The organism is Gottfriedia acidiceleris (assembly GCF_036421055.1).
GTDB lineage: Bacteria > Bacillota > Bacilli > Bacillales > Bacillaceae_G > Gottfriedia > Gottfriedia acidiceleris_C.
Genome location: NZ_JAZGQS010000018.1, coordinates 1 through 54,904 on the forward strand (window position 1 = coordinate 1; position 54,904 = coordinate 54,904).

62 protein-coding genes are annotated in these 54,904 nt (G+C 32.3%); 40 read left to right on the top strand and 22 right to left on the bottom strand.

The genetic code is table 11. From position 1 onward, the window contains the following. Positions 1-236: 236 nt before the first annotated feature. From RAH41_RS20170 to dltX, 6 genes are all read right to left on the bottom strand, one after another. Positions 237-1,208 (bottom strand): 2-hydroxyacid dehydrogenase family protein, encoded by a 972-nt coding sequence (locus tag RAH41_RS20170; RefSeq protein WP_331225063.1) that lies wholly within the window; start codon positions 1,206-1,208, stop codon positions 237-239. Positions 1,209-1,502: 294 nt separating this feature from the next. Further along, on the bottom strand, positions 1,503-2,717 hold the full coding sequence (dltD, locus tag RAH41_RS20175) for a D-alanyl-lipoteichoic acid biosynthesis protein DltD (RefSeq protein WP_331225065.1): 1,215 nt from the start codon (positions 2,715-2,717) through the stop codon (positions 1,503-1,505). Then, positions 2,714-2,953 carry a D-alanine--poly(phosphoribitol) ligase subunit 2 gene (gene dltC, locus RAH41_RS20180; RefSeq protein WP_331225066.1) on the bottom strand — a complete coding sequence of 80 codons (240 nt, stop codon included), beginning with the start codon at positions 2,951-2,953 and terminating at the stop codon, positions 2,714-2,716. Before dltC ends, dltD begins: the two co-directional genes overlap by 4 nt. Before the next feature lie 15 nt (positions 2,954-2,968). Next, positions 2,969-4,120: a D-alanyl-lipoteichoic acid biosynthesis protein DltB gene (dltB, locus tag RAH41_RS20185; RefSeq protein WP_331225067.1), complete on the bottom strand. Its 1,152-nt coding sequence runs from the start codon at positions 4,118-4,120 to the stop codon at positions 2,969-2,971. Next, positions 4,117-5,631 carry a D-alanine--poly(phosphoribitol) ligase subunit DltA gene (gene dltA / locus RAH41_RS20190; RefSeq protein ID WP_331225069.1) on the bottom strand — a complete coding sequence of 505 codons (1,515 nt, stop codon included), beginning with the start codon at positions 5,629-5,631 and terminating at the stop codon, positions 4,117-4,119. Before dltA ends, dltB begins: the two co-directional genes overlap by 4 nt. A gap of 11 nt (positions 5,632-5,642) precedes the next feature. Then, entirely contained in the window at positions 5,643-5,786 is a 144-nt protein-coding gene (gene dltX, locus RAH41_RS20195) for a teichoic acid D-Ala incorporation-associated protein DltX (protein WP_082459405.1), read from the bottom strand. Between the two features lie 357 nt (positions 5,787-6,143). Here dltX and RAH41_RS20200 point away from each other — a divergent pair, with 357 nt between their 5' ends. Together RAH41_RS20200 and RAH41_RS20205 are read left to right on the top strand one after the other, a co-directional pair. Next, positions 6,144-7,262: a serine hydrolase domain-containing protein gene (locus tag RAH41_RS20200; RefSeq protein ID WP_331225072.1), complete on the top strand. Its 1,119-nt coding sequence runs from the start codon at positions 6,144-6,146 to the stop codon at positions 7,260-7,262. Positions 7,263-7,360: 98 nt separating this feature from the next. After that, the gene (locus tag RAH41_RS20205; protein WP_331225074.1) at positions 7,361-8,077 is read left to right on the top strand and encodes a DUF3298 and DUF4163 domain-containing protein; all 717 of its coding nucleotides are present in this window, start codon (positions 7,361-7,363) and stop codon (positions 8,075-8,077) included. A gap of 325 nt (positions 8,078-8,402) precedes the next feature. Here RAH41_RS20205 and RAH41_RS20210 read toward each other — a convergent pair whose 3' ends face one another. Continuing rightward, entirely contained in the window at positions 8,403-8,648 is a 246-nt protein-coding gene (locus tag RAH41_RS20210) for a DUF2164 domain-containing protein (RefSeq protein WP_331225076.1), read from the bottom strand. A gap of 242 nt (positions 8,649-8,890) precedes the next feature. Here RAH41_RS20210 and sufC point away from each other — a divergent pair, with 242 nt between their 5' ends. From sufC to sufB, 5 genes are read left to right on the top strand one after another with little or no spacing between them, the layout of a single operon-like run. Then, a complete protein-coding gene (gene sufC, locus RAH41_RS20215; RefSeq protein ID WP_056468759.1) occupies positions 8,891-9,676 on the top strand; it encodes a Fe-S cluster assembly ATPase SufC in 786 nt (261 codons plus the stop codon). 19 nt (positions 9,677-9,695) lie between these two features. Further along, positions 9,696-11,003 carry a Fe-S cluster assembly protein SufD gene (gene sufD / locus RAH41_RS20220; RefSeq protein ID WP_331225078.1) on the top strand — a complete coding sequence of 436 codons (1,308 nt, stop codon included), beginning with the start codon at positions 9,696-9,698 and terminating at the stop codon, positions 11,001-11,003. Further along, positions 11,003-12,223, top strand: a complete 1,221-nt coding sequence (locus RAH41_RS20225; RefSeq protein ID WP_098861061.1) for a cysteine desulfurase — start codon at positions 11,003-11,005, stop codon at positions 12,221-12,223. Before sufD ends, RAH41_RS20225 begins: the two co-directional genes overlap by 1 nt. Beyond that, entirely contained in the window at positions 12,213-12,662 is a 450-nt protein-coding gene (gene sufU, locus RAH41_RS20230; RefSeq protein ID WP_025671513.1) for a Fe-S cluster assembly sulfur transfer protein SufU, read from the top strand. The genes RAH41_RS20225 and sufU overlap by 11 nt, the downstream gene beginning before the upstream one ends. Before the next feature lie 47 nt (positions 12,663-12,709). After that, positions 12,710-14,107, top strand: a complete 1,398-nt coding sequence (sufB, locus tag RAH41_RS20235) for a Fe-S cluster assembly protein SufB (protein WP_025671514.1) — start codon at positions 12,710-12,712, stop codon at positions 14,105-14,107. Between the two features lie 406 nt (positions 14,108-14,513). Here sufB and RAH41_RS20240 read toward each other — a convergent pair whose 3' ends face one another. After that, a complete protein-coding gene (locus tag RAH41_RS20240) occupies positions 14,514-14,660 on the bottom strand; it encodes a hypothetical protein (protein WP_331225081.1) in 147 nt (48 codons plus the stop codon). A gap of 65 nt (positions 14,661-14,725) precedes the next feature. Next, positions 14,726-14,941 carry a hypothetical protein gene (locus RAH41_RS20245; RefSeq protein WP_331225083.1) on the bottom strand — a complete coding sequence of 72 codons (216 nt, stop codon included), beginning with the start codon at positions 14,939-14,941 and terminating at the stop codon, positions 14,726-14,728. Positions 14,942-15,316: 375 nt separating this feature from the next. Between RAH41_RS20245 and RAH41_RS20250 the strand changes: the two genes are divergently transcribed. The 6 genes from RAH41_RS20250 to yunB all read left to right on the top strand — a co-directional run bounded on the left by RAH41_RS20250 (position 15,317) and on the right by yunB (position 20,819). Next, positions 15,317-15,838, top strand: a complete 522-nt coding sequence (locus RAH41_RS20250) for a DinB family protein (RefSeq protein ID WP_331225085.1) — start codon at positions 15,317-15,319, stop codon at positions 15,836-15,838. A gap of 204 nt (positions 15,839-16,042) precedes the next feature. After that, positions 16,043-16,864: a sulfite exporter TauE/SafE family protein gene (locus RAH41_RS20255; protein ID WP_331225147.1), complete on the top strand. Its 822-nt coding sequence runs from the start codon at positions 16,043-16,045 to the stop codon at positions 16,862-16,864. Positions 16,865-16,881: 17 nt separating this feature from the next. After that, complete coding sequence (locus tag RAH41_RS20260) at positions 16,882-18,285, top strand: bifunctional UDP-sugar hydrolase/5'-nucleotidase (RefSeq protein ID WP_331225086.1); 1,404 nt, start codon at positions 16,882-16,884, stop codon at positions 18,283-18,285. 72 nt (positions 18,286-18,357) lie between these two features. Then, complete coding sequence (locus RAH41_RS20265; RefSeq protein ID WP_069034827.1) at positions 18,358-18,660, top strand: YunC family protein; 303 nt, start codon at positions 18,358-18,360, stop codon at positions 18,658-18,660. 114 nt (positions 18,661-18,774) lie between these two features. Then, positions 18,775-19,881 (top strand): HD-GYP domain-containing protein, encoded by a 1,107-nt coding sequence (locus RAH41_RS20270; RefSeq protein ID WP_331225089.1) that lies wholly within the window; start codon positions 18,775-18,777, stop codon positions 19,879-19,881. Between the two features lie 110 nt (positions 19,882-19,991). Beyond that, entirely contained in the window at positions 19,992-20,819 is an 828-nt protein-coding gene (yunB, locus tag RAH41_RS20275) for a sporulation protein YunB (protein ID WP_331225091.1), read from the top strand. Between the two features lie 110 nt (positions 20,820-20,929). Here the strand turns inward: yunB and RAH41_RS20280 are convergent, their stop codons facing one another. After that, complete coding sequence (locus RAH41_RS20280; protein ID WP_331225092.1) at positions 20,930-21,919, bottom strand: M23 family metallopeptidase; 990 nt, start codon at positions 21,917-21,919, stop codon at positions 20,930-20,932. A 185-nt stretch (positions 21,920-22,104) separates the two neighbouring features. Between RAH41_RS20280 and lipA the strand changes: the two genes are divergently transcribed. Then, the gene (gene lipA / locus RAH41_RS20285; protein ID WP_331225094.1) at positions 22,105-22,989 is read left to right on the top strand and encodes a lipoyl synthase; all 885 of its coding nucleotides are present in this window, start codon (positions 22,105-22,107) and stop codon (positions 22,987-22,989) included. Between the two features lie 36 nt (positions 22,990-23,025). Here lipA and RAH41_RS20290 read toward each other — a convergent pair whose 3' ends face one another. Beyond that, positions 23,026-23,637 (bottom strand): YhcN/YlaJ family sporulation lipoprotein, encoded by a 612-nt coding sequence (locus tag RAH41_RS20290; RefSeq protein ID WP_331225096.1) that lies wholly within the window; start codon positions 23,635-23,637, stop codon positions 23,026-23,028. Positions 23,638-23,728: 91 nt separating this feature from the next. Between RAH41_RS20290 and RAH41_RS20295 the strand changes: the two genes are divergently transcribed. Further along, positions 23,729-24,004 carry a YutD family protein gene (locus tag RAH41_RS20295; protein WP_056468720.1) on the top strand — a complete coding sequence of 92 codons (276 nt, stop codon included), beginning with the start codon at positions 23,729-23,731 and terminating at the stop codon, positions 24,002-24,004. A gap of 440 nt (positions 24,005-24,444) precedes the next feature. Here RAH41_RS20295 and RAH41_RS20300 read toward each other — a convergent pair whose 3' ends face one another. Together RAH41_RS20300 and glpX are read right to left on the bottom strand one after the other, a co-directional pair. After that, entirely contained in the window at positions 24,445-24,714 is a 270-nt protein-coding gene (locus tag RAH41_RS20300) for a DUF3055 domain-containing protein (RefSeq protein ID WP_025672291.1), read from the bottom strand. Positions 24,715-24,729: 15 nt separating this feature from the next. After that, positions 24,730-25,698, bottom strand: a complete 969-nt coding sequence (glpX, locus tag RAH41_RS20305; RefSeq protein WP_331225099.1) for a class II fructose-bisphosphatase — start codon at positions 25,696-25,698, stop codon at positions 24,730-24,732. Positions 25,699-25,847: 149 nt separating this feature from the next. Between glpX and RAH41_RS20310 the strand changes: the two genes are divergently transcribed. Further along, entirely contained in the window at positions 25,848-26,297 is a 450-nt protein-coding gene (locus tag RAH41_RS20310) for a DUF86 domain-containing protein (protein ID WP_331225102.1), read from the top strand. An 86-nt stretch (positions 26,298-26,383) separates the two neighbouring features. Next, the gene (locus RAH41_RS20315; RefSeq protein WP_331225104.1) at positions 26,384-27,154 is read left to right on the top strand and encodes a TIGR01457 family HAD-type hydrolase; all 771 of its coding nucleotides are present in this window, start codon (positions 26,384-26,386) and stop codon (positions 27,152-27,154) included. Positions 27,155-27,254: 100 nt separating this feature from the next. Here RAH41_RS20315 and RAH41_RS20320 read toward each other — a convergent pair whose 3' ends face one another. Further along, positions 27,255-27,776 (bottom strand): phosphatidylglycerophosphatase A, encoded by a 522-nt coding sequence (locus RAH41_RS20320; RefSeq protein WP_331225105.1) that lies wholly within the window; start codon positions 27,774-27,776, stop codon positions 27,255-27,257. 634 nt (positions 27,777-28,410) lie between these two features. On the opposite strand from RAH41_RS20320, the gene yutH reads away from it, so the two are divergent. Then, positions 28,411-29,409, top strand: coding sequence for a spore coat putative kinase YutH (gene yutH, locus RAH41_RS20325; RefSeq protein ID WP_331225150.1), 999 nt, complete (start codon positions 28,411-28,413; stop codon positions 29,407-29,409). Between the two features lie 41 nt (positions 29,410-29,450). Here the strand turns inward: yutH and RAH41_RS20330 are convergent, their stop codons facing one another. Continuing rightward, positions 29,451-29,678: a NifU family protein gene (locus RAH41_RS20330; protein WP_025671774.1), complete on the bottom strand. Its 228-nt coding sequence runs from the start codon at positions 29,676-29,678 to the stop codon at positions 29,451-29,453. Between the two features lie 122 nt (positions 29,679-29,800). On the opposite strand from RAH41_RS20330, the gene RAH41_RS20335 reads away from it, so the two are divergent. The 3 genes from RAH41_RS20335 (at position 29,801) to RAH41_RS20345 (ending at position 31,742) form a co-directional block, all read left to right on the top strand. Then, on the top strand, positions 29,801-30,103 hold the full coding sequence (locus RAH41_RS20335) for a DUF1462 family protein (RefSeq protein WP_098232106.1): 303 nt from the start codon (positions 29,801-29,803) through the stop codon (positions 30,101-30,103). Between the two features lie 238 nt (positions 30,104-30,341). Then, positions 30,342-30,761: an NfeD family protein gene (locus tag RAH41_RS20340; RefSeq protein WP_331225108.1), complete on the top strand. Its 420-nt coding sequence runs from the start codon at positions 30,342-30,344 to the stop codon at positions 30,759-30,761. A 15-nt stretch (positions 30,762-30,776) separates the two neighbouring features. Then, positions 30,777-31,742: an SPFH domain-containing protein gene (locus RAH41_RS20345; protein WP_331225110.1), complete on the top strand. Its 966-nt coding sequence runs from the start codon at positions 30,777-30,779 to the stop codon at positions 31,740-31,742. A gap of 63 nt (positions 31,743-31,805) precedes the next feature. Here RAH41_RS20345 and RAH41_RS20350 read toward each other — a convergent pair whose 3' ends face one another. Further along, on the bottom strand, positions 31,806-32,873 hold the full coding sequence (locus RAH41_RS20350; RefSeq protein ID WP_331225112.1) for an NAD(P)/FAD-dependent oxidoreductase: 1,068 nt from the start codon (positions 32,871-32,873) through the stop codon (positions 31,806-31,808). Between the two features lie 196 nt (positions 32,874-33,069). On the opposite strand from RAH41_RS20350, the gene RAH41_RS20355 reads away from it, so the two are divergent. The 3 genes from RAH41_RS20355 (at position 33,070) to RAH41_RS20365 (ending at position 34,865) form a co-directional block, all read left to right on the top strand. After that, a complete protein-coding gene (locus RAH41_RS20355) occupies positions 33,070-33,306 on the top strand; it encodes a YuzB family protein (protein ID WP_216853911.1) in 237 nt (78 codons plus the stop codon). Between the two features lie 338 nt (positions 33,307-33,644). Next, on the top strand, positions 33,645-34,511 hold the full coding sequence (gene dapF, locus RAH41_RS20360) for a diaminopimelate epimerase (RefSeq protein WP_331225114.1): 867 nt from the start codon (positions 33,645-33,647) through the stop codon (positions 34,509-34,511). Then, positions 34,512-34,865: an iron-sulfur cluster assembly accessory protein gene (locus RAH41_RS20365; protein WP_331225116.1), complete on the top strand. Its 354-nt coding sequence runs from the start codon at positions 34,512-34,514 to the stop codon at positions 34,863-34,865. Between the two features lie 324 nt (positions 34,866-35,189). On the opposite strand, the gene RAH41_RS20370 is transcribed toward RAH41_RS20365, so the two are convergent. Beyond that, positions 35,190-36,179, bottom strand: a complete 990-nt coding sequence (locus RAH41_RS20370; protein WP_331225117.1) for an NAD(P)/FAD-dependent oxidoreductase — start codon at positions 36,177-36,179, stop codon at positions 35,190-35,192. A 414-nt stretch (positions 36,180-36,593) separates the two neighbouring features. Here RAH41_RS20370 and RAH41_RS20375 point away from each other — a divergent pair, with 414 nt between their 5' ends. The 7 genes from RAH41_RS20375 to RAH41_RS20405 all read left to right on the top strand — a co-directional run bounded on the left by RAH41_RS20375 (position 36,594) and on the right by RAH41_RS20405 (position 41,516). Further along, positions 36,594-37,811, top strand: coding sequence for an NAD(P)/FAD-dependent oxidoreductase (locus RAH41_RS20375; RefSeq protein WP_331225119.1), 1,218 nt, complete (start codon positions 36,594-36,596; stop codon positions 37,809-37,811). A gap of 187 nt (positions 37,812-37,998) precedes the next feature. Continuing rightward, positions 37,999-38,478, top strand: coding sequence for an NUDIX hydrolase (locus RAH41_RS20380; RefSeq protein ID WP_331225120.1), 480 nt, complete (start codon positions 37,999-38,001; stop codon positions 38,476-38,478). 93 nt (positions 38,479-38,571) lie between these two features. Then, positions 38,572-38,889: a YuiB family protein gene (locus tag RAH41_RS20385; protein WP_331225155.1), complete on the top strand. Its 318-nt coding sequence runs from the start codon at positions 38,572-38,574 to the stop codon at positions 38,887-38,889. A gap of 89 nt (positions 38,890-38,978) precedes the next feature. Continuing rightward, on the top strand, positions 38,979-39,626 hold the full coding sequence (locus RAH41_RS20390) for a 3D domain-containing protein (RefSeq protein WP_331225122.1): 648 nt from the start codon (positions 38,979-38,981) through the stop codon (positions 39,624-39,626). A gap of 3 nt (positions 39,627-39,629) precedes the next feature. Next, a complete protein-coding gene (locus RAH41_RS20395) occupies positions 39,630-40,091 on the top strand; it encodes an SRPBCC family protein (protein ID WP_331225124.1) in 462 nt (153 codons plus the stop codon). Positions 40,092-40,293: 202 nt separating this feature from the next. Continuing rightward, on the top strand, positions 40,294-40,680 hold the full coding sequence (locus RAH41_RS20400) for a PaaI family thioesterase (protein ID WP_331225126.1): 387 nt from the start codon (positions 40,294-40,296) through the stop codon (positions 40,678-40,680). A 278-nt stretch (positions 40,681-40,958) separates the two neighbouring features. Continuing rightward, positions 40,959-41,516 (top strand): DUF5366 family protein, encoded by a 558-nt coding sequence (locus RAH41_RS20405; RefSeq protein ID WP_331225127.1) that lies wholly within the window; start codon positions 40,959-40,961, stop codon positions 41,514-41,516. 51 nt (positions 41,517-41,567) lie between these two features. Here the strand turns inward: RAH41_RS20405 and RAH41_RS20410 are convergent, their stop codons facing one another. After that, on the bottom strand, positions 41,568-43,439 hold the full coding sequence (locus tag RAH41_RS20410; protein WP_331225129.1) for a transglycosylase domain-containing protein: 1,872 nt from the start codon (positions 43,437-43,439) through the stop codon (positions 41,568-41,570). A 240-nt stretch (positions 43,440-43,679) separates the two neighbouring features. On the opposite strand from RAH41_RS20410, the gene kapD reads away from it, so the two are divergent. From kapD to RAH41_RS20440, 6 genes are all read left to right on the top strand, one after another. Further along, the gene (gene kapD, locus RAH41_RS20415) at positions 43,680-44,300 is read left to right on the top strand and encodes a 3'-5' exonuclease KapD (RefSeq protein WP_331225130.1); all 621 of its coding nucleotides are present in this window, start codon (positions 43,680-43,682) and stop codon (positions 44,298-44,300) included. 292 nt (positions 44,301-44,592) lie between these two features. Beyond that, a complete protein-coding gene (locus RAH41_RS20420) occupies positions 44,593-44,775 on the top strand; it encodes a hypothetical protein (RefSeq protein ID WP_331225132.1) in 183 nt (60 codons plus the stop codon). 211 nt (positions 44,776-44,986) lie between these two features. Continuing rightward, entirely contained in the window at positions 44,987-45,730 is a 744-nt protein-coding gene (locus tag RAH41_RS20425; protein WP_331225133.1) for a FixH family protein, read from the top strand. A gap of 110 nt (positions 45,731-45,840) precedes the next feature. Then, positions 45,841-46,827 (top strand): hypothetical protein, encoded by a 987-nt coding sequence (locus tag RAH41_RS20430; protein WP_331225134.1) that lies wholly within the window; start codon positions 45,841-45,843, stop codon positions 46,825-46,827. Continuing rightward, positions 46,820-47,494: a response regulator transcription factor gene (locus RAH41_RS20435; RefSeq protein ID WP_331225135.1), complete on the top strand. Its 675-nt coding sequence runs from the start codon at positions 46,820-46,822 to the stop codon at positions 47,492-47,494. Before RAH41_RS20430 ends, RAH41_RS20435 begins: the two co-directional genes overlap by 8 nt. Further along, positions 47,491-48,894: a sensor histidine kinase gene (locus RAH41_RS20440; protein ID WP_331225137.1), complete on the top strand. Its 1,404-nt coding sequence runs from the start codon at positions 47,491-47,493 to the stop codon at positions 48,892-48,894. The genes RAH41_RS20435 and RAH41_RS20440 overlap by 4 nt, the downstream gene beginning before the upstream one ends. 40 nt (positions 48,895-48,934) lie before the next feature. On the opposite strand, the gene RAH41_RS20445 is transcribed toward RAH41_RS20440, so the two are convergent. Next, the gene (locus RAH41_RS20445) at positions 48,935-49,771 is read right to left on the bottom strand and encodes an alpha/beta fold hydrolase (protein ID WP_419471635.1); all 837 of its coding nucleotides are present in this window, start codon (positions 49,769-49,771) and stop codon (positions 48,935-48,937) included. Between the two features lie 319 nt (positions 49,772-50,090). Between RAH41_RS20445 and RAH41_RS20450 the strand changes: the two genes are divergently transcribed. Further along, entirely contained in the window at positions 50,091-50,477 is a 387-nt protein-coding gene (locus RAH41_RS20450) for a CvfD/Ygs/GSP13 family RNA-binding post-transcriptional regulator (protein WP_056468646.1), read from the top strand. Between the two features lie 71 nt (positions 50,478-50,548). Here the strand turns inward: RAH41_RS20450 and RAH41_RS20455 are convergent, their stop codons facing one another. Continuing rightward, entirely contained in the window at positions 50,549-50,782 is a 234-nt protein-coding gene (locus tag RAH41_RS20455; RefSeq protein ID WP_056468643.1) for a DUF378 domain-containing protein, read from the bottom strand. A 200-nt stretch (positions 50,783-50,982) separates the two neighbouring features. On the opposite strand from RAH41_RS20455, the gene RAH41_RS20460 reads away from it, so the two are divergent. Together RAH41_RS20460 and RAH41_RS20465 are read left to right on the top strand one after the other, a co-directional pair. After that, positions 50,983-52,335, top strand: a complete 1,353-nt coding sequence (locus RAH41_RS20460) for a glucose-6-phosphate isomerase (RefSeq protein WP_098428654.1) — start codon at positions 50,983-50,985, stop codon at positions 52,333-52,335. 118 nt (positions 52,336-52,453) lie between these two features. Next, on the top strand, positions 52,454-52,858 hold the full coding sequence (locus RAH41_RS20465) for a YugN-like family protein (protein WP_331225141.1): 405 nt from the start codon (positions 52,454-52,456) through the stop codon (positions 52,856-52,858). Positions 52,859-52,905: 47 nt separating this feature from the next. Here the strand turns inward: RAH41_RS20465 and RAH41_RS20470 are convergent, their stop codons facing one another. Further along, positions 52,906-53,898 (bottom strand): potassium channel family protein, encoded by a 993-nt coding sequence (locus tag RAH41_RS20470; RefSeq protein WP_331225143.1) that lies wholly within the window; start codon positions 53,896-53,898, stop codon positions 52,906-52,908. 63 nt (positions 53,899-53,961) lie between these two features. Continuing rightward, positions 53,962-54,651: an MgtC/SapB family protein gene (locus RAH41_RS20475; RefSeq protein WP_331225146.1), complete on the bottom strand. Its 690-nt coding sequence runs from the start codon at positions 54,649-54,651 to the stop codon at positions 53,962-53,964. Positions 54,652-54,904: the final 253 nt, after the last annotated feature.

Below are 54,904 nucleotides of genomic sequence, written 5' to 3' on the forward strand. Positions count from 1 at the left end.
CTTATTTGGGAACCCTCTTTTTTTTGGTAAACTATTCTCTGCAAATAAATCCTGAAAATCGCTAATAAAATTGGCAAAACTTCAATTAAATTTTAGAGAAAGATAAAAAAGATCAATTACAAACAACAAATGAACAAAAATAATCTACAAACCAAAGTACGCGTAAATTCAATTCCAATAAAAAAGGGTTGCACATAAGTGAGTGAATCTAACTTATGAAACAGCCCTTTTTATTTTTAATTCTTTACAAGAATTTGATTTACAGGTGAGATTGGTGGTCGTTCAGCCATAACCTCAATAATATTTTTAGCTGCTATTTCTGACATAGCATCACGAGTTTCATATGTTGCATTACCGATATGAGGTGTTAATACAACATTTGTAAGTGATTTTAGTTCTTCTGTTATTTTTGGCTCGAATTCAAATACATCTAGAGCCGCTCCAGCGATAACACCATCCTTTAATGCGTCTACTAATTCCTGTTCGTTCGCTAAAGGACCTCTAGCTGCATTGATAAAAAACGCAGTACCCTTCATTTTGGAAAACTCTGCTTTTCCAAATAAATGGTGTAAATCAGGTTTGTAAGGACAATGAAGGGTAAGATAGTCAGAAGTCTGTAATAATTGCTCCAGTGTTACGTAAGTGGCATTTAATTCATGTTCAAGCTCTTTACTTAATCTTCTTGGTTGATGATAGATAATATTCATATTAAACGCCTTAGCTCGCTTTGCTACTGCTTGTCCGATATTTCCAAAACCAAAAATACCTAAAGTTTTTCCTGATAGTTCTGTTCCTCTAAAAAATAAAGGTGCCCATCCTTCAAAACCTTTTGTGCGACAAAGTTCGTCTCCTTCGACTATTCTTCTGGAGATAGCTAAAAGAATACCAAAAGTTAACTCAGCAGTTGCGTCTGTAGAAACAAGTGGAGTGTTTGTAACATGAATGCCCTTACTAGTTGCATAATCTACATCGATATTATTAAATCCTGCTCCGTAATTAGCAATAATTTTTACATTTTTAGCAGCATCAATAACTCTTTTTGTAATTGGAGTGGATAGTAAGCTTAAAATTGCATCTACCCCACCAACAAGCTCACACAATTCATCTTCTGTAATTAATTGCTCATTTTCATAAACAATGACATGATGATCTTTTAATAATTCCTCAGCCTTTTCTGGAATTTTTCCTGCTACCAAAATATGTGCCAAATTAGAAACCTTCTTTCAACAGTTTAATAATTGATTCGTAACGTTATTATTATAAATGAAGTTTCAAGTTTTGTTTAATTTAGTATTTGGAAGTTAGATGAATATATTTATATTTTTTGTAAATTTGCAAATTACTAATGCCTGTAATTCCCTCTTCTTTCTTGCCCCTAAATATAAAATAAACGTAGTTCACAATCTATAGGACACAACTTACTTATCAAGGTTAAATCCCATTATTAATTAACTAACTTAATTTTCAATAATGAAAAAAGCAGACACTAGTCTGCTTTCTCATTAATATCTATGATTTAAACTTGCGGTAGGGGGAGTATGGTTTACTGAATAAAACTTATTCAAAGATTGATCTACGTATACCCAGCCCTTCCAGCCTAAGTGAATTGTATCTTTTAGGAAAAACTCATCGTATTCATGTGAAGAAAAATCAGCTACTTGGAAACCAGCAGCTTCAATTTGTTTTTTTACTTTTTTGTAATAAACTTCTCTACCTTCTTTTGGGAATCCAGCGTAATCATACCATGGTCCATTTACTGGAACGGAAATAAACAATGCTTGTGTGTGTTCTTTTTTTAATAATGCTAATACCATTTGAAGGTCATCATATTCTGGCGATACACCATAGTTACTATTTCGTTTATAATTTTTTAAAGCTGGAAGACGATTTTGAATGTGCTTTATATAGTATTTATTAATTATACCGAAATGGTTAGTAGTTGATTCTCGTTTGCCTATTTTATCGGCAACTTGAGCTACTCGATCCCAGGATAAATCTTCATATTTTGATTTTTTTAATCGGAAGTTTTTATCAGGGTCCATTATAACGGTCTCGAAAAGATCTTTCTTTTCAAGAATTTTTAAATATGTGTAAGCTAACGGTTTTTCAGCCATAGCCTTGAACTTAATTTTTTTGCTATTTGAAATTAAAGCATTTAATTGGGTTACTAATAAAGAGTCTTTTTTGATAATTGATAGCGTTAAAAGTCTCTTTGCAATTTGTCTCTTTACTGACATATCAATTGTATTATTAAAAACGAATGAATAAGTTTGAAGCGCAGAATAATTAGGTGAAAAATGAGTATCGTCAATGCCATGAGGAATAAACCACTGTGGCGATAAAACAAATACAATTTTTCTATTTTTTATTCCATCACCTAAAGATGCTAAATCAAGAAAATGAACGAGACTTTGTGATCCTCCTCGACCAATTAGATAGGGAGTAAATTCATTTTTTTCTCCCATAAAAAATCTTGAAGGATGGAAGGGGTCTCTTCTAGCAAGTTCTGAGGACCCAAAAATAGGTAGGAATTTTGGGTCTTTTAACATTTTTTTTTGAAGCAGGGTCCCTTGAAATGTTTCAGGGTTTAAAGATGCTGCTGTATTATTTAATCGTTCTTTTGTAACAAATAGTTCGTAAAAAGAATTTGGAAGATACAAAGCTAGTAAAAAAATGGAAATAGCTGTTATCATCCCAAAAAATTGAACTTTTTTCATTTTCTAGCCTCTAAAATCGAAATGATTTTATTTGGTGTTGCCCACTCCTCGCGATCGAAGTCAGAAATCGTCACGTTGATACCGATTTGTTCTTCGATTTCAACTAATAAGCTAACTGTACCAAAAGAATCTAATAATCCTTCTTCAAAAATTTGAATATCCGGGTTTTCAATCACTTCATCTGTATTACATAAATCTGCTAAAATTTTTAAAACTTCTGCTCTTAAATTTTCCATTATACTAATTCTCCTTTAGTTAACTAGATGTCCTGAAAATATTAAAAATCCGAAACAAATAAAATGGAATGTAATAATAACAGCTAATATATGTGTAAGTTTATTATTTTTCCAAATCTTTTTTTTCTTGTTGAATTGTTCAAACCAATCAAAACTACACATCAATAGAGCTTGGTATAAACCATAAAGTAGATAATTTATTTGGATCCCATGCCATGCACCCATCAGCAAAAATAAAGTAGTGTAACTGATATAAGAAATATTTCTTCGATTTTTAATCATTTTTTTCTTAGTCAGTAAGAATACCATTCTCATATATACATAGTCACGGAACCAAAATGATAAGCTCATATGCCAGCGATTCCAAAAGTCTTTTATATTACGACTAATAAATGGCATATTAAAGTTTTCAGGTGTTTTAATGCCTACTAAATAACTAACGCCGATTGCAAATGCACTATAACCAGCAAAATCAAAAAATAAATACAGACTATATGCATACATATACGTTAGATTTGAGACAAATGTATGCCCGAGTGTAAACTGTGTTTCAAGTATATGAACGTTAATTAAATAACCAATTATATATTTATAGAGAAAACCAATAAAAATTTTATGAACACCAATTTGAAAATACTCCTTGTATTCAATAGCGGTTAACTTTTTTTGACAATCCTGTTGAAATCTCCTAAAACGATCAATTGGTCCAGAAGAAATCGTTGGAAAAAATAATAAAAACTTCAAGAAATCAACAATCTTTATTTCCTTTATACTATTGTCACGAATTTCTATAATGACTTGTGTTGCTTTAAATGTTAAATAGGAAATTCCTAAAAAACCTACAAGTGTAGTACTTTCAAAAATCGGTGAAAGCTTTACAATCAATAAAGGTAAAATGGATAGAAATACACTTAAGTAATAAACAGTTGAATCGTTTCTATTCTTTCGAAAAATACTATACCCTTTAATTAAAATAACTACCCAAATTATATAAGCAACTAGATAGAAGGTTTGTATTTTAGAAGAGGAAAAGACCAATAATAAAAACACAAAAGAAAGTAATGTTGTGTACGTAGTTGATCTTCTTCCTAAAAACCCTAATATGACTGCTGGGATTAGCAGAACAAATAAAATACCGAAAAACGTAAAACTACTGTATGGAATCATTGGTAAGTTTGCTCCAATAATTTTTTTCGATCAACTTTACCGTTCATTGTCATTGGTAAACTTCGTAAATAACTAAATTTTCTTGGAATCATATAAGTAGGCATATATTTATTTAATTCTTGTTTTAAAAAACGTGTTAAATGATATTCTTTTTCGAAATCGTGTTCTTTAACGACTACTAAGCAATGTAAATCTATACACTTACCATCCTTCATTTCTGGTAATATAACTGCAGAATGAACTAATGGTAATCTTCTAATGTTATTTTCAATGTCCTCAATTTCAATCCGATAACCGTGTAGCTTTACTTGGAAATCGATTCTACCTTTATAGAACAATAGTCCGTCATCAAAGTAACCAGAGTCACCTGTTTTATAGGCGCGCATGTCATTTATTTGATAGTAGGCTTCATCAGTTTTTAACGGATTATTAAGATACCCTTTACTAACGCTTGGGCCAGCTATAATAATTTCCCCTGTTTCACGATCTGGAAGAGGGTTACCCAATTCATCCAAAATGTAAATGATTGTATCGTCTTTTGGAGTTCCAATCGGTAATGGGGAATATTGATTTATGACTTCCTCGGTAATCTGGACGAATGTTACGGCAACTGTCGCTTCTGTTGGACCGTAAGTATTATAAATCTCTGCTTTAGGAAATCTAGATAAAAGCTGTTTAGCACTATTATTCGATAGTACTTCACCACAGAAAAGAAAAGTCTTTAAGTTTGGTAGTAACATTTCGCTGAAATCCGGATTCATCATACACATCTCTATAAATGAAGGTGTAGAAGTCCAAACATCAATATCACTTGCAATTAAATAATCAAATAATGCTTTTGGTCGCTCAATCAAAGATTTTTCAACAGCAATGAGTGTGCCACCTGATAATAACGATGGATATACATCCATTACTGATAAATCAAAAGAGAATGGAGCTTGGTTTAAAAAGCGTTGCCCATTGTGTATCTTAAAATCCTTCAATATCCAATCGGTAAAGCTACGTAAGTTTTTTTCAGTAATTTGTACGCCTTTTGGATCTCCAGTGCTACCTGAAGTATAGATAATATAAAATGTTTCATCGTCTTTAACATTGAAATCAGTTAAAGATTGGACTAGATTTGTAGATTCAATAATCTTCTGTAGTTCTCCAAAATTGATGGTATTAATGGATTCAAACTCAAAAGTAATTTCTTTTGGTGTAATTATTAAATTTGCACCAGAATTAGTAATCATTTTTTTTAGTCTTTCAAAAGGGATTGACTCATCAACGGGAATATAAGCACAACCTGCTTTTACACATCCTAAGAAAATGGAAATCATTTCTGCCTGCATATGTCCATACACAATAACGGGATTATTCGTAAAATTATTTTTAATCATCCAGCTAGCAATCGCATCTGATTGTTGCTTTAAAGTTTTATATGTTAAAGAATAATCACTATTTTGAAATGCGATAGTGTCTGGGGTGTTAATTGCCCAATAATCTATTTGTTCAATAATTGATTTCATCAGCTCACGTCCTAAAAATCGTTATATATAAAGGTCCCTGTAAATGAATCTTTAAATCCATATAAATAGAGTAATGCAAGTAAAATTGATAAATAAAACGCAGTATAAAATAAAAATCTTAAAGTCTTCGAACGGAAAATATGGATTTTACCCATCTGTTTTCACCTTTCTTAATTTTTAGCTAGACGTATTATAACACCGAAAAAAAGATGAAAAATTAACCAAACACCTTTTAAAATTACAAACAGATAATAAATTATTAAAGGTTAGGTAAATTTTTTTTAATTAAATTCTAAAGATTAATGGACAAGTTTGTTAATACAATTAGGATAAGTAAATGAAATGAACTTGTGTTGTTAGTTTCTTAGACGCCATAACTTTTGGATAGTAGGTGATGGGATTTTAAATTATGATCAGTAAAATATATGAATAGTAAAATATAGGTTTGCAAAATAATGGGGAAAAGGGAAGATAGGAAAATCCTCTCGACCCTGCTCTATGGGAGACGGTAAATGATGAAAAAATTTTATTTATTCTTGATTCCTAGTTTCTTAATTGTTTTAATAATGTCTCCATTTTGTAGTTTTATATGGAATAAAAACTTTTCGAAAGTGACAGTTTCGAAAGTGACAGTTTCGAAATACGCTACTATGAAAAAAGTTGATTTCACTAATGATCGACATAACAATACTAGAGAGATTGATCATTACTTACAGCAAATTCATTTTAACGGAGTTGTTCTTGTTAGAAAGAATGGAGAAAATATTCTTAATAAGGGATACGGTTATCGAGATATCCAAAATCAATTACAGAACACTCCAAATACGTATTATCCAGTTGGCTCAATTTCAAAATTTTTTGTTTCAACGTTGTTAATGCAATTAAAAGAGGAAGGCAAAATATCCTTTAACGATCCGATTGCAAAATATATACCGGACTTTCCAAATGGGTCAAAATTAACACTATTTCATTTAATTTCACATACTTCAGGTATTAGGAGGCAAAAAGAGTTATTTCATCCAATTTCATCAACTGATTTAATAAAGAAAATAGTTAAATCAAATGCTCACTATAAACCGTTAAACAAATGGGATTACAATGACACAAATTATGTTTTACTTGCTTACGTTATTGAAAAAGTAACTGGAATTCCTTATGGAGTATATATAAAAACACATATTTTTGATAAAGCGAATATAGCTGAAATTGGACAAGGTAACGATTTTTATAAAAAAAGGGATCATGCACTAGGTTATTTATTAATTCAATCTAAAAATGAACCGAAGCAATTACGAATCCCAAATTTTAACTATCTATTAGGCTGTGGAGATATTTATTCAACGGTTTCAGGCTTACAAAAAATGGATGAGGCACTTATTTCGAATAAACTTATTTTGGGTAAAAGTTTTCCTCAATTTATTAAGCCATATGAAAATCATTATGCATTTGGAATTTATAATAAAGGAAAGTATTTATACAATCATGGAGTAGTTCCAGGAATTAATTGTATGAATGTATTCGATCCAGTTTCCAAAACATATGTAATTGTCTTTTCTAATAGTCAAAAGATGAAACCAAACACTTCTAAGATAGCAATGAACTTATTTAATCTAGTTAACAAAATGAGTTGAGAATACAATTATAAGAATCTAGACTCTTATAAAATTTTTCATAAATGATTTAAAAGATACTCATACTATTTTTTGATAAAGAAAATAGGAGGAGTCTAGTGAAAAAGTTTCTATATTATTTTTTGTTAATCATAATGACTAGCAGTATTAATTTGAGCCTTATAAATTTTGTTAATGCGGAAACGAAAGCTGGGATCAATGAAAACTCTTTAACAAGACATATTAAAATTACTGAACAAAAACTAAATGATGCACCGATTAAGTATCCACAAATAAGTGGAGCATCTAATTCAACTGCACAACAAAAAATCAATAGTATCTTAAAAAAAGGTGCTGATCTAGCGAATAGTAATCGTTTAAAGCTATTAGAAGAAGAGAAAGAAGCTAAGACAAAATGGGATGCTACCCAAGGACCGTGGAGACCTTATGAATATGGTTTTACTTATAAAATACTATACAATAATCTTGATAAATTAAGTGTTATTTATAATGAGTATTCATATACAGGTGGGGCACATGGGATGACGGTGGGAACGACATTTAATTTTGACGTGAAAACAGGTGAAGTAGTTCCACTATCTCAATTAATAAATGAAAATACAAAATCCGTTCAAGAATATGCTTATCAGCAATTACAAAAGAAATATAAAGGTTATGTATTAATAAAATCTCCTAACGAAATTGACTTAAGTGACAAAAATCGACTATGGGCATTTGATCATGCGGGAATAAAATTAATCTTTAAAGAATATGAAGTAGCTGCATATGCTGCTGGTATGCCTGAAGTCTTTATACCTGTGCAGGTTTATCAATAAAAATTCATTTTTCTTATATTTAAATTCCGCATTTGAGAATATGTACGTAAGATGAATAAAATGTTTTAGAAAAATTTGGGGGAGTTTATTTATTTATTTAATTCAACAAATCCGTTTTAAAAGAAAAGAACCTTTATTATAAAAGGTTCTTTTCTTTTATTTAATAATTTATTTAATGAAATAAAACCTTTTCGTAAATAATGGTAGAGTCTGCATGAAAACATTCATTTGTTTTAACAATATAATAATAAGTTGAACAACTATATAAATAATGAATAATCTAAAATTGAGTATGTACGATTAATAAAGTGCGTGCTAAAACAACTTAATCTTCAATCTGTTCTTTTAATAATAAAGCATAAAGGTCTTCAACTCGTTCTGACATAAATCTTTGTGAGTCTTCAACTCCCTTATTGTAAAACATTGGACCTAGTTTTTGTGAAATAAAGTCCATTAGCAACATTGAACTTAATTCACTTAATTCTTCGTCTCTTTCTTGTAAGAAATACGTTTGAAGTTGATTAATCGCAAATTTTTGTTGATCTGGTGAAAGTTTAGTTGATTTAGGCATTAAATTCCCCTCTTTTTTTAGTTGAGATATTAGATTTTTTATTTCCTATATATATAGTATCTCTATTTATTCTTATATTGCGAAAAAAAGTTACACGTAATAAAACTTTTTTGGTAAAATAGTGCACAGCTTGAAAATACTTTTTAATTGCTTTAAGATTAGAATGAGAATAAAATGAGAATGAACTTAAAATAGCCATTTTCTATTTTATAGAATTTTTATGTAATTATGGAGGGTGTAAAATGGGAGCTTCTACATTAAAAATAAAAGACCTTCAAGTAGCAATTGAAGGAAAGCAAATTTTAAAAGGTGTAAACCTTGAAGTAAAAGGTGGAGAAATCCACGCAATCATGGGACCAAATGGTACAGGTAAATCAACTTTATCTTCTGCTATTATGGGTCATCCTAAATATGAAGTAATCGGTGGTAGCATCGAGCTTGATGGCAACGATGTTTTAGAAATGGAAGTTGATGAGCGCGCTCAAGCTGGTCTTTTCCTTGCTATGCAATACCCAAGTGAAATTAGCGGTGTAACAAACGCAGATTTCTTACGTTCTGCAATGAATGCACGTCGCGAAGAAGGCGATGAAATTTCATTAATGAAATTTATCCGTACATTAGATAAAAACATGGAATTCTTAGAAATGGATCCAGAAATGGCTCAACGTTACTTAAATGAAGGTTTCTCAGGTGGAGAGAAAAAACGTAATGAGATTCTTCAAATGATGATGATCCAACCTAAAATTGCTATTCTTGACGAGATTGACTCAGGTTTAGATATCGATGCATTAAAAGTAGTTTCAAAAGGTGTTAACGAAATGCGTGGAGAAGAGTTTGGTTGCTTAATCATCACTCACTACCAACGCTTATTAAACTACATTACTCCGGATTTCGTTCACGTTATGATGCAAGGTCGTATTGTAAAATCAGGTGGTCCTGAATTAGCTGCTCGTTTAGAAGCTGAAGGATATGACTGGATTAAACAAGAGTTAGGTATCGAAGACGAGACTGTTGGGCAAGAAGCTTAATCGGATAGGAGGGATTCTCATGACAACTGGTACTACAATTCCATTTAGTCAAGAAACAGTTAAGCAGCTTTCTGCACTGCTAAATGAACCTGCATATTTCACAGAGTTCCGTTTAAATGCATTAGCAAAAGCTGAATCACTTTCTCTTCCAAAGCCAGATAAAACAAATATCTCTAAATGGGATTTCTTTGGAAAAGAATTTAATGTTACAGCTGGAAATGTTCCTACAAAAGATCAATTACCAGAGTCAGTAACAGCTTTAATGAATGAAGACACTGATCAATCAGTTTATGTACAATATAATGGATCTGCTGTATATCACTCTCTTTCTTCTGAAGCAAAAGAAAAAGGTGTAGTATTCGTAGATTTACACACAGCGATTAAAGATCACGAAGATCTTGTGAAAAAATATTTTATGACAGAGGCTGTAAAAGTCGATGAAAATAAATTAATCGCTTTACATGCTGCGTTAGTAAATGGTGGAGCTTTCTTATACATTCCTAAAAATGTAGTATTAGAAAAACCAATCCAATCTATTTTCGTTGTAGATGGCGAAAACGTACCTGCATATAACCACGTACTTGTTGTTGCAGACGCATTCAGTGAAGTTACTTATGTTGAAAACTATGTTTCTACATCTGCTGATTTAGATGCGGCTGTTGTTAACGTAATTACAGAAGTAATTACATTAGATAATGCAAAAGTTCGTTATGGTGCTGTTGATACATTAGCAAAAGGTGTTACTGCTTATGTTGTTCGTCGTGGTCACGCTGGTCGCGATAGCAAAATCGAGTGGGCACTTGGCCTTATGAACGATGGAAACTCAGTATTTGAAAATGTAACAAACTTAGTTGGAGACGGATCTTTCGGTGACATGAAAATGGTTACAGTAGGTCGTGGGGAGCAAACTCAAAACTTTACAACTAGCATTATTCACTTTGGTAAAGGATCTGAAGGTTGGATCTTAAAACATGGTGTATCAAAAGATTCTGCTACGTCAATCTTTAATGGTATTGGGAAAATTGAACACGGCGCATCTAAGTCTAATGCACAACAAACTTCACGTGTATTAATGCTTAGTGAAAAAGCTCGTGGAGATGCGAACCCAATTTTATTAATTGATGAAAACGATGTTATGGCAGGTCACGCTGCTTCTGTTGGTAAAGTAGATCCAACTCAACTGTACTACTTAATGAGTCGCGGTATTCCGAAGAAAGAAGCAGAGCGCTTAGTTATTCACGGATTCTTAGCACCTGTAGTTTCGGAATTACCAATTGAAGAAGTTAAAAAAATGCTTGTTGATGTAATCGAGAGGAAGGTTAAGTAATGGATGTTAAAGCAATCCGTGAAGCCTTTCCGATATTAAATCAAGAAGTAAATGGACATCCTTTAGTATATCTGGATAGTGCTGCAACTTCACAAAAACCTGTTCAAGTAATAGAAGCTGTTGCTAACTACTATAAAGAATATAATTCTAACGTTCATAGAGGTGTGCATACTCTAGGAACAAAAGCTACTGATGCATACGAGGGAGCTCGTGATAAAGTTCGTAAATTTATTAATGCATCATCAATTGAAGAGATTATTTTTACTAGAGGTACAACTACTGCAATTAATACAGTTGCTGCTAGCTACGGAAGAACGAACTTAAAAGCTGGAGATGAAATTGTGATTTCATATATGGAACATCACAGTAACATTATTCCTTGGCAACAGGTCGCTAAAGCTACTGGTGCAACATTAAAATATATACCGTTAGAAGAAGATGGTTCAATTAGCGTTGAGCAAGCAAAAGCCACAATTAACTCAAATACAAAAATAGTTGCAATTATGTACGTTTCAAATGTACTTGGTTCAATTAACCCTGTTAAAGAGATTGCAGCAATTGCTCATCAAAATGGAGCGATCATGCTTGTTGATGGTGCACAAAGTACTCCACACATGAAGGTCGACGTTCAAGACTTAGATTGCGATTTCTACGCATTTTCTGGTCATAAAATGTGTGCTCCTACAGGTATTGGTGTACTTTATGGTAAAAAACATCTTCTAGAAAACATGGAACCGATTGAATTTGGTGGGGAAATGATTGATTTCGTTGACTTACAAGATTCTACTTGGAAAGAACTGCCATGGAAATTTGAAGGTGGAACGCCAATCATTGCTGGTGCAGTTGGTTTAGGCGCTGCTATTGATTTCTTAACTGAAATCGGTATGGATAATATCGAAAAGCATGAACATGAGATTGCGAATTATGCACTTGAACAGTTATCTACTGTAAAAGGAGTAACAATCTATGGACCGAAACATCGTGCAGGACTAGTAACGTTTAATGTGGAAGATGTGCATCCACATGATGTTGCGACTGTATTAGATGTAGAAGGAATTGCTGTTCGTGCTGGCCATCATTGTGCTCAGCCATTAATGAGATGGTTAAAGGTATCTGCTACTGCTCGTGCAAGTTTTTATCTGTATAATACAAAAGAAGATGTAGATGCTTTTGTAAGAGGATTAGTTAAAACGAAGGAGTATTTCAGCGATGTCTATTAATCGAAACATTGATTTAGATGCATTATATCGTCGCGTGATAATGGACCATTATAAAAACCCTCGTAACAAAGGGGTAGGGGCTATATCAGAAAACGATGTAACAATAAACATGAATAACCCTACTTGTGGTGATCGCATTGAGCTACGTTTAAAGGTTGATGATGGCATTGTATCAGACGCTCGTTTTGACGGTGAAGGATGCTCAATTTCAATGGCGTCAGCTTCAATGATGACTCACGCAATTAAAGGAAAAAAAATAGAGGAAGCCTTACAGCTTGCTCAAATATTTTCAGATATGATGCTTGGAAAAGAATATGATGAATCAATCGATTTAGATGATATTGAAGCACTACAAGGTGTTTCAAAGTTTCCAGCACGAATTAAATGTGCAACACTTGCATGGAAAGCGATGGAGAAGGGCTTAAAATCAGAGGAATAATCCTCTGAGCTTTAATCCTCCTCTTCTATAAGAAGGGAGTATGAATAATGTCTACTAATTTGCCAGATATTAGTGATTATAAATATGGTTTTCATGACCGTGACGTATCAATCTTCCGTTCAGAGCGTGGTTTAACAAAGGATATCGTTGAAGAAATTTCACGTATGAAAAATGAACCACAATGGATGTTAGATTTCCGTTTAAAATCTTTACAACATTTCTATGATATGCCAATGCCTCAATGGGGTGGAGACTTAGCAGATTTACGCTTTGATGAAATTACGTACTATGTAAAACCATCAGAGAAAACAGAAAAGTCTTGGGATGAAGTACCTGAAGAAATCAAAAATACTTTTGATAAATTAGGTATTCCTGAAGCAGAACAAAAGTATTTAGCTGGTGTATCTGCACAGTATGAGTCTGAGGTAGTTTACCACAGCATGAAACAAGATTTAACTGATCTTGGTATCTTATTTACTGATACAGATACAGCATTACGTGAGCATGAAGAAATTTTCAAAGAGCACTTTGGAAAAGTAATTCCTCCTACAGATAACAAATTTGCTGCATTAAACTCAGCTGTTTGGTCTGGTGGATCATTCATCTACGTACCAAAAGGTGTTAAAGTTGATACGCCATTACAAGCATATTTCCGAATTAATTCAGAAAATATGGGTCAATTTGAGCGTACATTAATCATCGCTGACGAAGGTGCACACGTACATTATGTTGAAGGATGTACAGCTCCTGTATATACAACAAACTCACTTCACTCTGCAGTAGTAGAAATCATCATTAAGAAGGATGCATACTGCCGATATACAACAATTCAAAACTGGGCGAATAACGTATTTAACCTAGTTACGAAACGTGCTGTTTGTGAAGCAAACGCAACAATGGAATGGATCGATGGAAACATTGGTTCAAAATTAACAATGAAATACCCAGCAGTAATCCTTAAAGGTGAAGGTGCTCGTGGCCTTACGCTTTCTATTGCAATTGCTGGTAAAGGACAACACCAAGATGCTGGTGCTAAAATGATTCACTTAGCTCCAAATACTTCTTCTACAATTGTTTCGAAATCTATTTCTAAACATGGTGGTAAAGTAACGTACCGTGGTATCGTACACTTCGGACGTAAAGCAGCTGGATCACGTTCAAATATCGAGTGTGATACGTTAATTATGGATAATGCATCAACTTCTGATACAATTCCATACAACGAAATCTTAAACGATAATATCTCTCTTGAGCACGAAGCGAAAGTTTCAAAAGTATCTGAAGAGCAATTATTCTACTTAATGAGCCGTGGTATTTCTGAGCAAGAAGCTACAGAAATGATCGTAATGGGCTTCATTGAGCCATTTACAAAAGAATTACCAATGGAATACGCAGTTGAAATGAACCGTCTGATTAAATTCGAGATGGAAGGTTCAATTGGTTAATAGAGTTTTTAGTGGAGGCGAACTTTTGAAGTTCGTCTTCTTTAAGTTTTTCTGTAATATCTAAATACGTAACTGTAGTAGCTTAAATTTAAAATGTTCTAAAAAGATAAGCCACTAGATATAGTGGCTTAATTAACCTTATGGGGATAATTATTTTTTTCCGTTTAAACCTCACATATTCATAACTAACTATAAGAATAGTTGAAATCGCAAGGATTATAGTTAATGTTAATTCAATCCCATCATAGGCTGGAATAGGAAATTTCCAAATTAACAATGCTGTTATTATGCTACCTGGTATCATGAAAAGACTTCTGATAAATCGATTTTTCCTACTAACTTTCCAGTAGGGACTAAAGAATAGTTTTAAAGATTGTTTTAACATAAAAAACCTCATTTTAGATTTTTATTGATTTGTTACTGTCTTTTTACCTGTATACCAAACTTTTATATATAATGGCTTAGATTTTGCTAAAATGTAGTTAGCGTAAAGAGGGGCTAAAAGTCCTGCTAATAATGCACCACCTCCGGCTGGGATCACTATCCCAAGCATCCATGTAAATCCAGCATAACCTACTGCACCTAAAGTTTTTACAGCCGTTGAACTTACTCAAACTTCTACACTCCCCATGAGTGGAAAACAACTTTTGTTTTACCAATAGTTCGTGCTAAAGGAACTTTATAACCTTTTTCGTTTGCCTTTTGAGTTAGTTCAGCATCAGATATCTCAACTGTTACACTGTCATTTCCTATTATTGCGTTATCGTTATTTTTAACAATTTCGTTCATTAAGTCTACATTTTGTTGTAGGTCTTCAACTTCCTGTAGAGGCATTCCATCAATTATAGCAGTGTCTATTCGTGAATTTGTGAGTGAGTAAAAATAAGTTCATCATTTATATTTTCTGCATCGTCCCATAAACTTTCAGGGAAATTCTTTCTTTAAAAATATTTAGTATCTTTACCATTTTTATGTTCTTTGTTTAAACGCTTTCTTTTACCGCTTCCAAAGGGAAAAATGTAAAACTTATTAAAATGATGTCAGGTTCCTACAGTTTAAGAATTGGATAGATGGCTAAATTTTATTTTTTTGTTGACATAAAAAAAGCTGTTTAATTAATTTAGTAATCATATTTATGGTAAAATTTAACTTGAAGTTTTATGAAAAGTTGTCTTAGTGTTTTTTATCAAGGTGTAGGGAGGATTTTTTATGAATTTTAACCTTAAAGAAGCGATTGAAGTTTTAGAAAGAACACCCAAATCATTAGAGGCCCTTTTATCGGGTTTATCTGAATCTTGGTTAAATTGTAATGAAGGTGAAGGAACTTGGAATGTTTCTGAAGTAATCGACCATCTAATTGAGTGTGAAAAAACAAATTGGATTCCAAGGTTGAACTGCATACTTAACAATGATGGAAACAACCATTTCCCTCCATTCGATCGTTTTTCGCATTTAAATGAAAAACATAAGAAATCAATAGAAGAACGACTGCTTGAATTCAAGAATTTAAGAACTGAAAATCTTAAGAAATTAAAATTATTAGTAGACCCAAATCTCCATCTGGAATTAGAAGGAATTCATCCTGATCTTGGTTCCGTGAAATTAAGAGAATTATTATCCACTTTTGTTGCACATGATCTAACCCATATTAATCAAATTACAAGAGTGATGGCAAAAAGATACAAAACTGACGTAGGACCTTGGATTGCAAATTTAAGTATATTAAAGTAATAGCTTGGCGTTTTACCCACAGAAAGCGGGCATTATAGAATAAGCAATTACACTAAATTTATTAGCACTATAGTGAAATAAGATAAAGGATTATTCATACTCGGGGAATTCCGAGTTTTTTTATGTTAAACTATTATTTAAATTCAATTAGAGAAAATAGATTTCTAGTGTATTTAAAAAGGAGAGAAATTTAGGTTGGATATCATACTACAAATTCTTATACTCATCAGTATAGGACTTGCTGCAGGAACAGTCGGATCATTGATTGGCTTAGGGGGAGGAATTATTATTGTTCCAATGCTACTTAATATTGATCACTTTCTATCCGCTTTTTCGACTGTACCAATCCATGTTGCAGTTGGAACTTCACTGATTACAATTGTGTTTTCTTCACTTTCATCCACCCTTTCGTACCATAAGCAAAAACGAATCGATTATAAGAGTGGTATTTTATTTTTAATAGGTAGTGTTCCTGGTAGCTTACTAGGTACATACATCAATTCACTTTTAAATACAGAGCGGTTTACTTTATTTTTTGGTATATTTTTAATCTGTATATCAGTCTTTCTTTTTGTTTCTTCAAAATTAAATAAAAAATCAAAGGAAGTACATAAAGGAATTATACGAACATATACAAATGATGAAGGCGAAGCATATAAATATAGCTATAGTCTTCCGTTGGCAATTTTTTTATCGATTTTTATCGGGATTATCTCAGGATTATTTGGAATTGGTGGAGGAATATTGTTAGTACCAATGATGGCGTTTTTATTTAGTTTTCCACCTCAGTTAGCTGTTGCGACTTCAATGTTTGTCGTTATGTTTACGACTCTTGGAAGCTCGATTTCATACATAACATTAGGAGAAGTAAATTTCTATTACATTCTTCTACTTGTTCCTGGCGCATGGTTTGGTGGGAAAATTGGAGCATATATTAATCAAAAATTAAAAACTGAAACAATCGCATTAATTTTAAGGTTAGTTGTGTTATTTTATGGCATAAAATTAATTATAGAAAATATTTAAAAAAGGATGGTGGAACAATGGAAACAAATCAAACTATAAATATTCGGTTGTTCCATACTAATGACATTCATAGCCACTTTGAAACGTGGCCAACAATCGTCGGTTTGTTGAAGTCTAAAAGAGAGTTAGCTAAAGAAAAAGGTGAGGAAACCCTTACTTTTGATATTGGGGATTTCGTTGATCGATTTCATCCAATTTCGGAGGCCACTTTAGGAAAAGGCAATGTAGAACTTTTAAATGATGCAAAGTTTGATGCAATTACAATAGGAAATAATGAAGGAATTACCTTATCAAAAGGTGAGTTGTTAAATCTTTATGAAGATGCAAAGTTTGATGTTTTAGTAGGTAATTTAAACATATCAGATGAAGGTACCGAGAGTTTTAGCAAGCCTTTTGAAATATATGAAAAAAATGGTGTAAAGCTAGGAGTAATTGGTTTAACAGTCGCTTATCCTGTTTTTTATGAAACTTTAGGATGGAATATAAAAGATCCCTTTGAAATGTTAAATAACATCCTGCCAATTGTTAAAGCGCAATCAGACATTGTCATTATACTATCTCATTTAGGTATGAGAGACGATCAGCGAATCGCTGAACAATTTTCAGGAGTTGATATTATCTTAGGAGCACATACTCATCATTTATTTCCAAATGGAGAGTATGTTGGTGAAACATTACTTTGTGGAACAGGTAAACACGGTAACTATTTAGGCGAGGTTTTAATTACTGTTAATAAAGAGGCGAAAAGTATTATAAATACTGAAGCTTCAGTTACTGAAATACATACAGTCCCAACATATTACCAAGATGAAATGACGAAAATGATGTTGGCTAATTTAATGAGACTGAGTAAAGAAATTTTAAATGAACCAGTGACACAACTTCCTAGTAACATGGGGGTAAATTGGTTTAAAGATAGTCCATTACTGAAATTATTAGCAAATGCGCTTCGCCAATGGACTAAGGCAGATATTAGTATACTAAATTCGGGTATTTTACTTGATGGCTTAACAAGTGGACCTGTTACAAAGGGTGACATTCATCGAATATGCCCACATCCTATTAATCCTTGTGTCGTTACTTTATCTGGTAAGGAATTACTAAATGTTTTAAATCGTTGTGAAGAGAAAGAGTTGACTCATTTAAAGATGAAAGGTTTTGGATTTAGAGGGAAAGTAATTGGAAAAATGGTTTACGATGGAATCACTTTTGTTCATAAAGATAAGAGAAGGCATTTGAAAAAAGAGGATTTACTCATTAATGGTGAATTGTTAGATTTAAATCGAATGTATGCGATCGGAACTTTGGATTTATTTACGTTTGGTCACTTAATTCCTACAATTCGAGATGCTAGTCATAAAAGATTTTTTATGCCTGAATTTATACGTGATGTGTTATTTTCGGCTTTAAAAGATGTATAAAATTTATCAAGATTAGACAGGTTACACTTTTGTTTTTTTCTCATATTTTAGAATGAGAAAGGAGCGTTGAACTTGATCAATTTAAGCCCAATTAAAATAGATAATCATACATTTAATGCTGTTACGGTTTTACTTCCGAAAACTACCTTATTGGTCGTTATGAATGATAACGGATATATTATGTGCGGAGCATTAGATGTAGCTTTATTAAATGAAAGATTGCGTGATCGTCAAATTATTGCAGGCCGAGCAGTTGGTGTAAAAACAATAGAAGAATTATTAAATGCGCCTTTAGAATCCATTACTGTTGAAGCAGAAAAGTTAGGTATTCAAAAAGGAATGATTGGAAGGGACGCATTATTAAAGATGATATAAAAAAAGCCACTAAATTTTTTTTAGTGGCTTCCTGTGTAAATGAAGTCTAAAAAAAGTATTATCTGCTATGAAGAGCCATATATTTAATTAAAAAAATTGTTCAAGGAGAAAACAATGAGAGTTGTTGAAGCATCAACACTTGTTCCAGGTACGATTTTAAGAAAACCGGTTTATAATGAACATGGAGAAGTTATCGTTAATGCAAATATTCCTTTAACAAAAGAGATGATTAATCGGATACATAAATTAGCTATTCAATTTGTTTTAGTACATGCTCAATCATCAGAATTAATGGGAAAGACAATTATTTCAGACGAACTTCGCACTGACATCACAAAAACAATAGAAGATGCTTTTGTTAAAATAATTAGCGAAGATTTTTATTTAAGAGGGCTATCTTTAGAAAAAAACTCATCTAGGCTTAAAGAAATTATAAAATCACTGCAAAACGAATTATGGCAACAGAAGGATGTTTTATCTATATTGATAGATGTATTTCTATATGATGAGTATATCTTTATTCATTCTCTTAATGTAGCTATGTATTCTTTAGGAATTGGAATGGCATTAGATCTAAGTAAAATCCAACTTAATATACTTGGATTAGGAGCACTCTTACATGATGTCGGGAAAATGGCCATACCAAAAAAGATTTTAAATAAACGGAACCGTTTAACTGAAGATGAATATGCGTTCATTAAACAACATACAACTGTTGGATACGAAATGCTACGACGAGTATCTACTATTCACCCAATTGTTGCCGACTGTGCATTACAGCATCATGAAAGGATCAATGGAAGTGGCTATCCAAAAGGTTTATTTGGTGAGGAAATGCATCTTTTCTCAAAGATCATTGGGATTGCCGACTTTTTTGATGCGGTTACTTCAAATCGAGTATATCGACAAGCAATGCTCCCGAATGAAGGATTAACATTATTAATTAATGGTAGTGATAAATTATATGATGGTAAATTAATCAGCATATTTAGTGATTTACTAACCGTTTATCCAACGGGATTACACGTAAAATTGAGTGATGGTAGACGAGGAATTGTTTTTAGGCAAAATGAAGTATCGACAGATCGTCCAATTGTGCTTGTAATTGAAGAAAACGGAAGAAAGTTAAGTATTCCTTATAAAGTGAACCTCTATTATGAGTTAAAATTAATGATTATCGAGTGTGATTATACAACAATAAAACAAAGCATTTATAAATAATGGGATGTTTTTAGTGAAATGACTGGGGCATCGTTTTTAGTGTTTTTGTACATATCCATTTAGAATGAACAGGCAATGACATGCATACCCATTAGTAAGGGGGCATGGATATGATGAAAAGATTTAAGTACAGACGTGTTCCAAAAAATAAATTTTTTGTTTCAAAAAGAAAATCTTTTGGCGGATTTAAAAATGATTTAACTCAAATAACAAAACCGATTCGTACTATATTTCCGAATAAATATGTAGTTATTTGTATTGTTATATTATTTTTTTCCTTCTATGCTTTTTGGGAAATTGATAAAATTTTCACTCCAACAATCTTAAAATATTCTGAGAAACAAACAAGAAGAATTGCTTCTATCGTCATCAATGAAGCGTATGAATCGGCATCTAGAGAACTACAAGGGCAGGATATTATCATTCGAGATGTTGATGATAACGGTAAGGCGATAATAAGCACGAATACATATTTAATCAATAAAATAATTGGTTCTACTACTAAGCATGTTGAAGAAAATATTCGTAGAGTAGAAAATGGAGATTTATCATTTTTATCTTTATCAAAAGCAGAAATGAAGAAAATGAAGGCGGATCATGAGGGTCTTTATTTAAAAGTACCGATAGGGGTCGTTACAAATACAGCACTTTTAGGAAAACTTGGACCTACCATTCCAGTTCGTTTTTCTGTAGTTGGTGATGCAGTGGCTAATGTTACACAAGAAGTTAAGCCATTTGGATTTAATAATTCTGTTGTCGAAATTATTATGAATGTAGAAGTAAATATGAATGTAATTATCCCGTTTAGTACAAAATCAACAAAGGTGAAAGTAGAAGTCCCAATTGCTACTGAAATTATCGACGGAGAAGTTCCTAGTTTTATTCCATTTACGCCAAATACTCAACAAATTCCATCAACAATAAAAGGAAAAAAATAAATTTAAAATAGAGCAGACTAACTTGGTACATTAAGATATAAGTTAGTCTGCTTTTTTCTCATTCATGTTTTTTAATTTACCTAAATTCTGCGCCAATCGGTTAGTTTTGTTTATTTGCTTCTATCCTGACGCTCCCAAAGACGTAATTTAGGATAAGGATCAAAAGACCATTCTGAATATCCATTGTCTTTGTAAATACCATAATGCAAATGTGGAGGGAATTTTCCTGATGTCCCTGGAGGTCCATATCCAGTACTTCCAACATAGCCAATAAGTGTTCCAGGCTCTACTACTTGCCCTCTTTGAAGGTCTTTGTTAAACCCACCAAGATGGGCATAGTAATGATAATTATTAGATAAGTCTCGAATTCCGATTCTCCAACCTCCAATTCGATTCCAGCCCTTTGTCTCAATTACTCCATAGCATGTAGATCTTACAGGAGTCCCATAATTTGCAAAAATATCTGTCCCTTCATGAACTCTTCGTCCACCAAAGCTTCGAGGTGCCCCCCATGTACTACGATAACTATGTGTACTGCGAATTGGTAATGGGAAAGCATTACCTTCTATATTTAATTTTCCGTAATATTGATATATACTAGCGTATTCGTCGATAATATCAACGGTTATTGCTCTTTGGTAGTAATCCCATAGCATCATTCGAATGTATTGTCTAGATGGGCCGTAGAAATGCAATCGATGAATGAAAGTGTACAGAATATCCTCATCATCTTCTAAAGAAGCTTTTCCATCATTATTTCCATCTAAACCAATGCCGCTAAATAAATGGATAGTAGGAACGTATGTGTCTTTCTTAACTGGATTTGATACCCCGCTCCAATCCTCTGGTTTAATATAGATCGAAAGGACTCCATTTTCACGTTTAGGTATATCGTTCCTAACACTACGTACATTTCGTTCATAAGTATCTATCGCTGCAAAGTAATACCAAGGGATAAAGGTTAGTGTTTCACCTTTTTTATATAATGCCATTCGTTCTTTATCAAGCTGTGCTTGATTAATTTCTTCTGCATTTGTAAATGATGGCATTATGAAGATAACCACCATACAAAAAAGTACAATTATTTTTTTCAAAACCATCATCCTTTAAATTGATTTACATCTATAGTTTGGTTAAAGGAGCGACTTTCATAAATGGAAATTATAGGATAATAGGGATTATCAAACGAAAGTTTTTCATATCTGCGAAAAATGTAGTAATATATAAACTATTGGAAGAGAAAATGAAATATGTCGTAAACGAAAAAACGTTGGAGGAATTTCAAATGGCACCAAAAAAAGAAGAATATTTGAGAAAGCCTGAGTGGCTAAAAATAAAATTAAACACAAATGAATCTTACACAGAACTAAAGAAAATGATGCGATCTAAAAATCTTCACACTGTTTGTGAGGAAGCTCGTTGTCCAAATATCCATGAATGTTGGGCAGTTAGAAAAACAGCTACTTTCATGATCTTAGGTGCGGTTTGTACTCGTGCATGTCGTTTTTGTGCAGTTAAAACTGGTTTACCAACTGAACTTGATCTACAAGAACCAGTTCGAGTTGCTGAATCTGTCACACAAATGAACTTAAAACACGTTGTTATTACAGCGGTTGCTCGTGATGACTTAAGAGACGGTGGAGCAGCTGTATTTGCAGAAACTGTTAGAGAAGTTAGAAAAGCAAATCCATTTACAACAATTGAAGTTTTACCTTCTGATATGGGTGGGAAATTTGAAAACCTTAAAATGCTAATGGATGCAAAACCAGATATTATGAACCATAATATTGAAACAGTTAGAGAGTTAACTCCACGTGTTCGTGCAAGAGCTACGTATGAAAGATCACTTGAATTTTTACGTAGAGCAAAGGAAATTAATCCTAGCATCCCTACAAAATCAAGCATTATGCTTGGATTAGGTGAAACAAACGAACAAATTTACGAAGCAATGGATGATTTACGTGCTGCAGGTGTAAATATCATTACATTAGGTCAATATTTACAACCAACGAAAACTCATTTATCTGTTAAAAAATACTATACTCCTGACGAGTTTGCAGCCCTAAAAGAAATTGCTTTAGGAAAAGGGTTCTCACACTGTGAGGCTGGTCCTCTAGTTCGTTCATCATATCATGCTGACGAACAAGTAGAAGCTGCTAAACAAGCGTAATAAAAAAGCACTAGCCCTATGCTAGTGCTTTTATTTTTATTTTGACATCTGATCAAAATGCATACTTTGTTTATCTACATCAAAACCTTGGGCTAGATCTTTAATTTTTTGTTCTAATTGTCCATCATTAAGCTGACCATATTTATTTAGTTCCTCAATATTATTAATATTTTGTAACGAATTAGAAGTAAAGATATGATAGTAAGTAGGAAGTGCAGATTGAGCAGTTTTTTCAACCTGTTTTCTAGCTAATGATTTATTCCCATCTGATTTATAAGCAATGAATACTTCCTGGTCTGTAACTAGTGTAGCTGCATCGTTTATATCAGGAAGCTTTACAACTAAATAAGAAATGAATTTTGACACTTCTTGTTTATCAATTGTTAAAGTATATTCCCCATCTTTACCTAAAACATCTTGCTTTTGTAGTCTAGAAAAGCCATAATCTTTGTAAGAGTTATTTGACATTTTAGCATTTACATCGCCTAAATCCATGGGCTTTGTATTTAATTGTTTTGGTGTTGGATTAGATCGATGTTCATTTTTATATGTTACATCCTTATAATCGAACTGTCTCGAATGACTTGGACCGAATGAACATCCAGTTAATAAAAATAAGGTTAATAAACAAACTAAATATTTGCGCATATTAAATACCACCTTTTAATAATCAATGTAAAATTAGTATGCCAAAATATTTGTTACATATTTATGGGAGTAAAAGGAAGGAGAATACAAAATGGTTTGCATACAGAATATTTGCTATGAAGTAGTTGAAGATTACCGTGAAGGATTCAATGAAGAAGCCTTTAAAGCGAGATATGCAGAAATCCTTTCAAAGTATGATTACATTGTTGGGGATTGGGGCTATGAGCAACTAAGACTTAGAGGATTTTTTGATGATTCTCAAAAAAATGTTCCATATGATTCAAAAATAAGTACATTACGTGAATATATTTATGAGTATTGTAATTTTGGGTGTAAATATTTTGTCGTTAAGAAAGTAAAAAATTAATTGATGGGGAAACCCAACTTTTCAGACTACCCGCCAACGCGCTTTCTTCACTTTTTTGCGATGCTCATTACCGTTTTGGGTAATTCCACCTCATCAGGCTTCGCGCAAATAATGACAAACGCTTGCAATCAGTCTGAAAATTATGTTTTAGAATAATGTTTTTACATTGAAAATGGGGGAAACCTCATTTTTTTTTGTTTTAAAGGTGAGCACTGATTTTTTATTGAAAGATGTTTGATTCTTACATAAACAAATTATGTGGACAAAATATTTTTTGATTTTTTGAAAGAATAAAAACCTTGTGGATAAGTTTGAATCTTTCAACAGAAATGTGAATAACTAAAGACTTAATCACAAAAAAAGTGGACAACTTTTTAGTTATCCACTTTTTTTCAGATTATTTAGTAAAAATAAATTATTTATCCACAGGATTCGAAAAATTAGAAAATAATTTCACTAAGAAAATCTAATAATTCGGCTGCCTTTTCTTCAGAAATTCCGAAAGCAAATTCTAAGTAACCTTCTTCTTTTAAATCATCTGAACCGATAATTGCAAATCGATTACTTTGCATATCCATAATCATAACTTTGCCATAATGACGATCAGAATATACTAAAGCAAGATCATGTCTTTGCTCTTCTCCCATAAAGCTTACAAAACGAGTCTTTGCTTGAATCGTGTCATCATATAAGAAAAAACGTTCTGACATTTTTTTATTCCTCCATTATACTAAAATAAGATTTGGCTTGTATTCTAAATGGTGATGTGCTTTTATATGTCGCACAGTTTTCGTTTTACTTCTCATTACAATTGAATGAGTTTCGATTAGGTCTCCACCTAAGAAAGTAACTCCTTCAAGTAATTCACCTGAAGTAACACCTGTAGCAGCAAAAATTGCATCGTCACCTTTTACTAAATCATTTAATGTTAATAATTGTCTTGGGTCTTTAAGGCCCATATCCATACAACGTAGTTCTTCTTCTTTATTCATTGGTACTAATCGGGCTTGCATGTCACCGCCAAGGGCTTTTATCGCTGCAGCGGCTATAACTCCTTCTGGTGCGCCACCAATACCTACAAAGAGATCGATTCCGGTATGAGGTAATGCGGTAGCTATAACAGCACCAACATCTCCATCACCAAATAGTTTAACGCGAGCACCTTTTTCACGAATTCGTTCAATCATTTCCTCATGACGAGGACGTTCTTGGACAATTACCGTTAAATCATGTACACGTTTATTGTTTGCTTCAGCAATAATATCGATCGTTTTTTCAATCGGATCATCTAATGATATTTTACCAGCAGCACGGGGACCTACAGCTATTTTTTCCATATACATGTCAGGTGCATGTAATAAGTTACCTTTATCAGAAATAGCGATTACCGCCATTGCATTTGCATGGCCTTTTGCAAGGATATTTGTCCCTTCTAGAGGATCAACTGCAATGTCTACTTCTGGTCCATTACCAGTACCTAACTTTTCTCCAATATAAAGCATTGGTGCCTCATCGAGTTCACCTTCACCAATTACTACAGTACCTGCCATATTTACTGAATCAAACATCGAACGCATTGCAGAAGTAGCAGCGTCATCAGCTTCATTTTTCTTACCGCGTCCCATCCAATGAGCAGAAGCAAGAGCAGCTGCTTCAGTAACTCTTACAATCTCAAGTGCTAATTCACGCTCCAAAAATTCAACCCCCAGAAAAATATTCACCTATATAATATAACAAAATTCGGTAAGAAACGCTTTCATTTGTCGATTTTTTTCGAATTTAGCTATAAAATAAATATAAGTCCATAAAATGTAGAAGATAGAATTGAGAAGGAAGTGTACATATGTACTTTGTAAATCGTCAAAACATATTAGATCGAATTGAAATTTTAAATTCAATGCTAGAATTTTATGCGTCAAACAGCCATCCAAAAAATAAAATAGAAGAATTAGCTTTGGAAAGAATGATACATCTTTTAATTGACAGTATGTTAGATATTGGAAATACAATGATTGATGGCTTTATTATGAGGGACCCAGGAAGTTATGATGACATTGTTGATATTCTAATGGATGAAAAAGTTATTACTGCTTCAACTGGAGTATCGATCAAAAAATTAATTCCAATTCGAAAGCATTTATTACAAGATTACACATCTTCAATTACAGAAAAAATAGTGACAACATTAAGCGAAAATATCGAAGCATATAAGGAATTCCCGGTTGCCGTTCAAGCTTTTCTTGATAAAGAACTTGGAGTAATTAATGCTTTTAGTAGTGATGAGGAAAAATAATCTTAATTTTTCTAATTGAAATTTGATTCTAATGCTGTTTTTCTTGTCTTACCAAGAGAACAGCCTGACTAGTAAGGAGTGGCAATATGAAACAATACAAAGGATATTTAATTGATCTAGATGGAACTATGTATCGTGGCGAGGAGCAAATTGAGGAAGCTAGTCTTTTTATAAAAGCTCTGAAGGATAAAAATATTCCATATCTTTTTGTAACGAATAATTCTACACGTAGACCGGAACAAGTTGCTGATAAACTTAATTCCTTTAATATTCCAACTACAAAAGAACAGGTCTTTACAACAAGTAATGCCACAGCAAATTATATAAAAGAACAAAAGGCAGATGCCACTGTTTATATGATCGGTGAAGAGGGCTTACAATATGCCTTAGAGGAAGTCGGCTTAACAATTACAGATGAAAATCCTGATTTTGTAATTAGTGGTTTAGACCGTAGTATTAATTATGAGAAATTAGCAAAGGCTTGTATAGCTGTAAGAAATGGCGCGACATTTATTTCTACTAATGGCGACATAGCAATTCCGACCGAAAGAGGTTTATTACCTGGAAATGGGTCACTTACATCTGTTATTACAGTATCTACTACAGTAAAACCAATTTTTATTGGGAAACCTGAATCAATTATTATGGAACAAGCATTAAAAGTTCTTGGTGTTGCAAAAGAGGATACTTTAATGATTGGTGATTATTATGATACAGACATAATGGCTGGGATTAATACCGGTGTTGACACATTGATTGTTCATACTGGTGTGACGACAAGGGATATGTTGTCAAATTACGAAACGCAGCCAACTTATTCAGTTGACTCATTAGAAGAGTGGATTAAATATATTTAAGGAAAAACCCCGCTAGTAATTAATTTACTTGTGGGTTTTTTGTGTTCATTCAAATAGAAAAGTGGTCTCAAATGGATAAGTCTTATGAGACCACTTTTTTTTATTCATCTTTAGGTTTAATTTGATCGGCTTTTTTATGTGCAGCACGATGAGCAAGACGGCTAGATGCAGCAGCTGCAATCGCACCAACAATATCATCTAAAAATGTATTTACTAAGCCTGTAGATTTATCGTTTAATCTTTCTAAAATTCCAGGTTTTAATTTATCGATGTAACCGTAATTTGTGAATCCAATTGAACCATATACATTTACGATCGATAAGGCAATAATTTCATCAATTCCATAAAGGCCTTCATCTTTTTTGATAATAGCCAACAATGGCTCCTGTAGTTTATTTTGCTCTGCCAAAATATCTAATTCAATACCAGTAATGATGGCATTTTGTATCTCACGTTTTGTCAAGACTCTCTCAACATTGTGTTTACACTCTTCTTTAGATAAATTTTCATGATATTTATTTTGTAAAAAATAAACTAAATCAGCAATATCATCGAGCGTAACACCTCTTTTTTCTAATAGCGATAATGCAGTCTTTTCTAAATCGTGATTTAAATATTCCATTTCATCACCTTTTCCTTATCGATTGATTTAATTACTATAAAAATAACTAAAATGGAGATTTCATAAAATAATTAAAACTTTTTCTAAAAATTATTTTTAAGAAATAAGAGGATTAATTATATATGATTCGATATCGAACAAAATTCCCCTTTATAAAAAAGTTAAAACATAGGAAAAAATTGTTAAGTCCATGCTTGTCGGGGCTGACCAACTCACTTCCACATTTCGTGATCTAGTTCCAGCGAGTAGCCCCTCGAGGTCATAAGCCAAATGCCAATAAAGGTAAAAAGCGACCTTTTTTGGCCTTTGTCTTATGCTTGTCGGGGCTGACCAACTCGCTTCCACATTTCGTGATGTCTAGTTCCAGCGAGTAGCCCCTCGAGGTCATAAGCCAAATGCCAATAAAGGTAAAAAGCGACTTTTTTTGGCCTTTGTCTTATGCTTGTCGGGGCTGACCAACTCGCTTCCACATTTCGTATATACTACGTCATTTTCTCCCTTTTTGTGTATGGCCATTCGGGTTTATAGATAGAAAGTGAAAAAGTAGGGTACAGGTTTTTAGATTTGTGACATATATATTAATTAAGTAGTTATAAGAAGGATGTGAGTGATGATGTTTATTCGCAACCAAAACATCATTCAAGACATGTTTACTCATTATCAAATTCAACCAGCTGAATTACTTCAAGTACAGTCATATTACATGTTTTGGCAGCGGAATAGGGTGTACTTTCTTGCACCCATTGGAAATTTAAAAGAAGATGATTTGCAGGAAATGAAGAGTTTAAGTGATTTTATGAGCTCAACCGGAGATCAATCGGTCGCAACCTTTGTTCAAAACGTTCAAGGGTACTATGTGAGTAAGATTGATGGAAATAATTATTCTTTATTTAAGAGTAACAGACAAAATGAACGCAGTAATAATAATGGTGAAGAACTTGCGATTTTTCATTTAAGAGGGAAAAAATATTCAGATGAATTGAAAAGATTAAATAGGATTGGCAAATGGAAGAATTTATGGGAAAAACGTTTAGAGCAATTAGAAAGATTTTGGCAAAGTAAAGTGAATAGTCATCCCGAAAATTTTTTCGAACAAATATTTATTGAATCTTTTCCTTATTATCTCGGAATGACTGAAAATGCGATTCAATATGTTGTAGATACTGAACTAGATGATACTCCCCAAGTTGTTGATGCAGCAACAATTTGTCATCAAAAAATGACTGAACGAAGACAGAAAGAAATTCATTTTGCGAAAGTACCGATTGAATGGATTTACGATCATCCAAGCAGAGATCTTGCGGAATGGGTTAGAGATGAATATTTAGAGAATCCTGATCATTATCAAAAGAAAATCCTGTCATTTTTTTATGGGTATGAAAAGAAAAGTCCATTATCTACTTTTGCGTGGCGTTTGTTATTTGCAAGACTTCTTTTTCCTGTACACTATTTTGAAACAATTGAAGGATATTATTTGGCAAGGAGCGATGCGGAGCGGAAAAGGTATGAGCGTAAGTTAGTTAATTATCTTGAAAATACTAGTGAGTTTGAATCATTTTTAGGTGGATTTTATGATTTAATCGGACTACCAACTGCTAAGTTAGGGATCCGAGAAGTTAAATGGCTAAAATAAAAGAGAGGGTTTTAAACCCTCTCTTTCGTATTGAAAACAGATTAGAATACTTGCTCTACCTCAATTACACCAGGTACTTCTTCTAATAAAGCTCGCTCAATACCAGCTTTTAATGTAATAGTTGAACTTGGGCAACTGCCACATGCGCCTAAAAGGCGAAGTTTAACAATACCATCTTCAATATCAACTAAATCAACGTCTCCACCATCACGTAGTAAAAACGGTCTTAATTTATCTAAAACTTCTTGTACTTGTTCTTTCATGTCCATTCATATCGACTCCTTTCACTAATTTTATTATAATCAGTTAAGAGGAAAAAATCTATTACAGAGTACTTTGTGTGTTTGAAATTATTTTTGGACACACCTTTATTGTATGCTAGGAGGAGAAAATGAGTAATAAAATTTTAGTGGAAGTTTTTGGAGCTGAAGTAATATGTGCAAGTTGTGTAGGAATGCCATCATCAATTGAAACGTTTGAATGGCTTCAAGCTGCACTTCAAAGAAAATATCCTGACTTAGCCTTTGATTTTCAATACATTGATATATTTAATGTAGAGAATAATGAAAAAGAAGATTTTGCAAAACGAGTTAGAAATGATGAATTTTTCTATCCAGTAGTATTAGTAAATGGAAATGTTGTTGGTGAAGGTAATCCAAAATTAAAAGATGTTTATAACGCTATTGAACTATAAAGAATTACAACTCCTTACAAAAAATACAAAATGTAAGGGGTTTTTTTGATGATAGATTTTTTTTTGTTCCGTTCTGATTGTGCGTTTGAGTAATTGACTCTTTTCCAAAAAAATTAAAAAGTTTTAATAAAATTCACTATTTTATGTAAAATGCTAAAGTTTTACATGATAGAATAGAATTATAAAATAAATAAATTACAATTTATGGCATATATATAGGATTGGGAGGAGGGGTGGAATGGTTGCGATCAGTTTATTTGTAATTGGAGTTTTATTAATTATTATCGAAATGTTTTCGTTAACCTTTGTATTCTTGTGGATTGGTATTGCCAGTATTCTAGCATCAGTTGTAAATTATTTAACAGGATCAAACACCTTTACTTTTATTGTTTTTATTATTAGTGCATTAATTTTGTGGCTTAGTACAAAGAAATTTGCAAGAAGAATCCACCAGCATAAAACGATAGAAAATGGAGTATATGCTTTAGTTGGTAAAGAGGTCGTAGTAGCTTCTGTTGAAATTAATGATGATACAGTAGGGACGACTAAAGTTTATGGTGATGAATGGACAATCCGTTCTACTGAACCATTATTTTTAAATAAAAAGGTAATTGTAACAAAAATAGAAGGTGCAACTTTATACGTGAAAAATAACTAATTGAGGAGAAATGCTATGTCTGATGTAAGTTCGATGGTTGGTCCAATTATTATTGGAATTATTGTTTTATTTGTTGTGTTACTTTTGTTATCAAGTATTCGTATTGTTAGACAATCTGAAGTATATCTAGTAGAACGTTTAGGGAAATTCCATCGTAAATTAGAGAGTGGAATACACGTTGTAATGCCGTTTGTTGAACGTGTGGCTAGTAAAAAAACATTACGTGAGACTGTCGTAGATTTTCCACCGCAATCAATGATTACAAAAGATAATGTTAGTATCCAAGTAGACTCAGTTGTCTTTTATCAAGTAACTGATGTTGTGCGTCATGAATACGAAATTGCTAATCCACTGTCTGCAATTTCTAATTTGACTGCTACTACTTTACGTAACTTAATAGGTGAATTAGATTTAGATGAAACTTTAACAAGTCGTGATACAGTTAATAATAAACTCCGTGCAATTCTAGACCAAGCAACCGATAAATGGGGAATGAAAGTTAATCGTGTAGAAATCCGAAATATTATTCCACCTATTGATATTCAAAATGCGATGGAAAGACAAATGCAAGCAGAACGTACACGTCGCGAAAAAGTATTAAATGCACAAGGTGAAAAAGAATCAAAAATCCTGAAAGCAGAAGGGGAAAAGCAATCAAAAATTCTTGAAGCAGAAGGGGAACGTTTAAGCCAAGTTGAAAAAGCACGAGGAGATAAAGATTCTCAAATTTTACGCGCTGAAGGGGAAGCAGAAGCAATTATTAAACTTGCTGAAGCGAAAGCTAAAGGGGAGCAACTTGTGTTAGATGTTTGGAGAAATGCAGAGCCGACTAAAGAAATGGTTCAATTGCGTTCAATGGAAGCGTTAGAAAAAGTAGCTTACGGTCATGCTTCAAAACTTGTTATTCCGACAGACGCAACAAAGCTTTTAGGGATGGTTGAAAGTGTAAAAGAAGTTATTAAATCTGATAAAACAGAATAAAAAAATCCCCTTAGCAATCATGTTAAGGGGATTTTTATCATTTAAGTATAGCTAAAAAGTTACTCAACCATTATGGTATTTATACATCCATAAGATTCCAGACTTTATTAATCTTGGAACACGGCCGATTAATGGGCGTTCATTGAATAGTCCAAAACCATGTTTTTTACCTAATGATCCCATAATACCTTTTAATTTAATTTTAGGCATTTCTTCTGGAAGGTCTTCACCTTTCCATTTTTTTTGTAAGACCATAACGATTTGTTCTGCTTGAGCTTCCGCAAGCTGTGCAGAAGGTGCATATGGTAATGATGCACAATCTCCAACTACATAAACATGCTCATCGTTTGGGATGTGATGATATTTCGTTACAACGATTCTTCCTGTATTGTCTTTTTCTACATCTAAATTGCGAACAACTTCAACAGGTTGAATTCCCGCTGTCCAAATAACAGCGTCACAATGAATTTCATCATCATGGTTAAATAAAGTATTTTTCTCAACTTTTGTAATGTTCGAATTGCTAACAATTTTAACATCGTGCTCAATAAACCAGTTTTGTACATAATAACTAAGTTTTTCTGGAAACATTGATAAAATTCGGCTTCCACGATCAAAAAGTAATATTTGTAAATCGCTTCTACTTTCTCTTAATTCACTAGCTACTTCTACACCACTTAAACCAGCACCTACAACACCGATTACTGAATTAGGAGGTAGACTATTTACATTTTCATAAGCGTTTCTTGTTTTTTCAATTGTTTGAATACTATAAGTATGTTCCGGTGCACCAGGTACATTATGGTATTTATCCTCACAACCTAAACCGATAATTAAATCATCATAAGAAACTGATTTTCCATTGCTTAATTCTACTTTCTTGTTTGCCGTATCAATTGTAGTAATATCGCCATATACAACCTTTAATTTTTCATGAGTTGGTAATGGTATTCTAATGTGTTGCTCTGGAACTGTACCTGCAACTAATGCATAATACTCAGTTTTAAAGCAATGAAAAGAATTTCGATCAATCAATGTGATATGAACATCCTCAGGTAAATCAGATGTTAATAGACGTGACAAAGCACGAATATTTCCATATCCGGCACCTAGTAATACGAGGTTTTTCATAGTTGATGTTCCCCTTTTGTTTTATTAGCGTTGAATGAAAAAATTTTTCTATTTTTCGACAATTATATTATATATATTTTATGTTAAAATAACAACGCCTAACTCAGTAAAATAAAGCTCATTCCATTTATTCTCAAAAGGATTGACGTTTTGATAAAAAAAGAGTAACTTTATGAGGAGCAAGGAGTGAAAAATAGTGAGACCATTAGTCGAATTTTGTATAAAAAACCTATCAGACGGTGCACAAAAAGCTTTAGAACAGCTTGAACGTGATCCAAATCTAGACATACTAGAATATGGCTGCCTTGGATATTGTGGAAAATGTAGTCTATCACTTTTTGCACTAGTTGAAGGCGAAGTAGTTACTGGAGAAACGGCAACCGAGTTAGTAGATAATATTTATATTTTCTTAGAAGAAAATATGTTAATATAAGAAGCACTGTTAATAATTAACAGTGCTTTTTCTATATTTCGAGCTATTTCAACAATATTTTTCTCTTCCTTATAAACCGTTTTACATCCCTCGATGATCATTCCATAATTTAAATAATTCAACTATTACTATTCTTCAAATAGATTACTTTAACCAAAATTATTTTTATTACGTACACTATTTTTAATTAATAACTAAATTAAAACAAAAAAATGAGCATTCACCTAAGTGAAGCTCTTAAAATGTTTCTATATCGAGAAACGGGGGATGTTCTTATTGTGCTCAATTCATTTAAATTTTATACTTGTATTAATAAAAAAAAATAAGGAGTCATGAAAATGAATTCTTTTAGATATACAAAAATGCATGGATTAGGAAATAACTATATTTATGTAAATATGTTTAAAGAAAATTTAAGAGAAGAAGAGCTTTCTAAACTTGCAGTTGAAGTTTCAAATATTAATACAGGTATTGGCAGTGATGGAATGATTTTAATCTGTCCATCAGAAGTTGCAGATGTAAAAATGCGAGTATTTAATAATGATGGGTCAGAAGCTAAAAATTGTGGTAATGGTCTGAGATGCGTAGCAAAATATGCGTATGAACATGGAATTGCAAATAATACTTCATTTAAGATTGAAACGATCAGTACAATAGTTGAAGCAACAGTACATGTAGAAAATAATATTGTTAGTCAAGTAACAGTAAATATGGGGAACCCAATATTCCAAAGGTCTCAAATCCCAATGATAGGTGATGACCAGGAATATGCTAAGGACAGAATTTTGTTTGAAGAAAAAAGCTACGAATTTTCAGCAGTTTCGATGGGAAATCCACATGCTGTTTTTGAAGTAACTGATATAAAAAAGGCACCATTAACAACTTTAGGTCCAATTGTGGAAAAACATGATTTATTTCCTGAAAGCGTAAATGTTGAATTTATCGAATGTTTGCCGCATAATGAGATAAATTTCGTTGTATGGGAGCGAGGTTCTGGTGTAACTCAGGCCTGTGGAACAGGAGCCTGTGCTGCAGCAGTCGCTATGATACAAGAAGGCAAATATAAACGAGATGAACCGATAACTGTTCACCTGCAAGGTGGAGATTTACAAATTACTTGGTCTACTGATGGGGATGTATGGATGAAAGGCCCAGCAGTTACAATAACAGAAGGCATATACTATACTCAAAGAGGAGTGAAATAAATGATTACAGTTACTGAACAAGCAGGTTTGAAAATTAAAGAAATGATTGAAAACGAAGAAGATCAAAACACTTTTGTTCGCTTAGGAGTAAAAGGTGGAGGTTGCTCTGGACTTTCATATGGACTTGGTTTCGATCCACAAAAAAATGATGATGACACAGAATTAGAATATTATGGCATCAAGTTTTTAATTGATAATGAAAGTGCTCCTATTTTAAAAGGAGTTGTAATTGATTTCAAAGAGTCATTACTAGGCGGAGGATTTACAATCGATAATCCAAATGCGATTGCTTCATGTGGTTGTGGTTCAAGCTTTAGAACAGCTACAAATGCAGGTACACCTGAGGAGTGCTAATTCAGACTGCCCGCCAAACGCGCGCTTTCTTCGTTGCTGCGCTTTGTCTAACATGAATAGAATAGGATACTTTTGTATCCTATTTTTTCTATTATACAAACTAGGCAAAATTCTTAATTGTTAATATTTTTACAAATTCGGGGTAAATTATTGAATCTTTTTTGAAGTTGTGTACTATTATATAGTGTAGATAAAAATTTGAATTGGTTTATTATAAAGTTGGTTGTGAAATGGTTCACGAATTGCGTTGTAGATTGTTCAATGTATCACAAGTTAAATTAAAAGAAGACTACCATAAAAAGACAGTCCCTTTCATTCAAATTTTTAGAACATTGAAGAACTATGACCTGGTTGTACTTTCGCAGTTGGATCGATATATGTTTTAGCATTGTTAATTGCTGTTGGTGCTTCACCAAAACCAGAAGCAATTAGCTTAACTTTACCATCATAAGTACATATATCACCAGCAGCATAAATACCAGGAATATTTGTTTCCATGCGTGAATTAACAACAATATTATTCTTTTCAATGTTTAGGCCCCAGTTTTTAATTGGTCCTAAAGAAGAAACAAAACCATAGTTAACGATTACATCATCAACTTCGAATTCAATGCGCTCTTTTGTTTTTGTATTTTGAAGTACAACTTTTTCAATACGCTTTTCACCAACGATACTAACAGGAACATAAGGAGTAGTTACTTCTATTTTAGAGTTCATTAAGTTTTCGACGCTATGCTCATGAGCTCTAAATTTATCACGACGGTGAACTAGTATTACTTTTTCAGCGATTGGTTCAAGCATTAATGACCAGTCTACAGCAGAATCTCCACCGCCGAAAACAACAACTCGTTTACCAGCAAATTTATTCATATCATCTACGAAGTAATGTAAGTTTGCTTTTTCAAACTTTTCAGAACCATCAATTTCTAGTTTACGTGGTTGGAATGCACCATTTCCTGCAGTGATGATAATAGCTTTTGTATAATGCTCAAAACCATCATGACAAACTAAATGGAATACTCCATCTTCACCTTTAGTAATTGATTGAACTGATTGCTCTAAACATACGGTAGGATTAAATTTTTTCATTTGCTCTCTTAAGTTATTAATTAACTCTTGAGCACGAACTTTTGGGAAGCCAGCTACATCATAAATGTATTTTTCAGGGTAAAGTGCAGATAATTGACCACCAAGCTGAGGTAAGCTTTCAATAATTTTTACACTTGCTTGACGCATTCCACCATAAAAGGCAGTGAATAAACCAATTGGTCCTCCACCAATAATCGTAATATCATATACTTTTTCGTCTTTCATAAACGGAATGTCCCCCTCATGTATAAATGCATGGCATCTATAATAAAATAATATCATATTTTATGCTGATAAAATTTAAATATGGCAATTAAAACATCGTAGAAATTTTTCTAAAATATGAGGTGTGGATCAGAAATATAACTAATTTAACTTAATATTTAGATAATTCTACCGTTTAGATTTATGCTTGAAATCTTACACAAAAAACTTTAATATTGTTATAGGCTAATTGTTAACATTTTGTGACAATTATTACGAAATATTTAGACAAATTTCCCTAATTAATCGTTTGCTCACTTATGTACTAATTTTATAATGTATTAGATTGCTCACTATTGAGCTTAGTTATAAATTTAGAGATATTACGGCAAATTGTAGGCACTTAATATAATTTAAAAGGATGGTATGTATATCATGAATAAGCCTAAGATTGTAATCCTTGGAGCTGGGTACGGTGGAATTATTACTGCAACTCGACTTCAAAAAACATTATCTGCAAATGAAGCGGACATTACATTAGTAAATAAAAATAGTTACCACTACCAAACGACTTGGTTACATGAAAATGCGGCAGGTACATTACATCATGACCGTACACGCCTTGACATTAAAGACGTGATTAACCCAAGTAAAGTTAACTTTATCCAAGATACTGTTACTCAAATTAAACCAGAAGAAAAGAAAGTTATTCTTTCTAACGGTGAATTAAACTATGATTATTTAGTAGTTGGTCTTGGTTTTGAGTCAGAAACATTTGGAATTAAAGGTTTAAAAGAACATGCATTCTCAATTGCAAGTATCAATGCTGCTCGTCAAATTCGTGAGCATATTGATTATAGCTTTTCTAAATATTACAACACACCAGCTGAAAAGCGCGATGAGTTATTAACAATTATCGTTGGTGGTGCAGGATTTACAGGTATCGAATTTGTTGGGGAACTTGCAAACCGCGTGCCAGAACTATGTAAAGAATATGATATCGATCGTGATTTAGTTCGTATTATTTGCGTAGAGGCTGCTCCAATGGTATTACCAGGTTTTGATCCTGAATTAGTTGACTATGCAGTTTCTCAATTAGAGAAAAAAGGCGTAGAATTTAAAATTGGTACAGCTATTAAAGAATGTACTGAAGATGGAATCATCGTTGCAAAAGGTGATGTTGAAGAGAAAATCAACTCTGCAACTGTTGTTTGGGCTGCAGGTGTACGTGGAAATGAATTAGTAGAGCAAGCTGGCTTCGAAGCTATGCGTGGACGTGTAAAAGTTACAAAAGATATGCGTGTTCCAGGATATGATGACGTATTTATCGTAGGTGATTCTGCTTTATTAATTGACGAATCAAGTAACCGTCCATACCCACCAACAGCACAAATTGCAATTCAACAAGGATTTAATGTTGCACACAACTTAGCTGTATTAGTTCGTGGAAAAGGTGAACTTGAAGAGTTTACACCAGACATTAAAGGTACAGTATGTTCATTAGGACATGATGATGCAATTGGAGTAGTATACGGTAAAAAATTAACAGGTTGGAAAGCTTCATTTATGAAAAAAGTAATCGATAACCGTTACTTATTCTTACTTGGTGGACCAATGTTAGTTCTTAAAAAAGGTAAATTAAACTTTCTATAAGCATATTAGCTCGACTTAAGTCGAGCTTTTTCTTTATATATTAAGTCAGAAACAAATTGGCAGCTGTGAAGAATTCTTGCTGTAGTTATTCATTTTAGAATTAAGTATTAGTGCAACTACGCCGCTGTCTTCACCTAAAAGCTCGCCAATAAACGAGTTTTCTTTATGGTAAAGGTGGTCATAAAAGATGAGTAAAAGAAGCAATGTATGGCTAGGGGTAGCTGGTTTAGTGAAAGACTCTAACGGAAGATGGTTAGTTGTAAAGAAAAAATATAGTGGCTTAAAAGGTTTATGGTCTTTACCAGCAGGTTTTGTAAAACAAGATGAAACTGTTGACCAAGCAGTTTTAAGAGAGATTAAAGAGGAAACAGGTGTAAATGGAAACTTAATAGGTTTGATCGGTGTTAGAACTGGGGTTATTCGAGAAGAAATTAGTGATAATATGTTAATTTTCTTATTACAGGCAGATGATACAACGATAACGATTCAAGAAGAAGAGTTATCAGATGCACGTTTTATTTCTGAAGAAGAGCTAGTAAAAGATCCTACATCTTCATTACTAATTAAATATTTAATTGAAAATCCCCCAAATATACCAATGAATGTAGTTAAAGGTTTAAACCCAGGAGATCAATTCCAATATACAACCTATCACTTTATCAAATAATTTTTAAATAATTTGAATTTTTTTAAAATTGACGATAGGACAAGAAGGTTTTACACTGTATATAGAAAAAATGTGGGGTGTTTTTATATGGTGATGAGTATTCCAGTTTTACTAATTTCAATTTTATTATTTTTCGTATTAGCTTTTGGAATCGGTTTCCTTGCAAATATGCTTTTTCGAACAACGTGGTTTATGGTGGTAATCTATCCACTATTAATCGTTATGATTGTGGACAAGATTAGTACTGTAAAATATTTTACTAATACTACTGTAGCTTTTGAGACATTAAAAACAAACTTATTAGCAGTAGGTACTGGTGATATTGTTATTTTAACAGCTGGTTTAGTAGGGGCAATTATGTCAGGAGTAGTAATCCTTTCATTAAGAAAAAATGGATATCAAATGTTTTAACTTCTAACTTTCTCATAATGAGAAAGTTTTTTTTATAATTTTTTTATTTTAGGGAAAGATGAAAAGATGAAAAGGAGTGAAATGATTCATTGGGTATAAATAAAAAATTATTTAGACGTGTTATTTTATCTATTTTATTCATTATTGCTTTGTTTTCTTCTTTAAAAATCCTTGCAAATATACAAGACGCTACTATAAAAGGCTGGTTTAGTGATTTAATTACAATAAATAAAGTATTTGCTGAAGAAAATAAAAAGATCACAAATGAGAGCATAATGATTACGATGGCAAAAAACATCGAGCATAATACGAATTGGAATAATTATAAAAAGGTAACAGTTACTGCAACTGGTTATACAGCTGGAAGAGAATCCACAGGAAAAAGTCCTAAAGATCATTCATATGGAATTACTTATTCAGGTGTGGAAGTAAGAAGAGATTTATTTTCAACAATTGCAGCCGACTTAAACGTATTTCCAATAGGAACAGTATTATTTATTCCTGGGTATGGATATGGAGTTGTAGCTGATAAAGGTGCAGCAGTAAAAGGGAATCATTTGGATTTATATTTTCAAACTGTTGGAGATGTATTTGAGCATTGGGGAAAGAAAAAATTGGCTGTTTATATAATAAAGCAGGGATCCGGAAGATTTACTGAATCAGATCTTAAAGACTTGAATGAACAAAACTCATTACAAGTATTTAGACAGCAATCAAAGAATCAAATTGGAGAATAGATTATGGAAAAAATAAATTATAGCTTAATCATTAATGCACCAATCGAAGCTGTTTTTGAAGTTGTTGATTCAGATGAGCATATAAAAAAGTGGATGGATGGTTTCATAGAGAATAAGTATGACGAAAATTTTAACAGAGAAAAACCAGTTGGTCATAAGTTTAAGCAAAAGTTAGAAGAAGATGGGGAAATTCGAGAATATGATGGTGAAATCATCTCGTATAGCCCGCCAAAAGAATTAGGCATTCGATTAAAGCATCCTAATTTTACAGCTGACGCAGTCTATCGCTTTTTTTCTGTTGAATCAAATCAAACCCGAATAGATTATGAATGTAGCTTAGAAATGTCTTCAGTAGTAGCTAAAATGACTGGCTTCATATTCAGTTGGTTTACTAAACGAATTGTAGTAAAACAAATGAGTAGTTTAAAAGAATATGCGGAAAAGCGATTTGATGGTGTACTATAAAACCATGCCCCTTGCATTAATTGCAAGGGGTTTACAACGTTAATAGGATATTTAATTTTAATAAAAGGAAAATCTTTTCATTATCTCGAATTTAAAATAAGTAAAATTTTATAATAAAATAGAAATTGTTCAACATAATCTTTTGTTCAAACAGCTTTGAAGAAATCAGAGTTGTTTAAAGTAATGGAGAGGCGGAGGAGTAATGGAAGAGAAAATGACATTAATGCATGCTTTAGGCATGAGGATAGAGTCTGTTGAAGAAGGCAAAGTAGTGATGAAAATGGAGGTAACGGAAAAAGTACATCAACCGTTTGGTTATTTACACGGTGGTGCTTCAGTTGCGTTAGCTGAAACAGTTGCGAGTGTAGGAACGTTTTCGATGATTGATCAAGAGAATCAACTTGCTTTTGGCCTTGAAATAAACGCAAATCATTTACGATCTGTTCGTGACGGTGTCGTAACAGCAATTGGAACTGTAGTACATACAGGTAAAACGACAATGGTTTGGGATATAAAAATTTACTCCGAGGATGAGCAGTTAGTTTGTATCTCGAGATGTACAGTTGCGATTAAAGATAAACGAAATTAACAAAAAAGAGCTGCTAAATTACAATTGTAATTTAGCATTTTTTTATGACCGAGGATATCAAACTAATGACACTTGGTAAATTGATCGGTCAGGTTTCTTAAATATTAAAATGTAATTTAAATGTTATTTCTAAAAAGAAAAAATAGAAACTCATCAATTTTATCATAAACTTATGGTAAAATAATTAAGTTGTGTATATTAAATTTCGAAGATAAGTGAGACATCCTCTATTTAAGGATTTAGAAATTTCTTGAGATAGAGAAGAAAGGAGACATTCGATGAAAAATATATATTACACAGGCTTTAATGCACTTTTATCAATTATTATGTTTACGGTCGCCATTACATTAAACTTCTTTCAAATGACTATAAACTTTTTATCAGTATCTGGTATTTTACAACCACTTACAGATCTACTTCCAGAGAAGGAAATTAGAATCCTTACATTTCTAGGTATAGCATTTCTTTTCTATTTAGTTTTAAGTGGATTCAAATTAATTTCTGATATGATCTGGCAATTTGCGCTACTACTATTCTCAAAGGACAATGAAGGAGTAGACTTATTAGCAACCAAGAAATATTCTTTTGTCTTTTTAATAGGTGGATTAATTGCTATCTTTTTAAATAAATCTTTAGTGTATATTGCTATTATTTTAATCGTATCAGTAATTGCATTTTTTATTTTATTTTTAATCAAGCAAAGATCTAACTATACAATTGTAGGGGTAATTGGTTTTATAATGATCCAATTAATTATTTGGGGATTAGTAGGAAGCGGAGTTGTATACGGCGCTTTTACAGTTCTAGCTAAATTTAAAACTTCAATGCCATTTTAAAAAAAGTAGCACTTTTGATAATCTCAAAAGTGCTACTTTTTTGTTTATAGATTAATATAATTGGCCATTTACAACGATATTTTGCCATATGCGTTGAGTAGGCGGATAAGAATAGTTTTTTGGAATTGGAATTCTTTGTTTATCATTACCGATCCACGTACCAATTGTATAATTTGAAGTTAATCCCATGAACCATAGATTCGTATTATCGTTCGTTGTACCTGTTTTACCACCAATATAGTGTAACGGCATATAGATATGTTTAGCTGTACCATCTTTTACTACGGAGTTTAACATGCTTCTCATCGTTTCGTTCGTTGATGGATTGTAAACACGAATTGCTTTAGGTTCATTATCGTATAATACGGTACCATCTCTTAACGTGATTTTTTTAATAGCGGTATTTTCATAGAATACCCCATTGTTTCCAAAGGTAGAATATGCATCTGTCATTTCTAATGGTGACATACCAACATTGAAGCCACCAAGGGCACGACCAAGCTCTACACGATCTTCACCTGTAATCGTTCTAAAACCAAACTTATCTAAGTATGAATATCCTACACGTGGTGTAAGTTGCTCATATAATCGAACTGCAGCCGTATTATATGAGTTCTGCATGGCAGTTCGTATCGTTACGTCCCCATATTCTTTTTTACTATCATTTTTAGGACAATAGGTGCCTTTACAGTAGTTATCTGCATTTACTTTCGTATCTGGAGTCGCCCCAAAGGTTTCAATATATGGCGCATAAACTAGTAAAGGTTTAATGGTTGAACCTGGTTGTCTATATGATTGGAATGCTCGATTTAGATTATGAGGTTCATAGTTTCTTCCACCAGAAATTGCAATAATTTCATGAGTATCATTTTTTACTACAACTGCTGCGCCTTGTGTACTTGTTGAGAGCGTTCCCCGATTAACTGCGTTGACTGTCACTTGTTGTACTGATGGGTTTAAGCTTGTATAGACTTTTAAGCCTTGATTTTGTAGATATAATGCTCTCTCTTGAACAGTTTTTAATTTTTTTAATTCAGTTTGTTGTGCTGCTGATAGCTTGCTAGTATTAAATTTACCCTTTTTACCAGCTAAGATACTTTTCAGTTCAGAATCTACGTAAGAATAGTAATCAGGATATTCCTGTGTTTTACTATCTTTCTTTAACGTGATTTTTTCTTTCATTGCAGCAGTATACTGTTGTTCAGTGATTTTCCCCTGATCTCTAAGAATACCTAAAATTCTTTCTTGACGCTTTTTAGCATTATTAAAGTTTTTCAAAGGATCATATAAAGTTGGGTTATTTGGAATTGTACATACAAAAGCTGTTTGAGCAATACTCAAATCTTTTGCCGATTTGCTAAAATATGCTTTACTTGCAGCTTCAATCCCATAGTTGCGATTTGCAAAATAAATTGTATTAATGTACATTTCTAAAATTTCATCTTTAGAGTATTGCTTTTCAAGTTGTAAAGAGATTTGAATCTCTTTTATTTTGCGTTCGACTGTACGTGCTTGAGTTAAATATAAGTTTCTTGCAAGTTGCTGTGTAATTGTACTAGCTCCCTGTTCTATTCCACTATTCGAAACATTCACCATAAATGCCCTAGCAACTCCAAATAAATCAATACCCTTATGTGAATAAAAATATCGATCTTCGGTAGAAATAAAGATATCTTTTACTAGTTGCGGAATTTCACCGCTTTTTAAATTAATTCTATTATCACCAGAAGCAGGAATATAAAAAGGATTATTATTTCGATCATAAAAAACACTGTTCTGTGATAAAGAAACAACAGGCAGTTCTTCTACCTTCTTTTTGGGAATATGTTTTGAGGTCTCATATGCCATCATAGCTTGCTGAGATGTGAAATAAAAGACAAGAAAGCTTATTATAATAATAATAAAACCAATAATTTTTTTCATAATAGCCCTCTATATACTTTCTATTTTTTATTCGTTTAAAGAATTAATTAAACGAACGATATTATTTTAACACGATTTTTCATCTTGATGGGTATCTTATGTTATTTTTTACACAAATTGGTTGTATTAATAAACTAAGGAATAAAGTTGAAAATAGGAAATTTGTCTTACTTGAATATTCGTTAATCATATAAGACAATAAATAAAAATCAGAAAATTTATTTTTCTGGAGGTGAGGAAATGAAAGAGCAGTTCCTGTTTATTGATTTTGAATTTACAATGCCTGATGGAAAATCAAAAGGAATTAAATTTTTTCCGGAAATCATTGAAGTTGGTTTTGTAAGTGTGATTAATGATGAGATTAATCAAACATATTCTTCATTTGTTAAACCGCTGCAATTTCCAACGTTATCCTCAAGATGTAAAAGGTTTCTAAATATTTCTCAAGAAAATGTCGATCATGGAATACAATTAAAGGAACTTGGAGAAATCTTAAATGAAGCGACCAAAAACTATAGAACCACAGTAATTACTTGGGGCAATATGGACATGAGAGTATTAAAACATAATTGCGAGGCTGCAAATATATCATTCCCAATTAATGGGGAAGTAAGAGACTTATGTCTTGAGTATAAAACCTTCTTCGGTAACCAAAATCAAACTGGCCTTTGGAACGCAATGAAAGAGTATGGAAAAGATGGGACTGGAAATCACCACAAAGCACTAGACGATGCATTAACAACATATCATATTTATAAATTAGTAGAAAAAGATAAGCAATACATGAAAAAACCTGCACCAGCAACTTTAGGAGACTTAATTGATTTTTCATTACTAAAGAAAAGAATATCTTCATACTAAAAACCAATTGATTTTAAATCAGTTGGTTTTTATTTTTGTTGAAAGAGGGATTTAGATCAAAATTCAAAAGTTGATTGGAACGAATGGATAATCGACTCCTATGGTAGATGTAGGAAGTGTGAGACCCCGAAGGAACGATGAGGGTTACCTCATGCCCCTTGGAATGCGAGCTTCCCGTAGTGTAAATCTAAAAGACACAATATAATTATCAATGATAATCTTATACAATTCTTCATTTTACTTTGATTATTAAAGAATACTTTGTATAATTGGCAGTGGGAGTGATGGGACGATGATGGAGTTTTTATATTTTCCTGAAGATAAAACAGAGTATATACCTGCCGTTATTTCATTAATTATTTTTATGATTGGTGCATTTATAACTTTTTATTTAATTAAAAAGGCATCGCAAAAAGAAGAGAAGCGTATTACAGAATTAATGGAATCAAAAGAAAAAAAGTCATTACGTGAATAAAATAATTCAAAATGGGGACTTACTAAGGAAGGTCTCTTTTTTTTGGAATTACATCACATTTTTATCACATTTTTGTGATAGATTTATTTTTGTGAATTTAGTAGCTACAGACTAACTCAAATCTGCTCATCAGTGTATTTAAAATATGAACTAGATCGATCTAAAATTTAAGATCTGTATAAATTTAGCAGAATCTTAGGAGGTAATACAGATGAAAAAATTATTAAGTCTATTAATTGTAAGCATGATGATTACTGCAGGATGTTCAAACGAGAAGAAGAAGGAACCAGTAGTTGAAAAACCTGTTGATGTAAATATACTTCTGCCGACATCGGATATTAATTTAAATAAAGAAATTACAATACGTGCAGAAGTTAGTCAAAATAATAAAGCAGTTTCTGACGCTGACGAAGTTCAATTTGAAATTGGTAAAAATGGTGAGGATAGTATTGCCATGCTTGATGCAAAAAATGGTGCAGATGGTATTTATTCAGCTACATACAAATTTACTGATCCAGGAGATTACTATGTAATTGCCCATGTTACTGCTAGGGATCAACATTCAATGCCGAAAAAGGATTTTACAGTTCAAACTACTACCTCTACTAGTGATAATGGTGAAAAGAATGAGCATAAAAATCACAGTGGGGATGATCATCATGGCGATGTAATGATTCATTTAATGGGCACTGAAAATATTGTTGCAAATAAAGAAAATCTCTTTACGATTCATCTTATGGAGAATGATGGTAAACCGCTTGAAAAAGCGAACGTGCGAATTGAAACATGGAAAGATGTGCAAGGAAAGCATGACTTTACTGATGCAAAAGAAGTTGCGCCAGGTGAATATGAAGTTAAGTATACCTTTAAAGAAAAAGGAACAAATACAGTAAAGGTTCATGTCGAAAAAGAGAAACTACACGACCATACTGAAAAAGAGGTCAAAGTAAATTAAATAATAATGAAGGCTATCCGATCTTTGATGAATAGAAGGATAGCCTCTTTTATATGAAAGTTTGAAGTCAATCGTTACTAACTGATATCGGTTTTATGGGGGTGAATAGTTTGAGAAAGATTTCAATCTTCAGCACGATTTTACTTTTCTTATTTTGTACTGGTTGTATGCCAAATAAGATGTCACATATTAAGGATTCGGAAAATGTCCTTATTTCAGTAAATAAAAAAGTGGGAAGTTTAACGTTCCTAAATTTAGATGACTTACATAAAGTGACAGATTGGAAATTAAATCGAGATGTTAGTGGGGCTGTATTATTACAAAACGGAGAAGATATTGCTGTATATCATCCAACAGATCCAAAAATAGATATTTATCATCTTTCAACAGGGAATCATGTCGATAGTTGGAATGCTGGTACTGGTATTACTAATATAATTTCTTTAAAAAGTAAACAAGTGATTGCTGTAACGAATGGAAAAAAGAATAACATTATATTTTTTAATCGTAAGGGTAAGGTTCTTAAAAAAATTAAAATAGGTAAAAATCCAATTTCGATGGTTGAAGATACGATTCATCGTAAATTATTTGTTAGCTTGTTTAACGAGAGAAAAGTGATTGGTATTAACTTGGATCGTTTTAAAATTGAACAAACGATCGAAGTGCCGTACACATCAGTAGGCTTAATATTAAACAAAGATTCATCTGAACTTTTTGTTGGGGGACATGGAAATGGTGAAGTGGAAAATGAGGACGTAAAAGTCTATTCAACGATTACTGGAAAGCAACAAAAGTCTCTTCATACGCCATTAATGCCTATTTCATTTTTTCAAAATGAAGATGGATTATTTACGATCGCCCATGGAACAAATCAAATTTATAAGCTAAATCCGAATGTAGTTAATCAGATTAAGTTTACTGAAGTTGGATCGAATCCATATACGGCTATTGGTTTTAAACATACTGCGTATGCAGCTAGCTATGATTTAAACAAGTTATACCAAATAAATACGACAACGATGAAAATTGAAAAAGAAGTTGCAGTAGGAAGAGGACCTTTTCAATTATTGTTAAGAGAGGGCATTCGTCATGATTGAAAGAAAGATATTAATTGTTGATGATGAACAAGAAATTTGCCAATTGGTTGGAATGTATTTAGAAAATAGTGGATATAGTTGGGACGAAGCAAACAATGGTGAGAACGCATTATCAAAAATAAGTAAATCAAACTATGATTTATTAATTTTAGATATAATGATGCCAATAATGGATGGATGGACCCTTTGTAAAAAGATTAGGGAAACATCGAATGTACCTGTGATTTTCTTAACTGCAAAAGGTGAAGAGTGGGATAAGGTTAATGGATTAAAAATGGGAGCGGATGATTATATCGTAAAACCATTTAGTCCTGGCGAATTAATTGCAAGAGTAGATGCAGTTTTAAGAAGAACGAAAAATTCGGATGCTTCCGTTTTACAGATTGGCCAAATTAAAATAAATGAAAAGTCTAGGAATGCTTTTGTATCGGACAAACCTTTATCACTTACTTTAAAAGAATATGATTTGCTTCTATTCTTTTGTAAGCACCAAGACCATGTATTTAGCCGTGAACAAATTTTAGAAAAAGTTTGGGGTTTCGATTATTTTGGTACAGCTAGAACAGTTGATACTCATATAAAAACATTAAGAATTAAATTAGGACAGGATGCAGATTATATTTCTACGGTTTGGGGTGTAGGGTATAAATTTGGGTTAAACGGATGAGGAAATTACTCTATTCATTATCGTTTTTACAAAAACTATGGTTAACGATCTGTTTAATCGTAATCTGTACAACAATCTTTTTCTTTTTAATGTTTCAGTTTGCATATAAACAATTATATGTTTCGTATGTTCGTTCCACTTTAATTCAAGAAGGTACAAGTTTAGTAAAACATTATCATAAAACGAATAATGTTAATGACTTTTCGGAGTTTGTTTCAAAATTTGATGCTGTTTCAAATGCAAATGTTTTATTTATTAGTAATCCAAGAGATTTAAGTGCATGTATCCCATATAATGTAAGCCACGAATCTTTCATTACTGAAGATGATCGTGAAACTTTATTAAAAGGAAAATTAATTACTAAGACAGGATTTGAAAAAAGATTTAAGCATCAAATAATCGGTGTTGTGGTACCGGTTGTAAAAAAAGAAAAACTTGAAGGGATTATATATTTACACTTACCTTTAAGGAGTGTTACTGAATTAATCCAACAATCAAAATGGATCTTTATGATTAGTACATTGTTATTTGCTTTCATTATCCTTTTAATTGGCAGAAGTATAATAAAACAAATGATTAAGCCTTTATCAAGAATGGAGCAAATATCTTATAAAATGGCAAATGGTGATTACACCGAACGTATACAGTACGATAGTGGTGATGAAATAGGAAAACTAGCTATTGCGTTTAACTCGATGTCTGATTCTTTACAAAAAGAAGATGAAAATAGAAAAGAGTTTTTAGCCAATGTTTCACATGAATTAAGAACGCCGTTAAGTTATGTTAAAGGATATAGTGAAGCAATTTTAGATGGTGTAATAAAACAAGAACAACAACTAAAATATGTTGGTATCATTCAAAAAGAGGCTAGTCGTATGCAAAGATTAGTTAGAGATTTACTTGATTTGGCCACATTAGATGGTCAGCAATTTCCACTTAGTCAAGAACCTAACGTAATTGCTCAGCTAATTGAAGATACAATTGAAACATATTCTCAGATCCTCATTAAACGTAATATTAAAATTCAAAAGAATTTAGATGAGACGATTATCGCAAACGTTGACCCGGATCGTTTTCAACAGGTAATCCACAATTTACTAGATAACTCAATTCGTTACACACCTACAGGTAAAACGATTTATATAACACTATTTCAAGATAAACAAGTCACGTTGGAAATTTTAGATGAAGGAAAGGGGATTCCTTCTGAAGAGATTCCTCATTTAGGAGAAAGATTTTATCGAGTCGATAAAGCAAGATCTAGAAACGAAGGTGGAACCGGATTAGGACTTGCCATCGTAAAGCATATTATTGACCAACATAATGGTAAGATAAAATTTATGAATATAGATGGCAAAGGCTTGAAGGTTATTATTACTTTGCCGATATTTGAAATATAATAAATATGGAAAAAGAGTCCCAATTCGAGGACTCTTTTTCTTATACAAAATTTGAAATACGTTCATAAATATGTTCAGGAATTTCTTCAGGAATTAAGTGTCCTGCTTCAGGATAAGTATATAATGTTGAGTACCTTAAATCACGATGCAATCTTTGGCCTACTTCTAATGGAACTACTTTATCTTTTTCACCCCAAATTAATAGAGTAGGTACAGATATACTTTGTAAATCTTCAGGACTTAAATCACCTTCTCGGTCGCGAATCATCTTTGTTAATGCCCTGAAAATTTCATCTTGCATAAAAGGTTCTTTATATCCGTTTATCATCTCATCATCGATCAACTTCTGATTATGAACAACTGAAATTAGTGAGTTCATAATACCTTGTTTAGCTAAATGCCTTTTAATATATAGATAGAAAAAAGGAAAATATGATGAAATGATTAAATGGGGATTTGCCCTTCCTAAATAACCAGAACTACATAATAAAATCACTTTTTTTACAAGCTCGGGTTCTTTTTTTGTTACATATAAAGCAATCTGTCCACCCATAGAATGTCCGACTAAATAAATGTTTTGTAAATTTAAATGATTTACAAGTGAGATAACCACATTCGCAAAGTTATCATACGAATATTTAAAATTTAAATGTTTTCCACTTTTACCAAACGGAGGTAGGTCAATTACGACAACAACATGATCTTTTGAGATAAAAGGGATTAGTCTTCGGAAACTGAAGCAAGATGATAAAAAACCGTGAATTAATACAAATACTTTTGAATCTTGCTTGTGGCTATTATGGTAACCGTAAAGTTCATAATAAACATCAAGTCCAGAAACCTTATATGTTGACTGCATTGTTCCAGAATGATTCATCATCCAAACTCTCCTTCTTAGTTTTTGGATTATTATGTCCAAACGGAAGGAATACATTCTTTAGATATGGTCTGTATATCACCATATGTTATGCAAATCGCTAAAATACTTTTAAATTATAAGTTTTTCGTCAATTCTAAATAGAGACAAGTATTTATTTAAAATAATTGAAATAGCCCAACCTTTAAAGTGACTATAATTAAGTAAAGGGATTTTAAAAAAGAAGTGCCATTTATGAGTAGTAAGCAAACTTTAAAAGTTGGTCTGTGTGTGCTAAAATTTAGTTAGTGGAATTGAACGAAAATTAGGAGTGTTTTGAATGGCACAAAACTACAATATTGGAAAAGTTTACACTGGTAAAGTAACAGGGATTCAAACGTATGGTGCCTTTATTTCACTTGATCACCAAACACAAGGACTAGTACATATTTCCGAAATTATTAATGGATATGTTCGCGATATTCGAGACTATATTTCTGTTGGGCAATTAGTAAATGTACGTGTACTGTCTATTGATGAGATGACAGGAAAAATAAGTTTGTCTTTAAAAGGAGCAAGTATCGATCAAGGATTTAATGGTGACGAGAACTTAAAACATGCAGCTAGACTATTAAGAGAGCTTAAACCAGATGGATTTAGCACCCTGCATAAAAAATTAAATGAATGGCTTCGCGTTGAGATGAAGAAAGAAAATATGACGAATTAAAAAGGAAGGGAAATTACCCTTCCTTTTTAATTCTAGAAAAGTATAGATAAGAGACTAAATTCGTCTGCAGTTTATCTTACTTCATTTGTTTCAGGATGTGTTCCTAGCTCTTCTGAAGGTTTAAATAATAAGCCAAGGTTAATTAATCCTGAAATACCAACGATACCATAAATAATTCGAGCAAATGCAGAATCTGCACCACCAAAAATTGCTGCAACTAAATCAAATTGAAAAAATCCAATTAACCCCCAGTTTATAGCCCCAATAATTGTAAAAATAAGTGCAATACGTTGTAATGTACTCATATAGGTTAACCTCCTTTTTTATGACCTTCTATAATATCTTTCCTCATTTACTTTTGTTTATGTACTTAAAAACAATTATAGAAAAAGTCTTTTTATTTTTTGTTAATTTTTTCACATAAATATAATCGTATTTACTTGCTTTCAATTATTTAATTAGGTACATTGTAAAGGTATTACAACTATTTAAGGAGGTTTGATGTATGACTTCTCATATAAAATTTGACTATTCAAAAGCAAAAATGTTTTTTCAAGATCATGAAATATCCTATTTAAGGGATGCAGTGAAATTATTTCACCATACAATTCATGAAAAAACAGGTGCAGGCAGCGACTTTCTAGGATGGGTAGAGTTACCTAATGACTATGACAAAGAAGAATTTTCTCGAATTCAAAAAGCAGCAGAGAAAATTAAATCAGATTCAGACGTTCTTTTAGTAATTGGTATTGGTGGATCTTATTTAGGTGCACGCGCTGCAATTGAAATGTTGCAACACTCATTTTTTAATATTGCTTCTAAAGAAGAAAGAAAAGCACCTCAAGTTTTCTTCGTAGGAAATAATATTAGTTCTACATATATGCATGATTTAACTCAAGTTTTAAAGGATAAGGATTTTTCTATTAATGTGATCTCAAAATCTGGGACAACTACTGAGCCAGCGATTGCGTTCCGTATTTTTAGAAAGCTGTTAGAGGAAAAATATGGTGTTGAAGAAGCTAAACATCGTATTTATGCTACAACAGATAAAGCACGTGGAGCATTAAAAACTGTTGCTGATGAAAAAGGATATGAAACATTTGTTATTCCTGACGATGTAGGTGGACGTTATTCAGTATTAACTGCAGTAGGTTTACTACCGATTGCTGCAGCGGGTATTGATATTGAACAAATGATGAAGGGTGCACAAGATGCATATAAAGAATACAACTCTTCAGAATTAGAAGATAATCAAGCTTATCAATATGCAGTTGTTCGAAATGTTTTATACAATAAAGGTAAAACAATAGAGATGCTTGTTAACTACGAACCATCACTACAATATTTTGGAGAATGGTGGAAGCAATTATTTGGAGAGAGTGAAGGGAAAGACCAAAAAGGTATCTATCCATCTTCAGCAAACTTCTCAACTGATTTACATTCTCTGGGACAATATGTACAAGAAGGTCGACGTGATTTATTTGAAACTGTTTTATCAGTTGAAAATCCTCGCCATGAATTAACAATTGAACTTGAGGATAACGACTCTGACGGATTAAATTATCTTGCTGGTAAAACTGTAGATTTTGTTAATAAAAAAGCTTTTGAAGGTACGATCTTAGCTCATGCTGACGGTGGAGTACCAAATCTAATTGTTTCATTACCAAAATTAGATGAGTATACTTTCGGTTACACAGTATACTTTTTTGAATTAGCTTGTGCAATGAGTGGATATTTACTTGGTGTAAATCCATTTGATCAACCAGGTGTTGAAGCGTACAAGAAAAACATGTTTGCATTATTAGGGAAACCAGGATTTGAAGAACTAAAAATGCAATTAGAAGAACGCCTAAAATAATACTAATAAAAAACCGTTGTTAAATTGACTTTAACAACGGTTTTTTTTATTGAAATTAAAATTAATATTCATGTTTTTACTTAATAAGAAAATACTATTGAAAAAGGAGGAGAAAAGCATGTATCCTTTAAAGTCAAAATTAGAGAATGCAATATTTCCGCTTAATGACATTGAGGGGAAATTAAAAAATCATGGATTTGTAATTGGAGCAAACTGGGACTATGATCATGGGAGCTTTGATTTATTAATGCAGGATGATGACGGGTATCAATATCTAAGATTACCTTTTAATGTTACTTCAGGTTCGTTAGATATGAATGGGGCTGTTATACAATTTGAGACTCCCTTTTTATTAACTCATATTTATAATGAGGGGCTAGATGATAATGTTGGTATAGAGGGGAATTTAACTGGATCATTAAACCAGTTCCAAGAACCAATTGAAAAAGATGGTAAAGTTCCTAAAAAATATCAAATAAAAGGGTTTGAAATTCTTAAGAGAATTGAGGATGAACTTTTATAAAAAAAAGAGCCAAATCTTTAGGATTGGCTCTTTTTTAAGCATACTTATTAAGTAAGAGAGATAAGAAAATCATCTTTTGCAATCTTAATACTTTTATCCGGTCTAATGATTGTTTGTTGATTACGGATGATTCCAATAATCATTTTATCGTTGTTTAATTCTTCAACTACAATATCGAAATAAAATTTTCCAATCATTTTTTGTTCAACTTCCAATATTTTTACTGTAAAGTTTTCTAATTGATTTGTTAACTTAAGTACAACATCTGAATATCCTTTATGCATAATCGAACCTGACATGACAAAGGAAGTCAACAAATGCGCTTCAATTATTTCATCGGCTCCAGCTCTAGTTGCATTAATGACTTGATTTTTGGTTAAGATTTCTGCGATACAGTTAATTGATTGGTTAAGACCTTTTGTAGCGATGATTGTTAAAATTGTTTGCATATCGGCATCTTGCTCATTTTTATTTTGATCAGCTGTAATTAGGATTGTATTGGCAAATTTTATATTTGCTTTTTCTAAAACAGAGTCATTAGAGGCTGAGCCTTTTACAAAATGCACCTTTTCTAAATTAGGAGGTAATAACTCTAAACTTTCATCAATTAATACAATATACACCTGGTTTGAAGATGCGCGTAATTGTTTAATAACATTTTTAACTCGTTCATTCCAACCTACTATTATAATATGGTTCTTTTTCGTAAATGTAAGTGTGCCTCTAAAATCCGCATCTTGGTTCCTAAATGTTTGTGCCGTGAATGAAATCATATAATAAGAACCAAATCCAGTACCTAGTAAAATTAATATAACTGCAAAAAAACGTCCAACTGGAGTTAGAGGTACGTAATCACCGTAACCTACTGTAAATGTAGTTACTATTGACCACCACATACCATCCCAAACAGTTGGAAAAGTAAATGGCTCAGCGAAATGGATGATTGATCCGAAAATAGCAATGATCGATAATAAAATTAATGTAATTTTTAATAGTGTATAGGATTTGAAATAGATAGGTTGGTTACGAAATAATTTCAAGCTAATACCTCCATCGCAATTTCGTAACACTTATTTTTACCAATTAGCAATAACTTATCACTACTATATACTTTCTATTTCAATTCCACGGATGTTTTTTATTTGTTCAATATTATAATAAATTTCTGTCGTTCTTCGTTTATTAAAGACTAATAATTTCATTTGTACATAATGTTCATCATTATTTAATCCTTTTATTTTAATATTTTTAACTGTAATATCTTGAGCAGTTATTTGATCAATGACAATATTTATATTTTCGCTTCCTAATACAGTTAGTTTTAAACTTATATCTCTTTCTTTTAATCTTTTAGGACCAAGCTTGTTAATTAAGTAAGGAATTAATTCTACACTTATTATTAATAACCCAACCCCTGCAAAAGCTTCGGCGTAAAAGCCAGCCCCAACAATGATTCCGATACCCGATGCGCCCCAAATCATAGCAGCTGTTGTTAATCCAGCTATCGTATCATTCCCTCTTCGGAGAATTACACCGGCTCCAACGAAACCGATTCCTGATACGATTTGAGCTGGTAAACGTAACGGATCCATTGTTATATTTAAATAATCACTTCCATGAAATGAAAAGGCTGAACTAATAGATACAATTGTTAATAGGCAACTCATTATTGAAATAACAAGGCATGTCTTTAATCCAAGAGGTTTTCTTTTTAACTCTCTTTCTAAACCAATAACAGAACCTAGCATTGCTGATATTAGTAATTTTATGAGGATATCTGGTTGTAGATCCATTTTCTAAACCCCTTTTCTATATAGTTTATGGCTAATTCGACATTGTGTATTATACTTCCTTCGTACTATATATAATTTTTTTGTCATTTATAAAAAAAAAAATGAAAAAAAGGCTTGTCATATACTAAATGGGATGTTATATTTATATACGTCGCCAAGATGGTCCGACAAAAAACGAAACGAAGTAATAAAAAATAAAAAAAATGTTGACTCACTGTTGAAGAGATGTTAATATGAAAAAGTCGCAAATGAC

Coding starts and splice junctions, on each gene's coding strand:
- dltD (WP_331225065.1), bottom strand. CDS start 2,717: ATGAAAAAAGTTCAATTTTTTGGGATGATAACAGCTATTTCCATTTTT.
- dltC (WP_331225066.1), bottom strand. CDS start 2,953: ATGGAAAATTTAAGAGCAGAAGTTTTAAAAATTTTAGCAGATTTATGT.
- dltB (WP_331225067.1), bottom strand. CDS start 4,120: ATGATTCCATACAGTAGTTTTACGTTTTTCGGTATTTTATTTGTTCTG.
- dltA (WP_331225069.1), bottom strand. CDS start 5,631: ATGAAATCAATTATTGAACAAATAGATTATTGGGCAATTAACACCCCA.
- dltX (WP_082459405.1), bottom strand. CDS start 5,786: ATGGGTAAAATCCATATTTTCCGTTCGAAGACTTTAAGATTTTTATTT.
- RAH41_RS20200 (WP_331225072.1), top strand. CDS start 6,144: ATGATGAAAAAATTTTATTTATTCTTGATTCCTAGTTTCTTAATTGTT.
- RAH41_RS20210 (WP_331225076.1), bottom strand. CDS start 8,648: ATGCCTAAATCAACTAAACTTTCACCAGATCAACAAAAATTTGCGATT.
- sufC (WP_056468759.1), top strand. CDS start 8,891: ATGGGAGCTTCTACATTAAAAATAAAAGACCTTCAAGTAGCAATTGAA.
- sufD (WP_331225078.1), top strand. CDS start 9,696: ATGACAACTGGTACTACAATTCCATTTAGTCAAGAAACAGTTAAGCAG.
- RAH41_RS20225 (WP_098861061.1), top strand. CDS start 11,003: ATGGATGTTAAAGCAATCCGTGAAGCCTTTCCGATATTAAATCAAGAA.
- sufU (WP_025671513.1), top strand. CDS start 12,213: ATGTCTATTAATCGAAACATTGATTTAGATGCATTATATCGTCGCGTG.
- sufB (WP_025671514.1), top strand. CDS start 12,710: ATGTCTACTAATTTGCCAGATATTAGTGATTATAAATATGGTTTTCAT.
- RAH41_RS20240 (WP_331225081.1), bottom strand. CDS start 14,660: ATGCTTGGGATAGTGATCCCAGCCGGAGGTGGTGCATTATTAGCAGGA.
- RAH41_RS20245 (WP_331225083.1), bottom strand. CDS start 14,941: ATGCCTCTACAGGAAGTTGAAGACCTACAACAAAATGTAGACTTAATG.
- RAH41_RS20250 (WP_331225085.1), top strand. CDS start 15,317: ATGAATTTTAACCTTAAAGAAGCGATTGAAGTTTTAGAAAGAACACCC.
- RAH41_RS20260 (WP_331225086.1), top strand. CDS start 16,882: ATGGAAACAAATCAAACTATAAATATTCGGTTGTTCCATACTAATGAC.
- RAH41_RS20270 (WP_331225089.1), top strand. CDS start 18,775: ATGAGAGTTGTTGAAGCATCAACACTTGTTCCAGGTACGATTTTAAGA.
- yunB (WP_331225091.1), top strand. CDS start 19,992: ATGATGAAAAGATTTAAGTACAGACGTGTTCCAAAAAATAAATTTTTT.
- RAH41_RS20280 (WP_331225092.1), bottom strand. CDS start 21,919: ATGGTTTTGAAAAAAATAATTGTACTTTTTTGTATGGTGGTTATCTTC.
- lipA (WP_331225094.1), top strand. CDS start 22,105: ATGGCACCAAAAAAAGAAGAATATTTGAGAAAGCCTGAGTGGCTAAAA.
- RAH41_RS20290 (WP_331225096.1), bottom strand. CDS start 23,637: ATGCGCAAATATTTAGTTTGTTTATTAACCTTATTTTTATTAACTGGA.
- RAH41_RS20295 (WP_056468720.1), top strand. CDS start 23,729: ATGGTTTGCATACAGAATATTTGCTATGAAGTAGTTGAAGATTACCGT.
- RAH41_RS20300 (WP_025672291.1), bottom strand. CDS start 24,714: ATGTCAGAACGTTTTTTCTTATATGATGACACGATTCAAGCAAAGACT.
- RAH41_RS20310 (WP_331225102.1), top strand. CDS start 25,848: ATGTACTTTGTAAATCGTCAAAACATATTAGATCGAATTGAAATTTTA.
- RAH41_RS20315 (WP_331225104.1), top strand. CDS start 26,384: ATGAAACAATACAAAGGATATTTAATTGATCTAGATGGAACTATGTAT.
- RAH41_RS20320 (WP_331225105.1), bottom strand. CDS start 27,776: ATGGAATATTTAAATCACGATTTAGAAAAGACTGCATTATCGCTATTA.
- RAH41_RS20330 (WP_025671774.1), bottom strand. CDS start 29,678: ATGGACATGAAAGAACAAGTACAAGAAGTTTTAGATAAATTAAGACCG.
- RAH41_RS20335 (WP_098232106.1), top strand. CDS start 29,801: ATGAGTAATAAAATTTTAGTGGAAGTTTTTGGAGCTGAAGTAATATGT.
- RAH41_RS20340 (WP_331225108.1), top strand. CDS start 30,342: ATGGTTGCGATCAGTTTATTTGTAATTGGAGTTTTATTAATTATTATC.
- RAH41_RS20345 (WP_331225110.1), top strand. CDS start 30,777: ATGTCTGATGTAAGTTCGATGGTTGGTCCAATTATTATTGGAATTATT.
- RAH41_RS20350 (WP_331225112.1), bottom strand. CDS start 32,873: ATGAAAAACCTCGTATTACTAGGTGCCGGATATGGAAATATTCGTGCT.
- dapF (WP_331225114.1), top strand. CDS start 33,645: ATGAATTCTTTTAGATATACAAAAATGCATGGATTAGGAAATAACTAT.
- RAH41_RS20365 (WP_331225116.1), top strand. CDS start 34,512: ATGATTACAGTTACTGAACAAGCAGGTTTGAAAATTAAAGAAATGATT.
- RAH41_RS20370 (WP_331225117.1), bottom strand. CDS start 36,179: ATGAAAGACGAAAAAGTATATGATATTACGATTATTGGTGGAGGACCA.
- RAH41_RS20375 (WP_331225119.1), top strand. CDS start 36,594: ATGAATAAGCCTAAGATTGTAATCCTTGGAGCTGGGTACGGTGGAATT.
- RAH41_RS20380 (WP_331225120.1), top strand. CDS start 37,999: ATGAGTAAAAGAAGCAATGTATGGCTAGGGGTAGCTGGTTTAGTGAAA.
- RAH41_RS20385 (WP_331225155.1), top strand. CDS start 38,572: ATGAGTATTCCAGTTTTACTAATTTCAATTTTATTATTTTTCGTATTA.
- RAH41_RS20395 (WP_331225124.1), top strand. CDS start 39,630: ATGGAAAAAATAAATTATAGCTTAATCATTAATGCACCAATCGAAGCT.
- RAH41_RS20400 (WP_331225126.1), top strand. CDS start 40,294: ATGGAAGAGAAAATGACATTAATGCATGCTTTAGGCATGAGGATAGAG.
- RAH41_RS20405 (WP_331225127.1), top strand. CDS start 40,959: ATGAAAAATATATATTACACAGGCTTTAATGCACTTTTATCAATTATT.
- RAH41_RS20410 (WP_331225129.1), bottom strand. CDS start 43,439: ATGAAAAAAATTATTGGTTTTATTATTATTATAATAAGCTTTCTTGTC.
- kapD (WP_331225130.1), top strand. CDS start 43,680: ATGAAAGAGCAGTTCCTGTTTATTGATTTTGAATTTACAATGCCTGAT.
- RAH41_RS20420 (WP_331225132.1), top strand. CDS start 44,593: ATGATGGAGTTTTTATATTTTCCTGAAGATAAAACAGAGTATATACCT.
- RAH41_RS20425 (WP_331225133.1), top strand. CDS start 44,987: ATGAAAAAATTATTAAGTCTATTAATTGTAAGCATGATGATTACTGCA.
- RAH41_RS20435 (WP_331225135.1), top strand. CDS start 46,820: ATGATTGAAAGAAAGATATTAATTGTTGATGATGAACAAGAAATTTGC.
- RAH41_RS20440 (WP_331225137.1), top strand. CDS start 47,491: ATGAGGAAATTACTCTATTCATTATCGTTTTTACAAAAACTATGGTTA.
- RAH41_RS20445 (WP_419471635.1), bottom strand. CDS start 49,771: ATGAATCATTCTGGAACAATGCAGTCAACATATAAGGTTTCTGGACTT.
- RAH41_RS20450 (WP_056468646.1), top strand. CDS start 50,091: ATGGCACAAAACTACAATATTGGAAAAGTTTACACTGGTAAAGTAACA.
- RAH41_RS20455 (WP_056468643.1), bottom strand. CDS start 50,782: ATGAGTACATTACAACGTATTGCACTTATTTTTACAATTATTGGGGCT.
- RAH41_RS20460 (WP_098428654.1), top strand. CDS start 50,983: ATGACTTCTCATATAAAATTTGACTATTCAAAAGCAAAAATGTTTTTT.
- RAH41_RS20465 (WP_331225141.1), top strand. CDS start 52,454: ATGTATCCTTTAAAGTCAAAATTAGAGAATGCAATATTTCCGCTTAAT.
- RAH41_RS20475 (WP_331225146.1), bottom strand. CDS start 54,651: ATGGATCTACAACCAGATATCCTCATAAAATTACTAATATCAGCAATG.